At 58.8% G+C, this 54,536-nt stretch carries 61 protein-coding genes (2 of these 61 cut by a window edge); 26 read left to right on the forward strand and 35 right to left on the reverse strand.

Annotated elements, in window-relative coordinates:
* The 3 genes in view from leuS to holA are tightly spaced (each overlapping or abutting the next) and all read left to right on the forward strand, a layout consistent with a single transcriptional unit that may run on beyond the window.
* Positions 1–38, forward strand: partial view of a leucine--tRNA ligase gene (leuS, locus tag AC2FF7_RS10850; RefSeq protein ID WP_496905658.1) — the end only. It extends 2,497 nt beyond the left edge of the window; only the last 38 of its 2,535 coding nucleotides appear in the window; its start codon lies beyond the left edge, outside the window; the stop codon is at positions 36–38.
* A complete protein-coding gene (gene lptE, locus AC2FF7_RS10855) occupies positions 25–516 on the forward strand; it encodes an LPS assembly lipoprotein LptE (protein ID WP_480866485.1) in 492 nt (163 codons plus the stop codon). The genes leuS and lptE overlap by 14 nt, the downstream gene beginning before the upstream one ends.
* Positions 513–1,541: a DNA polymerase III subunit delta gene (gene holA, locus AC2FF7_RS10860; RefSeq protein WP_480866487.1), complete on the forward strand. Its 1,029-nt coding sequence runs from the start codon at positions 513–515 to the stop codon at positions 1,539–1,541. The genes lptE and holA overlap by 4 nt, the downstream gene beginning before the upstream one ends.
* Here the strand turns inward: holA and AC2FF7_RS10865 are convergent.
* Positions 1,538–2,716, reverse strand: a complete 1,179-nt coding sequence (locus AC2FF7_RS10865; protein WP_170754584.1) for a TIGR03862 family flavoprotein — start codon at positions 2,714–2,716, stop codon at positions 1,538–1,540. The genes holA and AC2FF7_RS10865 overlap by 4 nt on opposite strands.
* 45 nt (positions 2,717–2,761) lie before the next feature.
* Between AC2FF7_RS10865 and AC2FF7_RS10870 the strand changes: the two genes are divergently transcribed.
* Positions 2,762–3,058, forward strand: coding sequence for an HNH endonuclease (locus AC2FF7_RS10870; RefSeq protein WP_170355396.1), 297 nt, complete (start codon positions 2,762–2,764; stop codon positions 3,056–3,058).
* Here the strand turns inward: AC2FF7_RS10870 and AC2FF7_RS10875 are convergent, their stop codons facing one another.
* From AC2FF7_RS10875 to AC2FF7_RS10885, 3 genes are read right to left on the reverse strand one after another with little or no spacing between them, the layout of a single operon-like run.
* A complete protein-coding gene (locus tag AC2FF7_RS10875) occupies positions 3,059–3,796 on the reverse strand; it encodes a VOC family protein (RefSeq protein ID WP_496905631.1) in 738 nt (245 codons plus the stop codon).
* Positions 3,793–4,401: an enoyl-CoA hydratase/isomerase family protein gene (locus AC2FF7_RS10880; protein ID WP_496905632.1), complete on the reverse strand. Its 609-nt coding sequence runs from the start codon at positions 4,399–4,401 to the stop codon at positions 3,793–3,795. Before AC2FF7_RS10880 ends, AC2FF7_RS10875 begins: the two co-directional genes overlap by 4 nt.
* A complete protein-coding gene (locus tag AC2FF7_RS10885; protein ID WP_480866490.1) occupies positions 4,398–5,141 on the reverse strand; it encodes an SDR family oxidoreductase in 744 nt (247 codons plus the stop codon). The genes AC2FF7_RS10880 and AC2FF7_RS10885 overlap by 4 nt, the downstream gene beginning before the upstream one ends.
* 139 nt (positions 5,142–5,280) lie before the next feature.
* On the opposite strand from AC2FF7_RS10885, the gene AC2FF7_RS10890 reads away from it, so the two are divergent.
* Entirely contained in the window at positions 5,281–6,804 is a 1,524-nt protein-coding gene (locus AC2FF7_RS10890) for a DUF2125 domain-containing protein (RefSeq protein ID WP_480866492.1), read from the forward strand.
* A 35-nt stretch (positions 6,805–6,839) separates the two neighbouring features.
* On the opposite strand, the gene AC2FF7_RS10895 is transcribed toward AC2FF7_RS10890, so the two are convergent.
* Entirely contained in the window at positions 6,840–7,520 is a 681-nt protein-coding gene (locus AC2FF7_RS10895) for an FkbM family methyltransferase (protein WP_496905633.1), read from the reverse strand.
* A 214-nt stretch (positions 7,521–7,734) separates the two neighbouring features.
* On the opposite strand from AC2FF7_RS10895, the gene AC2FF7_RS10900 reads away from it, so the two are divergent.
* The 4 genes from AC2FF7_RS10900 to lpxK are packed head-to-tail and all read left to right on the forward strand — an operon-like array spanning position 7,735 to position 12,085.
* Positions 7,735–9,081 (forward strand): TldD/PmbA family protein, encoded by a 1,347-nt coding sequence (locus tag AC2FF7_RS10900; protein ID WP_480866495.1) that lies wholly within the window; start codon positions 7,735–7,737, stop codon positions 9,079–9,081.
* The gene (locus AC2FF7_RS10905) at positions 9,068–9,868 is read left to right on the forward strand and encodes an inositol monophosphatase family protein (protein WP_496849464.1); all 801 of its coding nucleotides are present in this window, start codon (positions 9,068–9,070) and stop codon (positions 9,866–9,868) included. The genes AC2FF7_RS10900 and AC2FF7_RS10905 overlap by 14 nt, the downstream gene beginning before the upstream one ends.
* Entirely contained in the window at positions 9,865–11,100 is a 1,236-nt protein-coding gene (locus AC2FF7_RS10910; RefSeq protein ID WP_496905634.1) for a 3-deoxy-D-manno-octulosonic acid transferase, read from the forward strand. The genes AC2FF7_RS10905 and AC2FF7_RS10910 overlap by 4 nt, the downstream gene beginning before the upstream one ends.
* Complete coding sequence (gene lpxK, locus AC2FF7_RS10915) at positions 11,087–12,085, forward strand: tetraacyldisaccharide 4'-kinase (protein ID WP_480866500.1); 999 nt, start codon at positions 11,087–11,089, stop codon at positions 12,083–12,085. Before AC2FF7_RS10910 ends, lpxK begins: the two co-directional genes overlap by 14 nt.
* A 33-nt stretch (positions 12,086–12,118) precedes the next feature.
* On the opposite strand, the gene AC2FF7_RS10920 is transcribed toward lpxK, so the two are convergent.
* Together AC2FF7_RS10920 and AC2FF7_RS10925 are read right to left on the reverse strand one after the other, a co-directional pair.
* Positions 12,119–12,775, reverse strand: coding sequence for a DsbA family protein (locus AC2FF7_RS10920; RefSeq protein ID WP_480866502.1), 657 nt, complete (start codon positions 12,773–12,775; stop codon positions 12,119–12,121).
* A gap of 14 nt (positions 12,776–12,789) precedes the next feature.
* Positions 12,790–13,296 carry a DUF721 domain-containing protein gene (locus AC2FF7_RS10925; RefSeq protein ID WP_480866504.1) on the reverse strand — a complete coding sequence of 169 codons (507 nt, stop codon included), beginning with the start codon at positions 13,294–13,296 and terminating at the stop codon, positions 12,790–12,792.
* A gap of 81 nt (positions 13,297–13,377) precedes the next feature.
* Between AC2FF7_RS10925 and mutY the strand changes: the two genes are divergently transcribed.
* Positions 13,378–14,433 (forward strand): A/G-specific adenine glycosylase, encoded by a 1,056-nt coding sequence (gene mutY, locus AC2FF7_RS10930; protein ID WP_480866505.1) that lies wholly within the window; start codon positions 13,378–13,380, stop codon positions 14,431–14,433.
* A gap of 61 nt (positions 14,434–14,494) precedes the next feature.
* Positions 14,495–15,631 (forward strand): alkane 1-monooxygenase, encoded by a 1,137-nt coding sequence (locus AC2FF7_RS10935; RefSeq protein ID WP_480866507.1) that lies wholly within the window; start codon positions 14,495–14,497, stop codon positions 15,629–15,631.
* 78 nt (positions 15,632–15,709) lie between these two features.
* On the opposite strand, the gene AC2FF7_RS10940 is transcribed toward AC2FF7_RS10935, so the two are convergent.
* The 4 genes from AC2FF7_RS10940 to AC2FF7_RS10955 all read right to left on the reverse strand — a co-directional run bounded on the left by AC2FF7_RS10940 (position 15,710) and on the right by AC2FF7_RS10955 (position 19,636).
* Positions 15,710–17,092: an adenylate/guanylate cyclase domain-containing protein gene (locus AC2FF7_RS10940; RefSeq protein ID WP_480866509.1), complete on the reverse strand. Its 1,383-nt coding sequence runs from the start codon at positions 17,090–17,092 to the stop codon at positions 15,710–15,712.
* A gap of 137 nt (positions 17,093–17,229) precedes the next feature.
* Positions 17,230–18,333, reverse strand: a complete 1,104-nt coding sequence (locus tag AC2FF7_RS10945) for a site-specific DNA-methyltransferase (RefSeq protein WP_170355411.1) — start codon at positions 18,331–18,333, stop codon at positions 17,230–17,232.
* A gap of 107 nt (positions 18,334–18,440) precedes the next feature.
* Positions 18,441–19,085: a ribonuclease HII gene (gene rnhB, locus AC2FF7_RS10950; RefSeq protein ID WP_496905659.1), complete on the reverse strand. Its 645-nt coding sequence runs from the start codon at positions 19,083–19,085 to the stop codon at positions 18,441–18,443.
* Between the two features lie 83 nt (positions 19,086–19,168).
* The gene (locus AC2FF7_RS10955; RefSeq protein ID WP_170355413.1) at positions 19,169–19,636 is read right to left on the reverse strand and encodes a hypothetical protein; all 468 of its coding nucleotides are present in this window, start codon (positions 19,634–19,636) and stop codon (positions 19,169–19,171) included.
* Positions 19,637–19,810: 174 nt separating this feature from the next.
* Between AC2FF7_RS10955 and AC2FF7_RS10960 the strand changes: the two genes are divergently transcribed.
* The 3 genes from AC2FF7_RS10960 (at position 19,811) to AC2FF7_RS10970 (ending at position 22,438) form a co-directional block, all read left to right on the forward strand.
* Positions 19,811–20,098: a hypothetical protein gene (locus AC2FF7_RS10960; protein WP_170355414.1), complete on the forward strand. Its 288-nt coding sequence runs from the start codon at positions 19,811–19,813 to the stop codon at positions 20,096–20,098.
* On the forward strand, positions 20,070–20,771 hold the full coding sequence (locus AC2FF7_RS10965; protein WP_170355415.1) for a winged helix-turn-helix domain-containing protein: 702 nt from the start codon (positions 20,070–20,072) through the stop codon (positions 20,769–20,771). The genes AC2FF7_RS10960 and AC2FF7_RS10965 overlap by 29 nt, the downstream gene beginning before the upstream one ends.
* A 95-nt stretch (positions 20,772–20,866) precedes the next feature.
* Complete coding sequence (locus AC2FF7_RS10970) at positions 20,867–22,438, forward strand: DUF427 domain-containing protein (protein WP_480866513.1); 1,572 nt, start codon at positions 20,867–20,869, stop codon at positions 22,436–22,438.
* Positions 22,439–22,495: 57 nt separating this feature from the next.
* On the opposite strand, the gene AC2FF7_RS10975 is transcribed toward AC2FF7_RS10970, so the two are convergent.
* The 6 genes from AC2FF7_RS10975 to AC2FF7_RS11000 all read right to left on the reverse strand — a co-directional run bounded on the left by AC2FF7_RS10975 (position 22,496) and on the right by AC2FF7_RS11000 (position 26,182).
* The gene (locus tag AC2FF7_RS10975) at positions 22,496–23,287 is read right to left on the reverse strand and encodes a DUF1217 domain-containing protein (protein ID WP_170355417.1); all 792 of its coding nucleotides are present in this window, start codon (positions 23,285–23,287) and stop codon (positions 22,496–22,498) included.
* Positions 23,284–23,685, reverse strand: coding sequence for a flagellar biosynthesis repressor FlbT (gene flbT / locus AC2FF7_RS10980; protein ID WP_170754617.1), 402 nt, complete (start codon positions 23,683–23,685; stop codon positions 23,284–23,286). Before flbT ends, AC2FF7_RS10975 begins: the two co-directional genes overlap by 4 nt.
* On the reverse strand, positions 23,685–24,059 hold the full coding sequence (gene flaF, locus AC2FF7_RS10985; protein ID WP_170754618.1) for a flagellar biosynthesis regulator FlaF: 375 nt from the start codon (positions 24,057–24,059) through the stop codon (positions 23,685–23,687). Before flaF ends, flbT begins: the two co-directional genes overlap by 1 nt.
* Positions 24,060–24,136: 77 nt before the next feature.
* On the reverse strand, positions 24,137–25,348 hold the full coding sequence (locus AC2FF7_RS10990; protein WP_496905635.1) for a flagellin N-terminal helical domain-containing protein: 1,212 nt from the start codon (positions 25,346–25,348) through the stop codon (positions 24,137–24,139).
* Positions 25,349–25,557: 209 nt separating this feature from the next.
* Positions 25,558–25,917, reverse strand: a complete 360-nt coding sequence (locus tag AC2FF7_RS10995; protein ID WP_170355421.1) for a flagellar export chaperone FlgN — start codon at positions 25,915–25,917, stop codon at positions 25,558–25,560.
* Positions 25,901–26,182, reverse strand: a complete 282-nt coding sequence (locus AC2FF7_RS11000) for a rod-binding protein (protein WP_480866518.1) — start codon at positions 26,180–26,182, stop codon at positions 25,901–25,903. Before AC2FF7_RS11000 ends, AC2FF7_RS10995 begins: the two co-directional genes overlap by 17 nt.
* 111 nt (positions 26,183–26,293) lie before the next feature.
* On the opposite strand from AC2FF7_RS11000, the gene AC2FF7_RS11005 reads away from it, so the two are divergent.
* The 3 genes from AC2FF7_RS11005 to AC2FF7_RS11015 are packed head-to-tail and all read left to right on the forward strand — an operon-like array spanning position 26,294 to position 29,067.
* Positions 26,294–27,478, forward strand: a complete 1,185-nt coding sequence (locus AC2FF7_RS11005) for a flagellar hook-length control protein FliK (RefSeq protein ID WP_496905636.1) — start codon at positions 26,294–26,296, stop codon at positions 27,476–27,478.
* A gap of 2 nt (positions 27,479–27,480) precedes the next feature.
* The gene (locus AC2FF7_RS11010) at positions 27,481–28,146 is read left to right on the forward strand and encodes a flagellar hook capping FlgD N-terminal domain-containing protein (RefSeq protein ID WP_496905637.1); all 666 of its coding nucleotides are present in this window, start codon (positions 27,481–27,483) and stop codon (positions 28,144–28,146) included.
* 54 nt (positions 28,147–28,200) lie between these two features.
* Complete coding sequence (locus AC2FF7_RS11015) at positions 28,201–29,067, forward strand: phosphotransferase family protein (RefSeq protein WP_480866523.1); 867 nt, start codon at positions 28,201–28,203, stop codon at positions 29,065–29,067.
* A gap of 5 nt (positions 29,068–29,072) precedes the next feature.
* On the opposite strand, the gene AC2FF7_RS11020 is transcribed toward AC2FF7_RS11015, so the two are convergent.
* The 5 genes from AC2FF7_RS11020 to AC2FF7_RS11040 all read right to left on the reverse strand — a co-directional run bounded on the left by AC2FF7_RS11020 (position 29,073) and on the right by AC2FF7_RS11040 (position 34,359).
* Complete coding sequence (locus tag AC2FF7_RS11020; protein WP_480866524.1) at positions 29,073–30,374, reverse strand: NAD(P)/FAD-dependent oxidoreductase; 1,302 nt, start codon at positions 30,372–30,374, stop codon at positions 29,073–29,075.
* The gene (locus AC2FF7_RS11025) at positions 30,371–31,189 is read right to left on the reverse strand and encodes an ABC transporter permease (RefSeq protein WP_170724572.1); all 819 of its coding nucleotides are present in this window, start codon (positions 31,187–31,189) and stop codon (positions 30,371–30,373) included. Before AC2FF7_RS11025 ends, AC2FF7_RS11020 begins: the two co-directional genes overlap by 4 nt.
* Positions 31,186–32,076 carry an ABC transporter permease subunit gene (locus tag AC2FF7_RS11030; protein WP_353394120.1) on the reverse strand — a complete coding sequence of 297 codons (891 nt, stop codon included), beginning with the start codon at positions 32,074–32,076 and terminating at the stop codon, positions 31,186–31,188. Before AC2FF7_RS11030 ends, AC2FF7_RS11025 begins: the two co-directional genes overlap by 4 nt.
* A complete protein-coding gene (locus AC2FF7_RS11035) occupies positions 32,076–33,203 on the reverse strand; it encodes an ABC transporter ATP-binding protein (protein ID WP_480866527.1) in 1,128 nt (375 codons plus the stop codon). Before AC2FF7_RS11035 ends, AC2FF7_RS11030 begins: the two co-directional genes overlap by 1 nt.
* A gap of 70 nt (positions 33,204–33,273) precedes the next feature.
* On the reverse strand, positions 33,274–34,359 hold the full coding sequence (locus tag AC2FF7_RS11040) for a polyamine ABC transporter substrate-binding protein (RefSeq protein ID WP_496905638.1): 1,086 nt from the start codon (positions 34,357–34,359) through the stop codon (positions 33,274–33,276).
* A gap of 140 nt (positions 34,360–34,499) precedes the next feature.
* Here AC2FF7_RS11040 and AC2FF7_RS11045 point away from each other — a divergent pair, with 140 nt between their 5' ends.
* Together AC2FF7_RS11045 and AC2FF7_RS11050 are read left to right on the forward strand one after the other, a co-directional pair.
* Positions 34,500–35,183 carry a GntR family transcriptional regulator gene (locus AC2FF7_RS11045; RefSeq protein ID WP_170355430.1) on the forward strand — a complete coding sequence of 228 codons (684 nt, stop codon included), beginning with the start codon at positions 34,500–34,502 and terminating at the stop codon, positions 35,181–35,183.
* 75 nt (positions 35,184–35,258) lie between these two features.
* Entirely contained in the window at positions 35,259–36,656 is a 1,398-nt protein-coding gene (locus AC2FF7_RS11050; protein WP_170754629.1) for an aspartate aminotransferase family protein, read from the forward strand.
* Positions 36,657–36,731: 75 nt separating this feature from the next.
* Here AC2FF7_RS11050 and AC2FF7_RS11055 read toward each other — a convergent pair whose 3' ends face one another.
* Both AC2FF7_RS11055 and AC2FF7_RS11060 read right to left on the reverse strand, forming a co-directional pair.
* Entirely contained in the window at positions 36,732–38,030 is a 1,299-nt protein-coding gene (locus tag AC2FF7_RS11055) for a lytic murein transglycosylase (protein WP_496905639.1), read from the reverse strand.
* Positions 38,031–38,092: 62 nt separating this feature from the next.
* On the reverse strand, positions 38,093–38,806 hold the full coding sequence (locus tag AC2FF7_RS11060) for a helix-turn-helix transcriptional regulator (protein WP_496905640.1): 714 nt from the start codon (positions 38,804–38,806) through the stop codon (positions 38,093–38,095).
* Between the two features lie 85 nt (positions 38,807–38,891).
* Between AC2FF7_RS11060 and AC2FF7_RS11065 the strand changes: the two genes are divergently transcribed.
* Positions 38,892–39,587: a glutathione S-transferase family protein gene (locus AC2FF7_RS11065; RefSeq protein ID WP_496905641.1), complete on the forward strand. Its 696-nt coding sequence runs from the start codon at positions 38,892–38,894 to the stop codon at positions 39,585–39,587.
* Positions 39,584–39,970 (forward strand): DUF1801 domain-containing protein, encoded by a 387-nt coding sequence (locus AC2FF7_RS11070; RefSeq protein ID WP_480866535.1) that lies wholly within the window; start codon positions 39,584–39,586, stop codon positions 39,968–39,970. Before AC2FF7_RS11065 ends, AC2FF7_RS11070 begins: the two co-directional genes overlap by 4 nt.
* Here the strand turns inward: AC2FF7_RS11070 and rnr are convergent.
* From rnr to dapE, 3 genes are read right to left on the reverse strand one after another with little or no spacing between them, the layout of a single operon-like run.
* Complete coding sequence (rnr, locus tag AC2FF7_RS11075) at positions 39,961–42,219, reverse strand: ribonuclease R (protein ID WP_480866537.1); 2,259 nt, start codon at positions 42,217–42,219, stop codon at positions 39,961–39,963. The genes AC2FF7_RS11070 and rnr overlap by 10 nt on opposite strands.
* A gap of 48 nt (positions 42,220–42,267) precedes the next feature.
* Complete coding sequence (locus AC2FF7_RS11080; protein ID WP_480866539.1) at positions 42,268–42,843, reverse strand: TIGR04282 family arsenosugar biosynthesis glycosyltransferase; 576 nt, start codon at positions 42,841–42,843, stop codon at positions 42,268–42,270.
* A 1-nt stretch (position 42,844) separates the two neighbouring features.
* Positions 42,845–43,984, reverse strand: coding sequence for a succinyl-diaminopimelate desuccinylase (gene dapE, locus AC2FF7_RS11085; protein WP_480866541.1), 1,140 nt, complete (start codon positions 43,982–43,984; stop codon positions 42,845–42,847).
* Positions 43,985–44,192: 208 nt separating this feature from the next.
* Between dapE and AC2FF7_RS11090 the strand changes: the two genes are divergently transcribed.
* Positions 44,193–45,251 carry a transporter substrate-binding domain-containing protein gene (locus AC2FF7_RS11090; protein WP_170754647.1) on the forward strand — a complete coding sequence of 353 codons (1,059 nt, stop codon included), beginning with the start codon at positions 44,193–44,195 and terminating at the stop codon, positions 45,249–45,251.
* Here AC2FF7_RS11090 and AC2FF7_RS11095 read toward each other — a convergent pair.
* From AC2FF7_RS11095 to AC2FF7_RS11115, 5 genes are all read right to left on the reverse strand, one after another.
* Complete coding sequence (locus tag AC2FF7_RS11095) at positions 45,248–45,592, reverse strand: DUF8846 family protein (RefSeq protein WP_058272663.1); 345 nt, start codon at positions 45,590–45,592, stop codon at positions 45,248–45,250. The genes AC2FF7_RS11090 and AC2FF7_RS11095 overlap by 4 nt on opposite strands.
* Before the next feature lie 46 nt (positions 45,593–45,638).
* Positions 45,639–46,265 carry a LysE family translocator gene (locus tag AC2FF7_RS11100; protein ID WP_353394145.1) on the reverse strand — a complete coding sequence of 209 codons (627 nt, stop codon included), beginning with the start codon at positions 46,263–46,265 and terminating at the stop codon, positions 45,639–45,641.
* Between the two features lie 99 nt (positions 46,266–46,364).
* Positions 46,365–47,192: a 2,3,4,5-tetrahydropyridine-2,6-dicarboxylate N-succinyltransferase gene (dapD, locus tag AC2FF7_RS11105; protein WP_170355440.1), complete on the reverse strand. Its 828-nt coding sequence runs from the start codon at positions 47,190–47,192 to the stop codon at positions 46,365–46,367.
* Positions 47,193–47,318: 126 nt separating this feature from the next.
* On the reverse strand, positions 47,319–47,918 hold the full coding sequence (locus AC2FF7_RS11110) for a GntR family transcriptional regulator (protein ID WP_170754653.1): 600 nt from the start codon (positions 47,916–47,918) through the stop codon (positions 47,319–47,321).
* 44 nt (positions 47,919–47,962) lie between these two features.
* Complete coding sequence (locus tag AC2FF7_RS11115) at positions 47,963–48,880, reverse strand: threonine/serine dehydratase (protein WP_480866543.1); 918 nt, start codon at positions 48,878–48,880, stop codon at positions 47,963–47,965.
* 79 nt (positions 48,881–48,959) lie between these two features.
* Between AC2FF7_RS11115 and AC2FF7_RS11120 the strand changes: the two genes are divergently transcribed.
* Positions 48,960–49,802: an LOG family protein gene (locus AC2FF7_RS11120; protein ID WP_170754657.1), complete on the forward strand. Its 843-nt coding sequence runs from the start codon at positions 48,960–48,962 to the stop codon at positions 49,800–49,802.
* Between the two features lie 3 nt (positions 49,803–49,805).
* Positions 49,806–50,903, forward strand: a complete 1,098-nt coding sequence (locus AC2FF7_RS11125; protein ID WP_480866547.1) for a cystathionine gamma-lyase — start codon at positions 49,806–49,808, stop codon at positions 50,901–50,903.
* Here AC2FF7_RS11125 and AC2FF7_RS11130 read toward each other — a convergent pair whose 3' ends face one another.
* Positions 50,904–51,287, reverse strand: coding sequence for a hypothetical protein (locus tag AC2FF7_RS11130; RefSeq protein ID WP_170355445.1), 384 nt, complete (start codon positions 51,285–51,287; stop codon positions 50,904–50,906).
* A gap of 142 nt (positions 51,288–51,429) precedes the next feature.
* Between AC2FF7_RS11130 and AC2FF7_RS11135 the strand changes: the two genes are divergently transcribed.
* Together AC2FF7_RS11135 and AC2FF7_RS11140 are read left to right on the forward strand one after the other, a co-directional pair.
* On the forward strand, positions 51,430–52,347 hold the full coding sequence (locus tag AC2FF7_RS11135; RefSeq protein ID WP_480866549.1) for a DnaJ C-terminal domain-containing protein: 918 nt from the start codon (positions 51,430–51,432) through the stop codon (positions 52,345–52,347).
* Positions 52,344–52,688, forward strand: a complete 345-nt coding sequence (locus tag AC2FF7_RS11140) for a hypothetical protein (protein WP_170754661.1) — start codon at positions 52,344–52,346, stop codon at positions 52,686–52,688. Before AC2FF7_RS11135 ends, AC2FF7_RS11140 begins: the two co-directional genes overlap by 4 nt.
* Positions 52,689–52,691: 3 nt before the next feature.
* On the opposite strand, the gene AC2FF7_RS11145 is transcribed toward AC2FF7_RS11140, so the two are convergent.
* A complete protein-coding gene (locus AC2FF7_RS11145; RefSeq protein ID WP_480866551.1) occupies positions 52,692–53,318 on the reverse strand; it encodes a cytochrome P460 family protein in 627 nt (208 codons plus the stop codon).
* A 228-nt stretch (positions 53,319–53,546) separates the two neighbouring features.
* On the reverse strand, positions 53,547–54,536 hold the 3' portion of the coding sequence (gene rlmN, locus AC2FF7_RS11150; protein ID WP_353394159.1) for a dual-specificity RNA methyltransferase RlmN. The gene runs 201 nt beyond the window's last position; only the last 990 of its 1,191 coding nucleotides appear in the window; its start codon lies off the right edge, out of view; it ends in the stop codon at positions 53,547–53,549.

The raw sequence follows: 54,536 nt of genomic DNA on the forward strand, positions 1-54,536 counted from the left end.
TCGTTGTGCCGGGCCGGATCGTGAATGTCGTTGTTTGATCGCAGAACCCTTTTGTTATTACCGCTGGCGCTGGCCGCTTGCGGGTTCGAGCCTGTTTACGCCCCCGGCGGATCGGGTTCAGCTCTGAATGGCAGGGTCGAGGTTTCTGCCCCTAACTCGGTCAACAGCTATCTTCTGGTTCAAAATCTGGAACAAAGGCTGGGCCGCAGTGCAAGTTCGGGCTCGGACTACGCGCTGAACGTCAATGTGTCGACCGTCCGTCGACGGGCGGCGATTACGCAAACGAATGAAACGGATCGTTACACGATCGAAGGGCGAGCGGATTTCGCACTCAGATCCAATGCGACGGGCCAGGTGATCACCTCTGGCTCGGTCGCGGATTTCGTAGGTTTCTCGGCCGCAGGATCGACGGTATCCGAACTGGCGGATGAACGGGACGCGAATGAACGTCTGATGGTGATTCTGTCAGATCAGATCGTCAGTCGGCTTTACGCGACCCCGGATCTTGCGCAATGAAGCTCAGCCCGCGCGAGGCTGAGGGGTATTTTGCGCGGCCCGACACCGACAAGGCCGGGCTGCTGATCTATGGCGCGGACGCGATGCGAGTGGCATTGAAGCGCCAACAGGTTCTGGCCGCCTTGCTCGGCGCGAACGCCGAAGAGGAAATGCGCCTAACCCGAATGCCGGGGGGCGACCTGCGCGGCGATCCCGCACTGTTGCTGGATGCGGTAAAGGCAGTGGGCTTTTTCCCCGGCACGCGCGCTATCTTTGTCGAAGACACCACCGATGTTGCCGCCCCCGCGATCATTGCCGCGCTTCAGGATTGGGCCCCTGGCGATGCTCAGATCATCGTCACGGCAGGCCAGTTGAAGCCCAGTTCGAAAATCCGCAAGGCGTTCGAGGGTCATACCTCGGCCTATGCGGTGGGCATTTACGACGACCCGCCCTCGCGCGGAGAAATCGAAAGGATCTTAGGTCAGTCCGGGTTGCAGAATATCCCGCACGAAGCAATGTCGGCACTGGCCGAGCTGGCCACCGGTATCAGCCCGGGCGACTTTGCCCAGACGATCGAGAAACTGTCGCTGTACAAACGTGGCGACAGCGCCGAGCTAAGCATTGAGGATATCGAGGCCTGCGCGCCACGCTCAACCGAGGCAGCGCTGGACGATGTTCTGAACGTGGTGGCCGAAGGTCGGGCAGGCGAAATCGGCCCTCTGATCCGGCGTCTGCAGTCGCAGGGTACCAACGCGGTCAGCTTGTGCATCGGCGCGACACGGCATTTTCGAACTCTGTATGCCTGCGCCTCGGACCCCGGAGGGGCTGCGCAGGGCATCGGCAAGCTGCGTCCGCCGGTCTATGGCAAGCGGCGCGACCGGATGTTGCGGCAAGCGCAGGGCTGGGGCGCGCCAAAACTTCAAACCGCACTGACCGTTCTGACCGATACGGATCTGTCCTTGCGGTCAGCCGGGCAAACTGCGCCCGCGATGGCTTTGGTTGAACGTGCCATGATCCGTCTGGCGATGCTGGCCCGGTCGCGCTAGCGATCCAGCCACCGAACGGCCCCGCGCCCAGCCCAGCGGCCAGTGGCCAGACAGCCGGTCAACAGATAGCCCCCGGTCGGGGCCTCCCAATCCAGCATCTCTCCGGCGCAGAACACACCGGGTTTGGCCGTTAGCATCAGGTGGCCATCCAACGCGTCTCGCTGGACCCCGCCTGCAGTTGAGATCGCCTCGTCCATCGGGCGCAGGCGTGCGCCCACGATGGGCAGGCGTTTGAGCGCCGCCACCTCATGTCCTTGCGACACGGCAGCTTGCTTGGACATCTCGTGAAACAGAGCGATTTTCTGCGGCGGCAGTTTCAGCGCCTTTTTCATCCATTGCGTGAACGTGGTTTTCGCGCTTTTTGCGGCAAGCCGCGCCTGCAAGGTCGCCGCGTCCAGATCAGGCAACAGATCAACATGTAAGTCCGCGCCCGAACGCAGAGCCGGGGTCAGGGAATAAAGGCCCCCGCCCTCCAACCCGGTGGCGGAAATCGTGGCTTCCCCGCGGCTTTCCAGCTCTCCGGCCAGCCAGCGCACCGCTTTCAGCGCCTTGCCAAAATGAGGTTGCATATGGGGGCTCCACGCCACCGACAAGGCAGAGTTCGCCGGTTCAAACGGGGCCGGCGCCACACCTTTCTCTGCCAGTACCTGCGCCCAGTGCCCATCCGACCCCAGCCGCGCCCAGCTTGCCCCACCCAACGCCAGAACGGTGACGTCAGTTGCAATTGCCTGCACTCCCTCGGGCGTGTCAAACGACAGCGCGTTGCCATCCCAGCCCAGCCAGCGCCAGCGGGTTCTTATCTGCACACCCGCTTCATCCAACCGTCGCAACCATGACCGCAACAATGGCGAGGCTTTCATAGCGCTGGGAAACACTCGCCCGGTCGAGCCGGTGAACAGCTCTTGCCCCAGCCCGCGCGCCCAGTCCTGCACGGCATCTGAGTCAAATTCGGCCACCATCGGATGCAGCCAATCCGCCGCACTGCCATAGTTGGGCATCAGCGTCTGGAGCGGTTCATCCTTGGTTAGGTTCAGACCGGATTTTCCTGCCATCAGGAACTTACGCGCGACCGATGGCTTGGCCTCGGCCACCAGCACATCATGGCCCGCTGCGGCCAGCTGCTCTGCCGCCATCAGACCGGCAGGACCGGCCCCGATTACCACCGCTTGCGCCATTGCCGACCTCTTGCTTTTCGCATCTGCGGGCGCACATTCTGCCCTATGTCAGATCGCGATCCCATCTGCCCGCTGTGTGACCGCCCCATCCCAGACGGAGGCGGCAGCCTGCACCATCTGATCCCAAAACTCAAAGGGGGCAAGGGCGGACCTACGGTTTTGCTGCATATCATCTGCCACAAAGAGGTCCACGCCACCCTGTCCGAGGCCGAACTGGCCCGCAGCTATAACACGGTCGAAACTCTGCGCACGCATCCCCGACTTGAGAAATTCCTGAGCTGGGTCCGCAAACGCCCGCCCGGATTCCGCTCGAAAGTTCCGGGCAAGCGACGCGGGCGATGATCAAGCCGGCCAGACCCGATCACCAAATGCATCCGCAAGGGGCGTGTCGATCCCTTCAAACTCCAACCCGCGGTAATCAGGAACAGGGGCAAACTGGGCACCAGCGAGGTGCTGAAACTCCAACGTCGTATAGGGGCGTTTCCAAAGCCATTCGCGGTTTTCCACGGACCATAAATCCGCGTTTGGCGGAGTATCTTCTGAAAACGCATAGAAATGCAGATCGAACCCGTACTGTGCCACATCCTGCATCGACAGTAAGCGCATGCCCTGCGCGCGGCAAAACGCATCTTCGGCCGTGATATCGCCAGTACGCAACGTGATCTGCCCGATCCGCGCATCAGCAAAGGGCGCGTCGGGGCTTGCGGCATTGTCTGGCCGGTTGCCTTCGAAATCATGCTGCAACACTTCGATCACAAACCCTTCGGGGTCTTGCAGGTGGCACAGGTAACCGATGTCCAGAAACTGCTTGGGGTCCGAAACCTCGACCCCTTTGGCGCGCAGAGCGTTAACCGCCAGATCGACATCCGGTACTGTGACACCGATCTTCCAATACCGTTGCCCGCGGTCGTGACTGTACCCGCCGCCGCCGGGCATCAGGACCAGGTCAGCATCCAAACCAGTATACCCCACACGCTGACAAACCCCCTGAGAACGCGCGGACATGCCCAGCGTATCACCGTAGAACGCCGCCAACCGGTCAGGATCGGCAACACGCAACCTTACAGCAGACAGCCTCATGGGCACAGCGCCGCGATACCCGCGGCAGTTTCCGGGTCGGCGGCCAGGCTGTCCGCAACCAGTTCCAAAGCTGTTGGCATCAATGCGTCCGGCTCGACCACGCGGTCGACAAGACCGAAATCATAGGCGTCCTTGGCGGTGATCTTTTGCCCGGCCATCAAGATCATCTTCGTACGCGATGGTCCGATCAGAGCCGCCATGCGACCGGGATCGGACGGTTGCGGCAGAAAACCCAGCTTCATTACCGGATAGAAAAACTTGGCATTCGGCACCGCAATTCGGATGTCGCAGGCCAGCACCATGCCATTGGCCCCACCGGCCAGTGTTCCGTTCAGTGCAGCGACGGTCAGACAGGGCAAAGCAGCTATGGCCCCTGAAAGCCTCTCCCACAGATCCGAAGTTGCAAGACCGGCCCGCGCTTCGTCCAGATCAGCGCCCGCACTGAAAACCTTGCCGTTCCCGGTCAGGATCAGAGCGCGGGCATCGGTTGCCGCCTCGGCAATCTGGCAGAGTTCGGTTAGCATGGCCCCGGTCAGCGCGTTGGCTTTGTCGGGATTGTTAAGTGTAACGGTCCAAAGACCATCCACCTGTGTCAGTTCGATCACGTCAGACCTACCCTTTTTCGAATGTCTTCCCGCCGCAGGGAAATCTCGGTGCCCAAAAACTCATCGGCATCCTGTGAACACATCCAAAGCAACGCCCGTGCGGGCCAGTCGGCCGGGATATGATCGCTCCAATCCAGTTGGCTGACCGCGTTTATGCCGCTGGCCTTAATCACCCGCTGCATTTCAGTGGCCACAGTACCCGGCGAAAGGCCCATAGCGCGGATGCCGTGCATTGATTCCTCAAGATGCAAGCACTCCGTCAGCATCTTTGCCCCCGCTTTCGAGGCGCAGTAGTGACTCCATGCTTCAATGGCGTTCGAAGCTGCACCGGATGAGACAGTGATCACCGTACCGCCCCCAGCAGCTCGCATGACCGGCAAGGCCGCACGCATACCATGGAAAACGCCTTTAAGGTTTATGTCTATGGCATTGCCCCACGCATCTGCATCCGCATTTCCGAGGTGAAAGATCGGATCAATCACCCCTGCATTGCCGATCAGCACGTCCAGCCCACCAAAGCGATCCACGCAATCGGCAATGGCTTGCTCGACCTGCGAAAACACGCTGACATCGCTTTGAAGCGCGATCGCGTTGTCCCCAAGTTCCGAAGCCAGTGCAGAAATCTGGTCCCGGCTGCGCGCCACCAGCGCGACATTCGCCCCGGCTGCGGCAAAAACGCGCCCCGCCTCGGCCCCAATGCCGCGACTGGCCCCTGTGATCAGTACGGTTTTTCCTTGCATGTGGACCCTGTACCTCCGTTGTTTTGAGATTGTGTGAACGTCTACCGCGCGAAGGGGGAAAGGGTCCAGTCCTTGCCCCTTGACGCCCGCCGTCACAGACACGACGATGCCTGTAAAATTGATCAAGAAGGGTTCTATAATGTCCGTTTTCCTTCACCGCAGCTGCGGTGCTGTATTGGCCTATGCCTTAATCTCTCAGGGGGCGCTGGCTGATGTCACCGCGCAGGATGTCTGGGATGATTGGAAATCCTACCTGACCCAAATGGGCTATTCTGTGGAAGCTCAGGAAACCGCAGACGGCAATGTGCTGACAGTCACCGATATGACCATGACGATGGCTCTGCCGGAAGAGGATGGATCCTTTGACATGGTCGTCCCTCAGATGACCCTGACCGAAAACGGAGACGGCACCGTCAGTGTAGACGTCCCCGAAAGCTTTCCGATGACCGTGAAGGGTGATGGCAGTGGCGAGACCTTCTCGACCGAAATCCTATACACCCATACCGGCCTCAAGATGGTTGTCTCGGGCTCGCCCGAGGATATGACATATGACTATTCGGCTGGCTCGATTGGGGCCAAGTTGGATGGGTTTACCGTAAATGGCGAAGAAATGCCCGCGGACGCGCTGGCCGTCAGCATCGCATTGAACGACGTAAGCGGAAGCTCGCGGATGAAAATCGGTGAGAACCGCGATGTTGACCAGAACTTTACAGCCGCCGACCTGACATACGGGCTGGTTTTCAACGATCCCGAAAGCGGTGAGACGGCCAATGTGGACGGTGCGCTTCAACAACTCGCGTTTGAAGGCACCACGGTCATTCCATCAGATTTCGACGTCGCTGATCCGCAGGCTTTCTATGATGCCGGCTTCGCCTTTTCCGGCCGCTTCACCTACGACTCAGGCAAATCCGCTTTGGCGGGAACCAGCGAAGGCCAAGCGTTTTCACTGGGAAGCGAGTCCCAAGGCGGGCGCCTAGCCGCCAGCCTGGACGCACAGCGCTTGGCGTACGACATCGAACAAAACAGCACCAAAGTGGCTGTGACTACGGCAGACCTGCCGTTCCCGATCGAAGTCGCGATGGAAAATGCGGGTTTGAAATTTGAGTTCCCGGTCCAGGAATCTGAAGAAATTCAACCCTTTGGCTTTGCGATGAACCTGACAGACTTCACTATGTCTGACGTATTGTGGAGCATCTTTGACCCCGCAGGCGCTCTGCCTCGCGACCCGGCAACAATTGCGCTGGACACGACCGGTACGGCGAAAATCCTGACCAACTTTTTTGACCCCAACGCAGTTGAGACACTTGCCCTGTCCGATACCGCACCGGGCGAGCTGCATTCGATGAAGATCAACGAATTGTTGATCTCGCTGGTGGGAACCAAGCTGACCGGCGATGCCGATTTCGCCTTTGACAACGCAAACACCGAGGCTTTCGACGGCCTGCCCACGCCAAAAGGTACTGCGAACCTGCAGCTTGTCGGCGCGAACGGGTTGATCGACACGCTGATCGGCATGGGGCTGATGTCGGACAGCGACGCATTGGGTGCCCGCATGATGATGGGTCTTATGGCGGTTCCGGGCGAAGAACCTGACACGCTGAACTCCAAGATTGAATTCACCGAAGAGGGCCAGATTCTGGCGAACGGCCAGCGTATCAAATAACCATCGAGGGAAGGCTTCTGTCGGGGCCTTCCCCTTTACCTGCGGCCGACGCGCCGAAACAGTACAGACCCGCCACTGCTGACGCGCTGATCATAGGCGAACCCAAGGGCGGACAGGTGGTCGAAACACGCTTTTATCCCGCGCAGACCGATCTTGCGGGTGTGCACCTCTAGATAGACCTTGTCCACATTCGCCAGATTGGCTCCGTCGAACAGGTACTTCTCGCCGCCTTCGATATCGACAATCAGAACATTGGCGTCGAAGTCGCCAAGAATTTCTGACAAGTGCCGTTCTGGCACGCTGACCTCTTGTACATACTCGGGTTTCGGATCCAAAGAAGACGACCAGAACGGATCACGAATGTAAAACGTCGACATCCCCAATTCGTGCGAGTCCGCCAGCGCGACCGCATTCAGCACTTCGACCCCTTCAATTCCGTTCGCGGCATGGACGCGGCCGATAAAGTCGCACAGGGTTGGGTTGGCCTCGATGCACATCACGCGACGAACATTCAACTGGGTTGCCAGATAGGACGAGATGAACCCGATTCCGGCCCCAAGCTCGACCACGCGGTCCTCGGGATCGATGAATTTCGGCAGGCCGGTCACCTCGTCCTTCTCGTACCGTTCTGCGCGGATGGATCGTGCAACCTGAGGCGTGATGACATCCGGATCATTCGGTATCCGAACCCCACGCAACGAGAGAAGATCTTGCATAAACTGCCCTGCCCGTTTGCCCTGCGCCAACCCGTGCAGAGCCTTCGTTTCGCAATCAGGTTTAGCCCATGCCCCAGTCCTTAGCAGCCGGTTTTTTGCTGAAAACCAAAAGTTTTTGCACCCTTCACGCAGCTGCTATGGTCCTGATCCACCCACAGCCCTTGCGGGACAAGCTGTCCAAGGCTAGGTCCAATACAACCATACCGGAGGTTTCATGACCCGCACGCCCGAAGATATCAGCCAAGATCTGCTGGACGCCGCCCGCAAGGCCGGAGCAGACGCTGCAGACGCCATCGTACTTGACGGGTCATCCGTTTCGGTCGAAGTCCGCGGCGGAGCGTTGGAACATGCGGAACGCTCGGAAGGGGCTGATCTGGGTTTGCGGGTGTTTCTGGGCAAGCGTCAAGCGATCGTTTCAAGTTCTGACAGCCGCCCCGAGACCCTGACAGCCATGGCCGAACGCGCCGTTGCTATGGCGAAAGAAGCACCCGAGGATCCGTTTACCGGACTGGCACGGACGGATCAGCTGGCAGCTGATTGGGATGTAGAGGCACTTGAGTTGTTCGATCCAACGCCCGAGCCGAGTGCCGAAGACTTGCTAAAGGATGCTCTGGCAGCCGAAGCAGCCGCGCTGGCTGTGCAAGGCGTGTCACAAGTATCGGACGCGGCGGCGGCCTATGGGGTTCACCGCGTGCATCTGGCAGCGACCAACGGCTTTTCGGGCGGGTATGAACGCAGCAGCCGGTCGACCTCGTGCGTTGCAATCTCGGGCGAGGGAACCGGGATGGAGCGCGACTATGACGGCGACAGCCGTACATTCCAGTCCGATTTGCGCAGCCCCGATGACATCGGTCGCAGCGCGGGTGAACGGGCTGTGCAGCTGGTCGGCGCGCGCCAACCAGTGACCGGTACGTTCCCGGTCCTGTTTGACGAACGCATATCGTCCTCGTTGATCGGTCATCTGCTGGGTGCAAGCAACGGAGCCGCCATCGCGCGTGGATCTTCGTGGCTGTCCGACTGTCTGGGAGAGCAGGTGCTTCCTGCCCACTTATCCCTGATCGAAGACCCGCATCGTCCGCGCATTGCCGGATCGCGCCCGTTCGACGCCGAAGGACTGCCCACCCAACGCCGGGCTATTGTCGAAAACGGTGTCCTGACTGGCTGGACATTGGATCTGGCCAGTGCGCGCAAACTGGATATGCTCTCGACCGGGAACGCGGTACGCGGCGTGTCTGGCCCACCTTCGCCCAGCAATTGGAATCTGAGCCTGACTCAGGGTACACAAAGCCGCGAAGACCTGCTGCGTGACATGGGCACCGGGCTGCTGGTCACGTCGATGATCGGGTCCACAATCAACCCAAATACTGGCGATTACTCGCGCGGGGCCTCGGGGTTCTGGATCGAAAATGGGCAGATCGCCTACCCGGTCAACGAATGTACCATTGCGGGCAATCTGCGCGACATGCTCAGGCGGATCATTCCGGCAAATGACGCACGACCTTACCTGTCGCGCGTTGTGCCGTCGGTTCTGATCGAAGGGATGACACTTGCCGGCAACTGACCTGCAACTGCTGATCGACGCTGCGCTTGAGGCCGGAAGGATCGCAACGCGGTACTCTGGCACAACTGCGCAACGCTGGGACAAACCCGACGGAGCCGGCCCAGTTACCGAAGCCGATCTGGCCGTGAACGCAATGCTGGAACAACGCCTTCCCTTTGCGCGGCCCGACTACGGTTGGCTCAGCGAAGAAACCGAAGACTCGCAGGCGCGTCTGTCCAAAGATCGCGTGTTCATTATTGACCCGATCGACGGCACCCGCAGTTTTGCGGAAGGATCAAAAACCTGGGCGCACTCGCTTGCGGTCGCCCAGCAGGGCGAAGTCACGGCCGCAGTGATTTATTTGCCTTTGCGCGACATGCTTTACGCTGCAGCCAAAGGACAGGGGGCCACGCTTAACGGCGCGCCGATCAGGGTGTCCGGCGCCTTGGACTTGGAAACCTCACAGGTTCTGGCCGCAAAGCCAAATCTGGACGCGCGTCACTGGCGCAACCAAGATGTGCCAGACTTCATCCGGACCTATCGTCCGTCTTTGGCCTATCGACTGGCGCTGGTAGCACAGGGGCGGTTCGACGGTATGCTGACCCTACGCCCGAGCTGGGAATGGGACATCGCCGCCGGAGATCTTATCATTCGCGAGGCCGGAGGAGCCTGCACTGATCGCACTGGAGGCCTATTGCGGTTCAACAACCCGAATCCGCGCCTGAACGGGGTCATCGCTGCGGGGCAGCGGATTCACACCCAATTGTCGGAAAGACTGGCTCCGGAAGGCCCAGGAATACAGGCATGAGCAAACCGCGCTCTCTTAGCCTTGCAGCCTATCGCGTTCTGTCCTGGGGCGTTCCAAACGGGACGGACAAACCCTACATCCCGCGCCCCGAAGGTGAGCTGATCTGGATACATATCGCCTCTCAGGATCGCCAGCGCGTGGTCGAGGGCTTCTGCCAACGTCTGCGCCAATCCCGTCCCAACCTGTCGGTCTTGTTGACTGCGCCCCCTCAAGCTGACCTGATCCGTTGGGATGCAAGCAGCCATCCTTTGGTCAATCTACCGTCCGAACAGACTGGTGCCGCACGAGAATTTCTGGATCATTGGCGTCCCGACCTTGGTCTATGGGTCGGTGGCGGGTTAATGCCCAACGTGATCACCCGCGCTGAAGAACGTGGGCTACCCCTGATTCTGATCGAAGCCGAGATTGATATCCACGTGGCACGCGGCGCACGATGGTTGCCCGACATCACACGATACACCTTTGATTGTTTTCAAACAATTCTTGCCACATCACCCGAAACAGTTCGACACATTCGCAGGCTCGGCGTCCCGGCCTCCAAAGTCGACACGGCCCCGCCGTTGCACGTCAGCCCCAATCCAAGTCCCTGGCCCGAAGATGAATTGATCGAAATGACGCACGCGCTGTCCAGCCGGCCAGTGTGGTTGGCAACCTGGGTTCAGGACAAGGAATTCATCTCGGTCCTCAGCGCGCACCGCCAGGCAATGCGGATGCTGCCGCGCTTGGCTCTTATCCTACATGTCGCCGACATGTCCGAGACCGAACCACTGCATCGCAGGCTGCTCTCGATGGACCTTAGATGCGTCAATTGGGACGACGGAGGGACAATCGAAGATACAACACAGGTTATACTGACATCGGACCCTGAAAATCTGGGTCTGTGGTATCGTCTGTCACCCGTAGCATTCATGAGCAGCTCGCTTGAACGGGGTGCGGGTGGGCGCGATCCGCTGACAGCAACTGCTCTGGGATCCGCGGTCATTCACGGACCTTTCGTGCATCGTCATCAGCAGCTATATGATCAGCTAAACAGAGCAGGTGCGGCTAGATTGGCCCGCACCGCGACCGAACTGGGCGATGCAGTGGTAGAACTTCTGGCACCTGACGAGGCCGCGAGAATGGCTCTGGCGGGTTGGGAAATCGTGTCAGAAGGCGCTCCGCAAACGGATCACCTGATCGAAATTGTACAGGACAGTCTGGACCAGCGGGGCCAAGATCATGCGAGCACCTGATTTCTGGAATACTGCGCCGGACAAACCGTCATTGGCGGCTCGGCTTCTGTCGCCGCTTGGGCACCTTTATGCTGCAGCAACCGCTCGCCGCGTTGCAAGCGATCTCGGCTTTGCCCCCGGTGTGCCGGTTATATGTGTCGGTAATCTGAACGCAGGCGGCACTGGCAAAACGCCTACGGTCATCTGGATGATCGAACAACTGCGCGACGCCTGGCATCAGACCCATGTGGTCACCCGCGGCCATGGCGGATCGCTGGACGGGCCGGTTCGCGTCGATCCCGGCAAACACACCGCAGCAGATGTTGGCGATGAACCGCTTTTACTGGCGGCATTCGCCGATGTTTGGGTCGCCAAAGATCGCGCCGCCGGAGCAAAAGCCGCAGCCCAAGCTGGAGCAACGGTTATTGTGCTGGATGACGGGTTTCAAAATCCCTCGGTCGCAAAGGATTTCTCGGTCATCGTTGTGGATGCGGAACGCGGGTTCGGGAATGGCCTGTGCCTGCCCGCAGGCCCGTTGCGCGAACCGGTCGACGTAGGACTGCAGCGGGCCGATCTGGTTTTGTCGTTGGGCGACGCAGATGCACAGGCCCAATTCTCAGACCGTTGGGCAGGGGATTTAACTGTTCCAAATGTCACCGGTGCGGTCGAGCCTCTGCAAACGGGTATGGACTGGAGCGACACTCCCGTATTGGCGTTTGCCGGTATCGGACACCCAGAAAAGTTCTTTGCTACCTTGCGCAATCAAGGCGCAACACTCTTACGGGCCGAAGCCTTGGACGATCATCAGCCGTTGACCTCGGCGTTGATGACCCGCCTGGAAAACGAGGCACGTTTGTTGGGCGCTCAAATGGTCACAACGGAAAAAGATGCTGTTCGTTTGCCCGCCGCCTTTCGCAGCAAAGTAATAACGTTGCCCGTCCGTTTGCGTGTCAATGAGGCCGATAACGTCAGGCAGATGCTACTTAAAATCGCACCGTCGCCGTAGGTAGCGGCCGGCCCTAAGACCGGCCAACCCATATTAACTGCCCAATTCAGCTTCGATCAGCTTCTTGAACTCGTCATATGACTGGTTGTCGACCTTTTTACCGTTCACGATGAACGAAGGTGTCGACTGGATACCATCCTTTTCGGCATTTTCCTGATACCAAGCGACCAGAGTACGCGCCCGGTCTCCGTCCTGCAGACAGGCTTCAAGCTGATCGTTGTCGATCCCTGCCAGACGCCCGATCTTGCGCAGTTCATCCACGATTTCAGCAGGACCGCCAGCGCGCGTCCATTCGGACTGGCCTTCATAGATCAGGTCCGAGATGCCAAAGAATTTATCGGGTCCGGCACAGCGCGCGACCATCGAGGCCCACAGGCCGTAGCGATCGAAGTAAACCTCGCGGTAGGTGAACTTAACCTTACCGGTGTCGATGAAATCCTTCTTGAGCTGCTTATACGGCCCTTTGTGGAAATTCGCGCAATGCGGGCAGGTGTAGGATGCATATTCGATGATCTCGACCGGTGCGTCCTCGGCCCCCAGGGTCATCTCGACGATGGTCGAGGTGTCCAGCTCGGCCTCTTGCGCCTCGGCGCTGCCGATCAGCGAAAATGACGCGTTCGGTGACGACAGCAAAAAGCCGCCTGCGGCAATGGCGACGGCCGCGCAAATTCCGGTTGCAATACGGCTCATGAATCAGCCCTTTCTCAGCGTTTTTGTTTGGATAGAACGTTACGGCCCAGACGTTCAAGGGCTGCACGCAGATCGCCATCATGGACGCCTTGCGCTGCCCGGTCCGCCTCGGCCGCGATTTCCGGTTTCAGTATGGGTTTCGCCGGCTTCGCTTTGTGATCGAAACTGGCCTGCCCCTCGGCAAATCCTGTCGGAGCGGTCTGGGTGATACGCACCCGGCTGATGGCGTTATAGCCGTAAACCGCGTTCACCTTGCCGCGCAGCTGTTCCTTTTGCATCTCAAGCATCGGTGCCTGCGGGCCGGTAGTCAGCACAGTCAGCGTCGCCCCCATGCCGCCCTTACCATAGCCCACATTCACAGGCCGCGCGATGGCGGCCATATCCTGTCCCACGATCTCGGCCCAGTGAGTCAGGATGCGCGACACGGCAAACCCGCGGCTTTCGCCCGCACGCCTGATCTGCGTATTCAGCAATGTCGCGGTGCGTTTGAACCCGCGGGTCGAAGAACGTCTGCGCTGCATCTGGTTTCCAACTCCTGCACCACTATTGTAGAGGGCAGAACACCGGGCGCCAGCGAAACCCGACAGGGAGATGATTAAAAATTGCGTGACACAGGCGAATTTGACGTCAGCAGCGAATTGCTGGGCTGGTACGACCGCCACGCCCGCCAGATGCCGTGGCGCGTCAGCCCCACAGATCGGGCCGCCGGGGTGCTGCCCGACCCCTATCGTGTCTGGCTGTCCGAAGTGATGCTGCAACAGACCACCGTGGCCGCCGTGCGCGACTATTTCATGCGGTTCACGACGCGTTGGCCCACGGTGCAGGCGCTGGCCGCAGCCCTAGATGATCAGGTCATGGGCGAGTGGGCCGGCTTGGGATACTACGCCCGCGCTCGCAACCTGCTGAAATGCGCCCGCGTGGTGGCGGACGAACATGGCGGTCAGTTCCCCGACACCTACGAAGCTTTGCTGACGCTGCCCGGCATCGGCCCTTATACTGCCGCCGCTATCTCGGCCATTGCCTTCGATCGCCCCGAGACGGTGCTGGACGGCAATGTCGAACGTGTCATGGCACGGCTGCACGACATACACGATCCCCTGCCCGGCTCAAAACCGCAGCTGAAAGACAAGGCCGCCGCACACACCCCGCAGGCCCGACCCGGAGATTATGCTCAGGCCGTGATGGATTTAGGCGCAACGATCTGCGCGCCAAAATCTCCGGCCTGTGGAATTTGCCCTTTGCGCGAACCCTGTCGGGCCCGCAAGGCCGGAACACAGGCGGACCTGCCGCGCAAAACGCCAAAGAAGCCAAAACCAACGCGATACGGCCATGTTTACATCGCCCAGCGACGAGACGGGGCCGTTTTGCTAGAACGCCGCCCCGACAAAGGACTGTTGGGCGGAATGCTAGGCTGGCCTGGCTCTGATTGGTCCGACGCGCCGGTCGAAACGCCCCCTTTTGCTGCCGATTGGCAAGTTCTGCCTGCAGAGGTGCGCCACACCTTCACTCATTTTCATCTGATCTTGCGCGTCTGGACGACCGACCTGCCAGACGACACGTCGCCCGACGGTCTGATAATCTTAGACAAACACCAGTTTCGCCCAGGTGATCTGCCAACGGTAATGCGCAAGGCGCACGACCTGTGGCGCGGTCGATAACGCGTTGTACAGCGATTCGAACTGTGGCTAGACTCGCCTCAATCTCTGCGGAGCCTGATACATGATCGCACCAGACATCCTGTCCCGATGGCAATCAGCCCTGCCGTTCTGGGTTTCATTCCTGCTAATCCCACTGATCTGGGTCACTGCTGTTCTAGGCGGGTGGTGGGTGGTTTTGGTGCCACTTTCAACATGGTGGGCCTTTGCCGCACTGGATAAGCTAACCGGGCTGGAACTAAGCAACGCCGACCCCGACACTCCCGACACTGCGCTGCACTGGCATATCCTGTTGACCAAAGCGTGGGTGCCGGTTCAGTTCCTGACCCTGTTCGGGTTGATCTGGTTCGCGACACATACAAACCACCTGTCCACGGCGTCCAAGATCGGGCTGTTCTTTGGCATGGGCGTAATCTCGGGCACGATCGGGATCAATTACAGCCACGAGCTGATGCATCAAAAAGGCCGGGCTGAGCGCTGGCTGGGGGATATCTTGCTGGCGATGGTGCTGTATTCACATTTCCGATCGGAACACCTGCTGGTCCATCACCGCTTTGTCGGCACCCCCCGAGATCCTGTCACCGCCCGATATAACGAAGGCTTCCATCGCTTTTACCCTCGTGTCCTGTGGCAATGCCTAACTTCGGCCTTCCGCGCCGAGCGCGAAAAGCTGGCCCGCAAAGATCGCCCGTGGACAGACCGCGCAAACCCGTTCTGGCGCTATTGGGCGTTGCAGGCAGGAATGCTGCTGCTGGCCCTGCTGATCGGAGGTCTTTCCGGCCTTGCCTTGTTCCTGATTCAGGCCGGCGTTGCGATCTGGCAACTGGAGCTGGTGAATTATGTCGAACACTACGGCCTGACCCGGAAACACTTGGGCGAGGGCAAATACGAGCATGTCCAGCCCCGCCACTCGTGGAATGCCTCGCAAAAGGCGTCGAACTGGCTGCTGATCAATCTACAGCGCCACTCGGACCACCACTACAAACCCAACCGCCGCTTTCCCCTGCTGCAACACCATTCACAGGACGCAGCGCCGCAATTGCCCTACGGCTATCCCGTTATGACTGTTGCCGCCATGATACCGCCCCTGTGGAGGCGCGTTATGAACCCCCGTGTCAAGGCATGGAGGCGGCAATACTACCCCGAGATAACCAACTGGACGCCCTACAATAAGTCGCGAAACCCGTTGCCCTCCGCATGACCGCAGCGCGCTCCCGCGCGCTGCCCGGCCCAACAGTCTTTAGGGCATCTTTGATGCCGTACAGACTGGCGGGAGCACCTACATCACCCAAATATCCATCGGATGCTCTACACCCCGCACGCTCTGACCTGTACGTCGCACAAATCCTTCGGTCAAAGTCGCAGCGTTTGATCCTTCCTCGGAAAGCTGGGCACAAACCTCGTCACTCAGCACCACTTTGACGTCAAAATCGCGGGTCAGCGCCTCTAGTTTTGCGGCCACGTTCACCGCATCGCCTATGACGGCAAATTCCAACCGGTTCGCCCCAATATCTCCCAATACGACCGAGCCGTAATGAACACCGATCCCAACCCGTATTTCCGGCTCGCCCAGCCGCCGTCTTTCAACATTCCAACGGTTGATGACCCCCACCATGTCCCGCGCGCAAGCCACAGCATTACTGGCGTCCAGCGGCGTGGGCACCGGAGTTCCGAACGTGGCCATCAACCCGTCCCCCAGATACTTGTCCAACGTGCCGTGATGGCGAAACACCTCGGTCTCCATCCGGGCATGAAACCCGCGTAGGACTTCGATCACTTCATATGGATCGCGCCCGGCCGCGTATTTGGTAAACCCAACGATATCTATGAACAAAACCGCGACATTTTCCTTGCGTACCTGTTTGAGCGGCTCATCATTTTGGCTCAGCTCTTCCACCACATTGGGCGAAAAATAGCGCGACAGGTTGGCGCGCTCCCGCTCCAACCCGGCATTTGTCATCAACAACCGGTTCAGCCGTCGCATCGAGATACCCAACGTCACGGCAACCATCACGAACACAATGACCTGCTGAATGCGCAGCGACGGCATAAAGCTGTTTGGGTCCATGAACTCGGCCACGTCAGGATAGCCAGCCAACGCCTGAGCAACCCGTTCGCTGAGACCGGGTATCGGAGTCGCAACCCACCACGCAACGATCCAGCCAATAGTCCACATCATCGCAGTCCACGACCCGATTGCCACAACTGTCCGCCAGGAATAAGCAAGTGTTCCCGCCGCCAGAATAATGAAGAAATACTGAAAGTTATCGAACCTGTACTGCATGGCCAGTGGCCGGACGTCGTCGCTGAACGGGTTCGGGATGATCATGCCCAGCGTCATGATCAGAAGATCCACAAAGATCAAAAGCAGTTCGACCCGCGATTGCCCGACACGGCCCGCACGTCGGATGAACCAACCGTTTGCGCAGATCAGCAGTAGAATGAAATGATACCACATCACCTCCCACTGGGGATTCAGAAAGACCAAAAGCACACCGGTCAGTCCCATCGCGACCCAACGTGCGCGTACGGCCAGTTCCAACCCTTCGCGCTTGTGCTTTTCCAGCGCGGCCTCGGTGTATTTGTTGTCCAGATCGTAGCTGTCTGGTTGTGTCACAAAAAACCGGCCAAACCGGGATTCGCTGGCTGTGGTATCCGACATGGCTGAGGCTCCCTCGGTGCGCGGCGGGCTATATCGAATTCATACCGAAATGGGAATGTGATGAAAACAAAAGACCCCGCCGAGAACGGCGGGGCAAGGCTTAGTGCCTTGTGTCAGGCCACAGGCACCGGCGGTATTCAGTTGTGCATTTCAGCCCGGATCTGCTGGCGCAGCACGTCGATCGGCACGGTCTTGCCGTCGCGTTTGAAACACCAATAGGTCCAGCCATTGCAGGACGGCGCGTTTTCCAGATGCGCCCCCACCTGATGGATCGAGCCTTTGACGTTGTCGCCCACCAGCGTGCCATCGGCGCGCACCTTGGCCTTGTGACGCTGGTTCATGGAATACAGCTCTTCCCCCGGACGCAGCATGCCGCGTTCAACCAACTGGCCGAACGGCACGCGCGGCTCGGCGCGTTTGCTGGCGCTGACCTCCAGCGCCTCGCGGTCGAATTTGCGAACCTTGGCGATGCGCTTTTCGGCGACCCTGCGATAGCTTTCCTCGCGTTCGATGCCGATGAACTCCCGCCCCAGCATCTTGGCAACCGCGCCGGTCGTGCCCGTACCAAAGAACGGATCCAACACCACATCGCCCGGATTGGTCGAACCGACCAACACGCGGTGCAGCAGCGATTCAGGCTTTTGCGTCGGATGCGCTTTGTCGCCGTTTTCATCTTTCAGACGTTCATGACCGGTGCAGATCGGCAGCACCCAGTCGCTGCGCATCTGTACGCCCTCGTTCAACGCCTTCAGGGCCTCGTAATTGAACGTGTATTTCGCGCCTTCACGCTTGGACGCCCAAATCATCGTCTCATGCGCGTTGGTAAAGCGTTTGCCGCGGAAATTCGGCATCGGGTTCGATTTGCGCCAGACGACGTCGTTCAGAATCCAGTACCCAGCATCCTGAAGGGCCGAGCCAACGCGGAAGATGTTGTGATATGAACCAATTACCCAAATCGCACCATTGGGCTTCAACAGGCGATGCGCTGCTTTCAGCCATTCGCGCGTGAACTGGTCATAGGCCCCGAAGCTGGAAAACTGATCCCAGTGATCATCAACCGCATCCACCTGAGAGTTATCCGGGCGGTGCAACTGACCTTTCAGCTGCAAATTATACGGCGGGTCTGCAAAGATCAGGTCAACCGACGCCTCGGGCAGACTGTTCATCACATCGATGCAGTCTCCGGATAGAATCGTGTTTAAAGGGAGCGCTTTTGCGCCCTTTTTGGTGGTTATGGTCATTATACTGCCTCAAGTATCCACGGCGCTTTTGCGCTCATTTGGTTGAGACAAGGATGAGTCAAAGACGAATCGCCGTCAATTTCTTTTTTGAATCAGCAGCTTACGATTTACTCTTGATACAAGATATTGTGGACCGGTTTGAACGAACGTCTATGGTGTGGGGTCACACCAAGATTTCGCAACGCTTCGCGATGCATTTTTGTCGGATAGCCTGCATTCGACTCCCACCCGTAGCCGGGATGCTGTTGCGCCAAATCCACCATCGCCTGATCGCGCCAGTTTTTCGCAAGGATCGATGCCGCTGCAATTGAGACCGACCGCCCATCCCCCTTGACCACCGCCTGCGCCGGGATCGACAAACCGCGCGGAATCATGTTGCCGTCGATCAGCACATAATCCGGGGGCGGGTCCAAGGCGGCCACTGCGCGCTCCATCGCGATATGCGAGGCGCGCAAGATGTTGTGTGTATCAATCTCGGCAACTGTGGCCTGGGCCACCGCAAACTCGGCCCGTTCACGTATTGAAGTGTCCAACGCAGCGCGACGCTTGTCGGTCAGCTTCTTGGAATCGTTCAGCCCCTGCGGAATGTCCCCAGGGTTCAGAATCACTGCAGCAGCAACCACGGGTCCGGCCAAGGGGCCCCTACCCACCTCATCCACGCCCGCGATCCGCACATACCCATGGGCTTTGGCTGATTGTTCGATGTCATAATTCGGAGTCGTCATCCTTTCTGGCAAACCGTGTTTCGCCACCGTCCGCAACAAAAAAGAGAGGGCAGCTTGCGCCACCCTCTCCTGCACGGCGCTTCTGTGGCGCCGCTCCTACTCGAAAACGGTTACTGGTAAACCACGCGGTACCCATGATGGCGCAGGCAGGCGGGCTCGTAGGCGCGCTTGACCTTTTTGCCATTCCAGAAACCGACTTTGCACTCTTGCGGCAGGCTATTGGTGTATTTGTAATACTTTTTCAGACAACGCGGCCCCAAAAGCGCATGTTGAGGCGAGTAACGTTCGTACGTCCGCAGGCAGTGTTTCGGCAGATCATACTTGGCCACGCGGTGGGGCAGCGGGCGAACCGGGTGATGTGGGTGAACCGGCTTGGGTGTCTGAACGTGCGAACGATGACGACGGTCACGGTCTTTGTCTTTTTCTTTGTTGTAGTAGTGCACGCCGGCGCCAATGATCGCGATGGCGGCTAGGCCACCCAGAATGTCCTTGGCATCTGCGGCCCGCGCCTGCGACACTGAAACACCTGTTATGGTGATGGCAGTTGCTACGATCAGGGCGATGAATTTCCGATGCATGGTGCTTGTCCTTTTAGTGCTGGGGCGATCCGTGAACGATCGCGAATTCGTTGCACCGACAATGAGGACGCCCCCCTCAGACAAGCAATAACGGGCAAATGTTATCGAATATCAGGACACCAAAACCCCTTGGGTTATTGAATATCAGGCCAAGCCATGCGCAGGATGCGGCCTATGAAACAGATCCTATCTTTCTTGGCTGTTCTGGCCCTGATATCGGTCGCAAGCTCTGTGGCAGCGGCGGATTGTTATGCCGATTACAAGGCAAAACAGGACAACCCCCTGCGCCTGCACTACGGGGTGATGCAACTGTCGGCCTGCGACAAGGGCAAGGCGACCCAAGAAGTGTCGCAACGGCTGCGCGGGTCGGGCTGGACCTTGCTGAACGTGATGTCGGTGTTTGGGCCGGAAGGGCTGGGTAAAAGGAAGGCAAATGCCGGACAATTCTATCTCCGTTACTGAGGCCCGACGATCCGGAGTACGTCTGGTCGGCGCAGGAATTGCAGCAATCGTATTGATTCTGGTGACGGCCGCCATCTTCCTATTCTGGACTCTGCCCGACGCAAACGCCTTTAACGCCCGCGTCGAACGATTGTTTGTCGAAAGCGATCTGACCGCGCAGACCGAAATCCGGCTGCTCGAGATTCTGGCCCAATCGGGCACGGCGTTTGCGGATACGCTCTCAAGCTATCGGATGGTGATTTTCGTGTTGTTGGTGTTCGCCAGCGCGATGCTGGTCACCGCGCTTGTGTTTCTGGTCATGTTGGTTTTGCTGAACCGGCGCATGGCCCAGATCGAACGTACGGGTATACAAGTTACGTCCCTTTTGATCAGCCGCGAAGAAAACACTGTTTACCTCAACAACATGGATTTCAAACTGACCCCTGCCGCGATGGAGACCTTGTCTGTTCTGGCTGAATCCCGGCTGGATGACGAGATGCTGTCAGGCGCTCAGATTGAGGCTGTGATTTCAGGCAAGGATGCTGCCGATTGCGACGAGGCCGCGGGCGCGACACGGATCAAACGGTTGCGGGATGCGTTGGGCAATCAGATGGTCAGCGAGTTGCTGGTCAAGAACATCGCCAAAAAAGGGTACATGCTGTCCATCGAGAAAGACGTCATTCAGATGGTTTGATTGCTCGGTTCACGCTCTCGAAAAATGCACCGCGCCCCTTGGAATAACTGCGCAAAAGCCCCATCCTTTAGGAACCTGTGCCAAGGAGGTTACCTATGAACGTCCACGCAGCACCACAGTCCAGTGGCTATGGAATCACTGTCGAACGATTGAATGGCTTGGTCTCGGTATACCGGGGTGACATCCTGCTGGCGCAAAGCGCAGACGCCAAGGTGATGTACGAAACACGGTTGCCGCCGATGATCTATATCCCGCGCCAGGATGTTCTGATCGACCTGAGCGCTGAAACCGATCTGCAAACCTTCTGCCCGTTCAAAGGCACCGCCACCTATCAGGACGTGTTGCTGCCGGGTGAAACCTTGGCAAGCTCAGTCTGGGCTTACGAAGATGCCCTGCCTGAAAGCAAGATCATTCAGGGCCATATAGGGTTTGCATCAACCGCTTATGATCGGATGGATTTGGGCGATAACCGGCTCAAGACGCCAGATGACGGCAATATCAGCGGCCCGCTGATCGACTGGTTGATGCGGGGGGCCTCGGACATCAAGACGTCCGAGGAGTTTACCAAGGCGCTGGCAGAAAAGATGCTGGAACACGGGATCGCAATTCAGCGGCTGAGTATTCTTGTCTGGTCACTGCACCCTTTGATCGCAGGCAAACACTACATCTGGGAAAAGGACAAAGACGAGATTTCGACCAATGTGCCGACCTACGAAATCCATGATCATCCCGCTTACATCAACAGCCCACTGCGCCATGTTTCCAATGGGTTGGGCGGTGTACGACAACGCCTGAATGATGAGAACCCGCACAATAGCTTTCCCATTATTGAGGATCTGCGCGCCAAAGGTGCGACCGATTACGTCGCCATGCCGCTGCCGTTTTCTGACGGGCGCACCAATGTCATAACGCTGACCTGCGACCATCCGGATGGCTTCACCACCGAGAATCTGGGGCTGGTATTCGAATGCTCCTCGGTCATCGCGCGGTTCTACGAGGTGTTCATGCAGCGGGAAAACGCGCAGGTCCTTCTGGAAACCTATGTGGGCAAACGCTCGGGCGCGCGAGTGCTGGGCGGTGAAATCCGGCGGGGTGACGGGGACGAGATTGATGCGGCGATCATGTTCTGTGATCTGCGCAACTCGACCAGCCTTGAAGAACGGTTGGGGCGGGAAACCTACATCAGTCTTCTGAATGATTTCTTCGAAACCGTCTCAAACATCGTCCATGAGAACGCAGGTGAAGTCCTGAAATTCATCGGAGACGCGGTTCTGGCTGTCTTCCCCGCCGGGGAAGATGCCCAGTCGGCACGTGACAATGCGCAGAAAACGGCTGTGCAAATAGTCGAAAAGCTGGGCGAGTTGCGTCAATCGGGATCAGACATTCATTGTGATTGTTCGATCGGCGTGGCCTTTGGGCGCGTGACTTACGGCAATGTCGGGTCGCGTGAACGGCTGGATTTTACAGTGGTCGGCCAAGCCGCCAATATTGCTGCACGCCTTGGGGAGTATGGCAAAACAGTCAATCACCGGATCGTGGTTTCGGCCGATATTGTTCCCGCATGTGCCGACGCTATCCCACTGGGTGATGTTAAGCTTCACAATGTGTCGAAACCGGTCGAGTCCTATGCGCTGCGAACGGCTGCTGACGCCGTCCTGAACGGCTGAAACCACAGTTCCTGTTTGAACGGGTTTCGATTAATCCTGCTGGCGTGACGCCAACGGCTAACCACCCAGCAGGATCAGGGCTGTTTGCGCTGGCGAGATCGTGCTTTGCAGCTGGGAAATCTGACTTCGAGCCAAGTACCTGTCCGTCAATTGGTCGATTGCAGATTCGTCAGTGAACTGGCTCAGATCTTCTGATCCTGTTGCACGAGACAGCCGGTCTTTGAACACCTCTAACTGCCGGTCCAGGTCGAGTTGCGCGAAACTGGACGGCAAACCAAGCGCTGTTTCCATCATGCTGCGCAACGGAGGCAAACCCATCAGATCAAACCATTTCGTATCCGCGCTTGTGTCTTCCGCCGCGAGATCAGCCAAAGCATGGCGCGCATAGAGCGAAATACGCATCGTATCGTCGCGTTCTCCAACGGCAACTTCGAACCGCGAGACAACATTGTCGCGCGCAATGTCTTCCATGAACGTGACCAGGCCAGTGCGTCGAATTTCACCTGGGCCCAAACCAAAAGCTTCGGAAAACTCTCGGTACCGGCCATCTGCCAGCCGATTGGACAAGGCGTCATCCGCGCTGGTGCCGTCCGACAATATCTTCTGGATGAAGTAGCGATTATTGATATCACCCTCCAGTCCAAACGCACCCAATGCAACCTGAAGCAACCGTCGGTCTGAAACCAGATCCTCGGCGGTTTGCACTTTGCCAATGTTGTCCAAGAAGTATTGCGACTCACGCTCATTGACGGCAGACGATGCAAAGCTCTCGATCTGCGCGTCATAAGTGCGCTGCAGAAAACGCCAGCCAACAATGCCGCCAGTGGGAATGACCGGCTGGAATGTCATTGCTGATAGGCCATCAACCGTTCCTCACGCGGCAACAGCGCACGCAAGGATTTGAGACATTTGTAATACTGCTCGGTCAGTAGCGCTTCGGTTGCTTCAGCCAGAACCTTGCGACTATCTGCGTCGGTAAACACCTGGCTCAGTTCCTCAACCCGGCGCAACAGCTGTTGGCGGGCGTCTCCCGGCTCCATATCGCCCGACAGGACAAGCTGGGCGGCATAGCAAACACGGCGGACAGGTGTATTGACCTCATTCGGGTGAATTGCATCGCGCAAACGCAACACATTCGCCTGTGGGGTCATGATCGAAAATCGGCTTCGACGATCGCCATTTTCAACGACTACCCCATTGATTAACACTCTCTCTTTCGGGGCGAGTTTTAGAACAAGTCCTCCCATCAGGCAGTCCCCCTCTGACGGAGACCACGCAGTACGGCCATATTGATCTCGAGCAATGGCTCAACACTTGCCTTGTTGCCCAGAACCTGGCTGCTGTGTTGTTCGGTAAACTCGGCCAGATAGAAAATCCGGGCGCGCAGCTCGTTTGGTAGCGCGTTGTCGGAATCTGTGACACCACTGGCCAGTACCGTCCACAGGCGGCGGTTTTCGTGCAACGCGTGAACGAATGCCCCAAAATCCGATTTCTGGCGCGCAGCCGCTGCCTTAAGGCGATGTGTGATCTTTGAAATCGCCTCATACTCGGTGTCTCGCGGTGTGCGGGTCGGGGCGGCGGTTTGTGCATACGCACGCTGTGCAAGAGTTTGCGGAGTCACTTGAAATCCTTCCAATAGGCCGTCTGCGGGCGATCAGGGACGGGGCGCGAAACCACGCCCCGTCCAGGTTCCTGAACTTAACGGAACAGCGACAGGATTGACTGTGGTGCCTGATTGGCGATCGACAGCGACTGGGTGGCCAGCTGCTGTTGCACCTGCAGGGCCTGCAGACGGGCCGAGGTCTCTTCCATGTCGGCGTCAACCAGCGAACCGATACCGGATTTGAACGAGTCCGCCAGGTTCGAAATGAACTCTTTCTGGGTTTCGATCCGGCCCTGCGACGAACCGAAGGCCGCCGAGGCATCAATAGCCGTGTCGATCAATGTCTCAATCGTGCCCAGAGCGGCGGTGGCACCGGCACCGGTGGACACATCAATCGAAGACAAAGCACCCAGACCACCAGAACCAGCATTGGCGAACTGACCACTGACAGTCAGGTCATTGCCACCGGCATTGGTGAAATCGAGTGTACCTGGCGTGCCGCTGTCATAATCCACGGTCAAACCGGCGACACCCAACTCGTCTACTTTGCCTTTCAAAGCAATGGCAACGATGTCAGCCGTTGTTGTCGCTGCAGCATCATCAGCGGTCACGGTATAGGACACGGTCTTGTCGCCAACAGTAAGGCTAACGCTGTCTCCGGCCGCAAAGGCGGCGGCGTTTTCGGCGATTTCAATCTGTTCGTTACCGCCACCATTGTCCAGCGCGATCGCGACAGTGTCACCGTTGGCCGAGGCACCCGCTGAGCTGCCCGAGAAAATGTCATTGGCCGTATAACCCCCAACCGACAGATCCTGCCCCGTGACGGTAATGGAAGAAGCCGTAACAGCGCCCGTCGCGTCACGATCCAGCGAAGCCAGAATAGAAGCTGAACCAGCCGACCCGTTAACCAGGTTAAGCCCGTTGAACTGGGCCGCTCCGACAACAGCGGTGATCTGATCGCGCAGCGCGGTCACGTCGTCGTTGATCTTGCCGCGATCCACGTTGTCTTCCTGCGCCGCGACGATCTTGCCTTTCATCTGGTTCAGCAGGTCAGTCACGGTTTCCGATGCGTTCCGCGCCACCGCGACAGTGGACTCACCCAAGGCGAGGCTGTCTTTGATCGCGTTGAACCCTTTGACGTCGGATTCCATGACTTTCGAGATTGCCCACACAGCCGAGTTGTCTTTGGCCGTAGCAACATCTTTACCGGTCGAGATCGCGTTCTGGGTCATCGCCAGGTTCTTGTTGACCGATTTCAGGGTCTGCAGCGCAACCATTGCGCCATTGTTGGTCAGAATGCTGGACATAGCTTCTTCCTTTTTTCGTATGGGCCCTTTGCGCCCGTGCTAACCCCGCACCACATGCGGGCTTTAACGTCTTTCTGATCATTGCGATCCGCCGTCGGGCTGTTCGCGCCACCTGCTGTTTCAGATGCCCGACCACCTTTGCCGCCGATCCCCTAACGGAGTGCTAAAACCCAAACGCGGAAAAATTCGGATTTGAATCAAACCGACATCTAGGCCCGTTTTTCCAGTTTCGGGTGACTACGCACCGCGAAGCCATTGCGTTGCCCATCAGCCCCGTAAGTGCTGAATTCCTGACGCACCCGGCGCAGTTCGGCCATGCGCGCGGCCACAGCGCGAATCCCATCCGCCGCGCTGTTCAGTAGTGCCTGGTTCCGCTCGACCTTTTTTTGCACGCGAATCAAATCCTCGCTGTCGAACACATCCAGTTCGTTGATCGCCCCAATCAGTTTTTCCTTTGCAGGGACCATATGATTAAGGCGATCCAGATCACCTTCGATCAGAGCAGAGCGCTCCAGATCCAAAACCTCTTCAAGAGACTGCACCAGATCAGGTTCAGATTTTGTCGGCATTGGTTTTCTCCATCATGGACCGCAAAAGAATTTCTGAAAGACCAACGCCACCGGATTCGGCCAACTGGCGTGCTTGGTGCTGAACAAGAAAAGATGAGAACTGGTCTTCGCCCGCACCGCCACCAAAGGCTTTGCGCGCTTCACCCAACCCTGCCGACTTGAGCATTTCCGAAAGAAACGCTGCCTCAATCTCGACCGCGGCAGAGCGCAGCCTGTCGGATGTGGTGGGTGTTTGATGCGTAGGTAAGATCGCAGAGATCTGCATTGTTTTCTCCGAAATTTACGTCGAACTTTCTTGATCAAAGGCGAAAGCGGTTAAAATAAACGTAACTTCCTGCAGGCAGATTTCGGGTCACACAACCGGAGTCGGAGCAAAATGCCCAACCCTCTTACAGCGGCGATGTCAGCGCCGACCACCCATGCAAAAGGCAACCAGAACGCGCAGGAACAGCCTGAACAGAAAGAGGCGGGTTCGTTTCAATCCGTTCTGGACGAGCAAACAGAAACAACCACCGATGATGACGAAACGCCGGATGTTCCGACGCCAGAGGCTGAGGCGGTACAACATGAGCTGCCCATCAGCGACGAACCTACAGATGCTGAGCCTTTGCCAACTGACCAATCAACCTCGTTGGCCAATGGCAATCCTGAGGTCCGACCAGATCGCGCCATTCTAGTTTTTGGGAATGCACTAGCGCCGGATAAACCGGCGGTCAGGGGCGAGGCGGCGGCTGCCATCATCGTCAAGTCGGATAAACCAATCCAACATTCCGGCCGTGTCGCGTCTGATCTACCGCATGTTTCACCGACCAAGACTCCCGTGCCCGTAGCGCCTGACGTTCATCGGGCGGTGAATTCGACATCACTGGCCCAAGCAACTCAAACGTCCAAACCGCCGGCACCGGTTCTGTCAGAAAATGCAGCCGATCCGAATCTGGTCGAGCCAGTTCAGGACGCTCCGGCCGCGCAGCCACGCACGTCAATCAATACAGCAACCAGCCTTGTTCAAATGCAGATCATGGCGACAGAAAAAAACCCTGTTGTCCCCGACGTTTCTGCCACACCCGAATTAGACGAAATCTCGGCTTTCAAAGATGTATCACCCACATCCTCAGCCCGAGATACGTTGGCAGCCGCGCAAGCTTTAACCGCATCTGCCCGCGCCGAGACGGCCCGCGCCGTCGCGGGTCAAATGGCTGCGGCAATCCACGCGCGCCCGCAATCAGGTATGATCGAAATCGCTCTTAACCCCGAAGAACTGGGGCGTGTTTCGATCGTCATGAATGGCCGCGACGATGGGCTGCATCTGACGATCGCCACCGAACGCCCCGAAACACTGGACATGATGCGGCGGCACATCTCGTTGCTGGAGGCCGAGTTCAAGTCCCTTGGACTGGGGGATTTGTCTTTCGATCTCGGGACTTCGTCTGACACGGGATCGGACGAACAGAACGACGCGCACACTGCGGCATCAGAACCCGAACACGCGACCCAAGCGCAACCAGACCCTTCGGCCCGACCAATAATTGGCACCCTAGGGCGCATCGACATAAGGCTTTAACAATGATCACTCCTATTCAATCTGCAACTCAACCCGGTAACACGGCACAGACCACCGCACCTTCGGTTTCATCCGGGCTGGCCTCGGATTTTGAAACCTTCTTGCTGATGCTTACGGCTCAAGCAAAGAATCAGGACCCTCTTGAGCCGTTGGACTCGACGGAATACGCCTCGCAACTGGCGCAGTTTTCGATGGTCGAGCAACAGGTCCAGACCAACGACCTTCTGACTGGTCTGGCCTTGTCGATGGGCAACGTGGATATGGGCGAGCTTGCCAGCTGGGTCGGGATGGAAGTCCGGTCACCGGCCGCGTTCCGCTTTGATGGCCAGCCCGTTACTTTGCTTGCGCAGGCCAGCGCGGCGGCGGACAGCGCCGTCACGGTCATCCGCGACAAGGACGGGGCAGTGATCGACCGCATCCCCGTTCCGACCGATCAGGCAGAGTTCGAATGGGCAGGCACAGACGGTACCGGCACGCCCCTGCCAACCGGCTCTTATTCGGCCACTTTGGAAAGCTATGACGGCGAAGAGCTTGTGTCACAGCAGCTGGCCGCGGTCTACAACCGGGTGGTGGAAGCACAAATTGGAGAGGGTGCTGTCCTTCTGACCTTGGAAAGCGGGCAGGTTGTGCCGGTTGGAGACGTGACTGCAGTCAGAGCGGGCGCTTGATCTAAGAGGCGAGACAGGCCAAAGGTTTGCAACCCTCGACTCGTTTTTCAAACGGTGATCCCGCTGCCTGACCAGACGCCTCCTCCACAAGACCTTGTCAACCGGCTGCGCGACGCCGGGCTTATCGGAGCGGGTGCGCAGTTTCGCACCTTGTATGGCGGGCGCACCAATCAGGTGTGGAAAGTGCTCGGCGGAGATGGTGACAAGGTCCTAAAGCTCTACCGTGCCAATCCGTGCAATCCCCTGTTTCGCAATGATCCCGAACTTGAGGCGCGGTGTCTGCGCGCATTGGAACAGACCGGTTTTGTGCCGCGTTTGAGAACCACCGGGACGCATGGGCAGGGTCATTGGGTATTCTACGACCATGCGCCGGGATCGCCCTGGTCGACCGGGCCAGAGGCTGTCGGTGCATTACTGCGCGATTTGCACGACCTTAAAATCCCGGTTCAGGCCCCAGCCGGGTGCAACGGAAGCACCGACTTGGAGGCTCACACGCTAAACATTCTGAGCGGGTGCGAGTCCGCGATGAAGGCCCGCCTCAACCGAATGCGCCCGACGACATCGGTTCCGCCGTCTCACCAAACCTGCTTGATCCATGGAGATCCGGTGGCCGGCAATATTCTGGTCGACGGTTCGGCATTGACTTTGATCGACTGGCAATGCCCCGCACAGGGCGACCCCTGCGAAGACCTTGCCATGTTCCTGTCGCCTGCCATGCAACAAGTCTATCGCGGCGCGCCCCTGACCCCCGATGAGGAAAACGCCTTTTTGGCGGCCTATAATCACCCGGCCACAACGTCACGCTATCTTGCGTTGCGTCCCTGGTATGCCTGGCGCATGGCGGCCTATTGCCTGTGGCGTATCGAGCGCGGGGCCGAAGACTATACAAAGGGTCTGGAACTGGAACTCGAGTCACAGTGACCGGGTCACATGTCCGCAAGCCCCATCATCCAATAGGCGGGCGGCATCAGTGCCCTCCGCCAGGGCCCCAGCGGAAACCGGGGAGGAGTGCGCGTCATCGGAGTGGGAAGCTGCGGGCCTTGACCAAGGGCCAACTGGGCAAGTGCGCGCCCGCAATAAGTCCCCATCGCGACGCCGTTGCCGTGGAACGCAAACCCTGCAAACATGCCAGGCTGGCCCGAAACTGGCCCCACATAGGGCGTTAACCCCCGTGTCAAACACACCATTCCCGACCAGATATGGGTGATATCCACTGCGCTCCATTCCGGGAACGTCTGTGTGAAGTCACGTTGAACCTTATGGCGAATCGCAGCCTCAGCTCGGGGTGAGGATCGCAGCCCGCCGCGCATTCCAAACAGGAACCGCCGGTCGGGCATCAGCCGGAAATAATGCAGCAGGTGCCGCGTGTCATAAGACATCTGATCCGTGGTCCAGCCTTGCGCCGCCAACTCGTGATTGGTCAAGGGACGAGTCACCAGTACCGTGGACTGGGCGGGCATGTAGCGCCCGGACATCCAGTTCGGCACATCCTCGCTGGAATACCCATTGGTGCAAATCAGGACATTTGATGCACGCACTTTCCCTACAGGTGTTGTGACCTCAAAACCCTGAGCGATCTTTTGCAGTGTCTGAACGGCGCTTTTCTGAAACAGTTTTGCACCATTTCTCTGCGCCGCTTCGGCCAGTCCGAACAAGTATTTCCGGGGATTCAGGCCAAATCCCACAGGGTTCGTATACCCGCCATGAAACGCGCCACCAAAACCGAGACCGGGCAAGTCCTTGGCTTCGTGCAAAACTCCGGTCGAATCCGCACCTTTCCTAAGGGCTGACATGGCCCGCGCATTGTGCGCCAGCTGGGTTTCTCCTTTCGAATGGACATCCGCCTCAATCCGATGGTCCCTTAGGAGACCAGCCACGAGATGAACGGCGTCCGCTTCGGCTTGTCCGTATTCACGCGCAGCAGAAGCTCCGAACCTGCGGGACATTGCCTTCGGGCTGAGTTTTGAACCACCCAGACAGCAGAACCCACCGTTTCGCCCGGACGCGCCCCAGCCGGGCGTCTCGGCCTCAAGCACAGCAACAGACGTACCCGCTTGCGCCAAATGTAGCGCCGCGGAAAGGCCCGTGAACCCACCACCCACAACCGCGACATCAACCGTCAGGTCTCCTTTCATTTCCGGCCAATTCAGGCTGGGAATGGTTTCATCCCACCAGCATCCTTCCCGGGGTCCGGGGCCATAAGTGTAGTCCGGGAACAGCCGTTTCATTCGGTACGCGCCGCGGCCATTTCATCCTGCTTTTGTCGCATCATGGCGCGTTTTGTCACCAGCGACGCGGTAATGACGCCCACTGTCACGACGGCGATCATCAACGTTGACAGCGCGTTGATCTCGGGGCTGACACCCAGCCTGACTGCCGAGAAGATCTTGATCGGCAGGGTTGTGGCCGACGGCCCCGAGGTAAAGGACGCAATCACCAGATCATCCAGCGACAGGGTAAAGGCCAGCAACCAGCCGGAAATCACGGCAGGCGCAATGATCGGCAGTGTCACTAGGCGAAACGCTTGCGCGGGCGAACAACCCAGGTCCAGAGCAGCCTCTTCCAGCGACTGATCGAACGTGACCAAGCGCGACGAGACAACGACCGATACGAAACACATCGAAAAGGTCGTATGCGCCAGAACGATGGTCAGGATACCGCGATCCAGCCCGATGCCTATGAACAATAGCAGCAATGACAGGCCGGTGATCACTTCGGGCATCACCAGCGGGGCGTAGATCATACCGGAGAACAGCGTTCGACCGAAGAAACGCCCCCCGCGCACCAGCACATAGGCGGCGGCGGTGCCCAGAATGGTCGCCAGCGTAGACGAGAACACAGCCACCCGGACTGTCACCCATGCCGCATCAAGAAACGCCTCGTTCTGGACCAGCTCACCATACCATTTGGTCGAGAAGCCAGCCCAAACGGTGACCAGCTTGCTTTCGTTAAAGGAAAAGATGATCAGGATGATCATCGGGATATAGAGGAACGCAAATCCCAGCGTCAGCGAGACCGCGTTGAACCAGCTTAGCCTGTTCATTGCTCGGCCTCCGTCTGTTTCTGCTGGTTTCGCTGGAACAGCACGATTGGGATCACAAGGATCAGCAGAAGCACTACCGCCACGGCGCTCGCCACCGGCCAGTCGCGATTCGAGAAGAACTCCTCCCACAAAACCTTGCCAATCATCAACGTGCCTGACCCGCCCAGAAGCGAGGGAATGACGAATTCGCCAATCACCGGGATCATCACAAGGAAACAGCCTGCTATGATACCGGGGCGCGACAGCGGGATTGTCACAAGCCAAAAGGCCTGAACCCGCGAACAACCAAGGTCTTCGGCGGCCTCGATCAGGGATTCGTCCATCCGTTCCAGCGCCGAATAGATCGGCAAGATCATGAACGGCAGATAGGTGTAGACGATGCCGATATAGACGGCAGTGTTGGTGTTCAGAATGGTCAGCGGGGTCGAGATCAGCCCTGTCCACAGCAGCAACTGGTTCAGATAGCCTTCGTTCGACAGGATGCCCATCCACGCATAGACGCGGATCAGGAACGAGGTCCAGAAGGGCAGGATCACGAGCATCATCAGCGTCGGCCGCCATTCAACCGGCGCGCGGGCCATGCCATAAGCGATGGGATAGCCAACCAGCAGCGTGAAAAACGTGGAAATCACCGCGATTTTGACGCTAGAGAGGTAGGCTTTCCAATACAGGTCATCCTCGGTCAGCCAGACGAAGTTTTCGAAATCCAATTGGCTGAAGAACTCTTTGATTCCTGACCAGCCCTGCGAGAAGTCCAGCGTTGGCGTGTAAGGCGGGATCGCCAGTTCGATATCCGACAGCGAGATTTTCAGGACGATAAAAAACGGCACCAGAAACAGCGCCAGCAGCCAGACATAGGGGACGGCGATCAGAAAGGCGCGGCGCATCAGTCGGCCAGCAGAACCGCAGCCGTTGCTGTCCAGGACAGCCAGACCGGGTCTTCCCAGGTAAAGGACCGACGCGAGATACGGCGGGTATTGGCCGTCTGCGCCTTGATGATCGTGCCGTTGGGCAATTCGACGTGATAGGTGGACAGGTTACCGAGATAGGCGATGTCATGGACCTTGCCCTGCACCGCATTGATCGCGTCCGCCGGGCGGTCGGCCGAGATAGTTACCTTCTCGGGGCGGATCGCCAGATGACAGGCCTGCCCCTGCGCGAACCCATTGGCCGAGGTCGCGGTCAACGGGGCCTGCCCTTCGGCCCAATCGATCTGATATGTGCCTTCGCCATTGGCGGTGGCGCGGCCTTCGATGATATTTACGTCGCCAATAAAGTCGGCGACATAGACCGAGTTGGGGTTCTCATAAATCCGGTCCGGCGTGGCGACCTGCATCAGCTGTCCCTGATCCATCACGGCCACGCGGCTGGCCACGGTCATAGCTTCCTCCTGATCGTGGGTCACGATGACAAAGGTGGTGCCGGTCTTTTCCTGAATATCCATAAGTTCGAACTGCGTGTCCTGCCGCAGCTTCTTGTCCAGCGCGCCCAACGGTTCGTCCAGCAGCAATAGTTTTGGCGCTTTCGCCAAAGACCGCGCTAAAGCGACCCGCTGCCGCTGCCCGCCCGAGATCTGGTGCGGTTTACGACGAGCGAATTGCGTCAGCCGGGTCAGGCGCAGCATTTCTTCGACTCTGTCCTCAAGGTCGCGTTTGGGCATGTTGTCCCGGCGCAGGCCAAAGGCGATGTTTTCCCAGATGCTTAAGTGCGGAAACAGGGCGTAGGACTGGAACATCATGTTTACCGCCCGCTTATTCGGCGGGATCGGGTCGATATCCTGACCGCCCAACATGATGTGGCCCTCGGTGGGTGTTTCGAACCCCGCCAACATCCGCATCATCGTGGTTTTGCCGCAGCCCGATGGCCCCAGCAGAGCGAAAAATTCTTTCTCGAAAATATCCAAAGACAGGTTGTCGATTGCCGTAAAGTCTCCAAACCGCTTGGTGACATTCTGGAATTGGATCAAGGGTTTCGCCTGTGGGTCTTCCCACGGCGCAAAGACGTCAGAGTTCACTACAGCCCCCGTTCGGCAATCTTGAGAAAAACGGCAGGGCGGGAAACCCGCCCTGCCTTAGGAAATCGGATCAGGTACCCGATTTGATCTTGGTCCACAGACGGGTCACAACCCGCTGCGTTTTTGCCGGGTAGGGCGTGGTGATGTAGAGATTCTGCATCGTCGCGTCGTCCGGGTAGATCGCCGGATCGCCGATCACGTCTTCCTCAAGGAACTCTTGCGAGGCTTTGTTGCCGTTGGCGTAATAAACATAGTTCGACGCCGCAGCCATGTTGTTGGCATCCAGAATGAAGTTCAGGAACTTGTGCGCGCCTTCTGGGTTCGGAGCATCTGCCGGGATGGCCATCTGGTCAAACCACATCAGCGAACCTTCAGCGAACGGATGGTATTCTATCTCGACCCCGTTATCGGCCTCGGCCGCACGGTCGCGGGCCTGTAGAATGTCACCTGACCAACCCACGGCCACGCAGATATCACCATTGGCCAGAGCGTTGATGTATTCCGAGCTATGGAACTTCTGGATATGCGGACGCACGCTGGTCAGAACTTCTTCGACCTTCTGGATGACGTCCGGATCGTGGCTGTCCGGATCTTCGCCCAGATATTGCAACGTCATGGGGATCATCTCGGCAGGCGCATCCAGGAAATGCACACCGCACCCGGCGAGCTTCTCCATGTTTTCCGGGTTCAGCACCAACTCCATGCTATTCAGCGCGACGTCATCGCCCAGCGCCTCTTTGACCTTACCAACATTGACGCCGATCCCCGTGGTTCCCCACATGTAGTTGATCGAGAAGGCGTTGTCGGGGTCGTATCCTGCGGTCCGTTCCTGAATGACTTCCCAAAGATTCCCCGAGTTATCCAGCTTGGAAGTATCCAGTTGCTGGAAAGCCCCCGCTTGAATCTGGCGCTGAAGGAACGTGCCGGACGGAACCACCACATCATAGCCAGACCCACCGGCCAGCATCTTGGTTTCCAGAACCTCGTTGCTGTCGAACACGTCGTAGATCAGCGTCAGACCGGTTTCTTCCTCGAACTTCTGTAAAAGGTCTTCGTCGATATAATCCGACCAGTTGTAGACACGCACTTCTTCAGCGAAGGCCGCCGAAGTCCCCAGTGCGATGACCGCTGTCAGTGTCAGCGTTTTGATTGACATTTTATTCTCCCTGCAAGTGTGCGGGTATTTTCCCGTTTTTTTGGATTTGATCAAGTTTTGCGTTTTTCCCCGATCCGTCGTATGGTTTCACGAGGTCAGGCACCTGGCAAGTCAACACAATCGCAAACAGGGCAAACCAATTGGATTTGATCAAAAATAAGGCACCGAGGCCAGTGGCCGATGATCAGAAACAACCTGCCCACGAGCAGGTCTATCAGACGCTGCGCGCCCAGATCATGTATGGCGATCTGGTCCCCGGTCAGCCTGTCACCATTCAAGGGCTGACTGATTCGCTGGACGTTGGCATGACCCCTGTTCGCGAAGCGATTCGCAGGCTGATCTCTGACGGAGCGCTTATGTTTCAGGGCAATCGCCGGGTCAGCGTACCTTTGCTGAAACATAGCGATGTTCAGCAGATGATTTTCGCTAGAATTTCAATAGAATCAGAGCTTTCCAGACGCGCGACAACCAACATGAGCGCTGTAGAAATAGATCACCTGGCTCAGATCGATAAACAGTTGGACCGTACCATCGCCGACGGCGACGTCGGCGGATATCTGCGCCTCAACCACCTGTTTCATGAAACGCTCTATTCCTACGCAGACGCTCCGATTCTCAACGATTTGGCGGAACGGTTATGGCTGCGGTTCGGCCCTTCACTGCGTGTCGTTTGCGGTCGTTTCGGAACCCAAAGCCTGCCCGACCGCCACAAAGATATCATAACGGCGCTCCGCCGTAAGGACCCCGACAGGGTCGCGAAAGCCACCGCGCAGGACATCGAACAGGGAATGGAGCTGATGGCAGGTGCCTTGTCATCTACCTAGATAAATGCGATTCGATTGACAGAAAAAAATTTGATCATATTGTGACCGCTAATCGCTCTTGCAGGAGATTCCCCGATGTCGACCATCACAAATCACATGCCTACTGCCGAATTGCAGGCACTGGATGCCGCCCACCACATGCACCCATTCTCGGCCAATGGCGCGCTCGGGAAAGAGGGTGCTCGCGTCATCACCCGCGCCAAGGGCGTCTATCTGACCGATAGCGAAGGCGAGGAAATCCTGGATGCCATGGCCGGTCTTTGGTGTGTCAATGTCGGCTATGGCCGCGACGAACTGGCCGAGGCAGCTGCGCGACAAATGCGCGAACTACCCTACTACAATACCTTCTTCAAAACCACGCATGTCCCCGCCATCGCGCTGGCTAAAAAGCTGGCCGAACTGGCGCCTGGCGATCTGAACCATGTGTTCTTCGCTGCTGGCGGGTCTGAAGCAAATGACACCAATATCCGTCTGGTTCGCACTTATTGGGCCGAAAAAGGCCAACCAGACAAGAATATCATCATCAGCCGCCACAATGCCTATCACGGTTCGTCCGTTGGCTCGGCCTCGCTGGGGGGTATGGCAGGGATGCACGCGCAGGGTGGTATTCCGATCCCGAACATTCACCACATCAACCAGCCGAACTGGTGGGCCGAAGGCGGCGACATGACGCCCGAAGAGTTCGGTTTGGCCCGCGCGCAGGAACTGGAAGAGGCAATTCTTGAACTGGGCGAAAACCGCGTCGCGGCCTTCATCGCCGAGCCGGTTCAGGGCGCAGGTGGCGTGATCGTCGCACCCGACACCTATTGGCCCGAAATCCAGCGAATCTGCGACAAATACGATATCCTGCTGATCGCGGATGAGGTCATCTGCGGCTTTGGCCGCACTGGCAACTGGTTCGGGTCGCAAACCGTGGGCATCCGCCCGCATATCATGACTATCGCCAAGGGCCTCAGCTCGGGCTACGCGCCCATCGGAGGTTCTATCGTCAATGATGAGATCGCCGAGGTGATTGGCGGCACCGAATTCAACCACGGCTACACCTATTCCGGCCACCCGGTCGCCGCCGCCGTGGCACTGGAAAACCTACGCATCCTCGAAGAGGAAAAGATCGTGGACCACGTCCGCGACGTCGCCGCCCCCTACCTGAAAGAAAAATGGGAGGCGCTGGTCGATCACCCACTGGTGGGCGAAGCGAAAATCGTCGGTATGATGGCCTCGATTGCGCTGACGCCCGACAAAGCAAGCCGCGCTAAGTTCGCCTCAGCCCCTGGCACAGTCGGCTATGTCTGCCGCGACCGTTGCTTTAGCAACAACCTGATCATGCGCCATGTGGGGGACCGGATGATCATCTCACCTCCGCTGATCCTGACCCCATCGGATATCGACGAGATGTTCGTGCGCATCCACAAATCGCTGGACGAAGCTCAGGCCGACATCATCGAACAAGGGCTGATGAAAGCCGCCAGCTGATCCGCGCAGCTTCATCTGGCCAAATATATCTCGGGGGAATCGCGGCTTGCCGCGATGGGGGCAGAGCCCCCTCCCCTACCTCAACCGCTCTAGCAACCGCAGGGTTGGATAACCATCCGGCACCAGACCTTGCGCCAACTGATAGGCCCGCAACGCGTTGACAGTATTCGGGCCCGTGCGCCCGTCGATTCCTTGGGTATCGAACCCAGCCTCGGTCAAAAGGCTCTGCAGCTCTTTCTTTTCGGTAAAGCTCAGTATCCGATCATCGCGGGGCCAAGATGCCTGAAATGGCGCGCCGCCAACCAGCCGATCCGACAAATGGCCAATCCCGATCACATAGGCGTCGGCACCGTTGTATTTCTCGATCACCTTGAAATTCTCGAATATCATCAAGGCCACGCCTTGCCCGCCTGCCGGCAATAGAATGGCCGCCTTCCCATGATCCGGAATGGCCTGTCCATCACGTCCAACAACACCAAGCGCGGCCCATTCGGATGGCATCAACCTGTGATCCCGCTTGGCCGAGGCAAAATCGAAACCGTCTGGCAACTGCACTTCGATCCCCCAGGGTTGACCCTTTTTCCACCCATGTCGCGCCAGGTAGGACGCCGCCGAAGCCAAAGCGTCTGTCGGGTCGTCGGACCAGATATCTCGCCGTCCGTCGCCATCAAAATCCACCGCATGTTCCAAATACGAGGTCGGCATAAACTGCGTATGACCCATTGCGCCCGCCCAACTGCCTGTCATAGCACCGGGCACGACATCGCCAGCCTGAATGATCTGCAAGGCCGCCACCAGTTGCGCCTCGAAGAAAGACGCCCGTCGTGCGTCGAACGCCAGCGTTGCCAGCGACCGGATCGTCAGATCTCCGCCCCGAAACGAACCATACGACGTCTCAAGCCCCCAGATGGCCGTTACAACTTCTTTCTCGACGCCATATTGCGCTTCGATCTGGGTCAAGACCGCGTCATGGCGCTCCAACCCGGCGCGTCCATTCGCAATTCGCCGGTCTGATACGGCAGAGTCCAGATACTCCCAGATTGGCTTCGAGAACTCGGCTTGGTTGCGATCGCGCTTGATAACGTCCCAATCGTAAGTCAGCCCCGCCAATGACCGGTCCAACGTCGTCGCAGATATACCTTGCTGCAACGCGCGTTCGCGGAACGCTCCCAGCCACGCCTGAAAGCGCGCATTCCCTTCAGTTGACACGCGGATCTCCTTAAACTCTGGCCGAACAACCGGCCGTATCGACACGGTGACATCGGCCGATGCGAGCTCGTGAATCTGTGGGCCATTGGCCGAGTTGATAGGATCCGCCTGCACTATGGATGCCCATAATGCAGCGGTCATGACGCCGCTTACGCATTTATGCATTCCGATTTTCCTGATTACTGCTCAACACCAAGGTAGCGCATAATGGCGAAATCACAAAGAGCTCAGGTTTCGTCCTCGCGGAGTTTTGCTGCCCGCTCGGCCCGCAACCGATCCAGCGCTTGCCGAAGCAGAGGCACCCTGTTGGGCCGGAAAAAGTCTTCGGTCAGGGCCATGTCGCGCATACGGTCCAGCCGGAATATTCTGAAATCCTGCCGTAAATGGCACCAACTGATCAAAACGCTTGCCCGGTCCATATATACGATACTCAGCGGATTCACCCGACGACGGGTGGCATCCCCCTTGGCATCGGTATAGGCGAACTCGACTGTGCGTTCATCCCATGTGGCTTGTCTCAGATCGCGCACATCGATGGTTGGCCGGGCCGGGCGATCAAACCGGGTGGCCGTCAGGACGGCGTGTGATAGGCGATGCGACTGGCGGTGTGGCAAGCGTCCCTGCAGCTTGCGCAGAACCGCCCCTGCCGCATCTGCAAGACCTGGATCGCCAATGGATTGCACCTCGCGCAGACCCAGAACCAGTGCCTCTAGCTCGTCATCGGTGAAGCCCAAAGGCGGCAGAGTCGCATCCTCGATCAGGGTGAACCCAAACCCTGCCTCTCCGTCGATGACAGCCCCCAGTTCGCGCAAAGCGTCGATGTCACGATGAACGGTGCGAGCTGAGACGCCCAGATCCCGCGCCAGTTGGACCGAGGTCTTGGGCGACGGGCCAGAGCGCAAGGCTTGCATCAATTGGAACAGGCGGGCGGTGCGAGACATATCGTAATCTAGACTAAGGCTAATGACAGAAACTGTCATTACGGCATCTTATCCAAACGGTATCTTAACGACTCCGGAGCCAACGATGCTGACCCTTCTGACCTTCCCTGCCGCCTTCGGCCAATTCAGCGCCAGCCCTTTTTGCGTCAAAACGGCTTATATGTTGCAACTGTCCGGCCAAAGCTGGCAGCGGTCCGATATGCTGAACCCATCGAAGATGCCCCACCAGAAATTGCCTGTTTTGCGCACGTCTCAAAGGCTGGTGGCCGACAGCGACCTGATCCGGGACTGGCTGGAAACACAAGGGGCCAATTTCGATGCAGACCTTAGCGACATTCAAAAGGCCCAGTCCCGCGCCCTGATCCGCATGGCCGAAGAACACATCTATAACCACGTCGTTCTGGATCGCTGGGGCAATGACGAGGTCTGGCCGATCCTGCGCGATATGTTCTTCACCGAGGTTCCTGCACTGATCCGTCGCCCCGTGACCCACGCAATCCGCAAATCGGTGATGAAGCGAATGGACGGGGCCGGTCTCTCGCGGTTCTCGGATACTGAACGCACAGATCGCCTGGAACGTGACCTCGTAGCGATATCAGCTTTTCTGTGGCAGTCGCCCTTCCTGTTCGGTGAAAGCCCAACCGCCGCAGATATGAGCGTCGGGCCTGTACTGGCGGCGATGCGCGCGACACCAAAAGAAACTCAGCTGACGCGACGCATCAAAACCGATAGCTTGCTTAACAGCTATTTGGACCGGTTAGAGCAGGCGATCCCCCTATGACGCCCTTTCAAGACCCCGCTGTTCAGTCCGTTTTCGACGGGTACAAGCCAGACACCCATAAGGGTGTGCTGGCCCTGCGTGAATTGATCTTTGAAACGGCCCTAACTCTTCCCAGCGCCCAACCGCTGCAAGAAGCCTTGCGCTGGGGGCAACCCGCCTACTTGGCACCCAAAGGGTCCACGATCAGGTTAGGGGGCCACAAGACCGCCAGTTTCGCACTGTTCGTCCATTGCCAAAGCCGTCTGATCAGTGATTTCACTTCGTCCTTCCCAGACGAGGATCGGCTGGAAGGCAACCGGGCAGTTCTTTTCGACGACCCCCGCCAGATTGACGCGAACCGCCACGGATGGCTGATTGCGCGGGCGCTCACCTATCACCTCTGACGACGTTTGCGTTCGACTTTGCGTTTGATCTTGTCTTTCTTGCGCTTGTTGCTGACCGCCTTTCGCCGTGCGCCGCGTTTCACTGAGCCGCGGCCGCGCGGCAGGGTTTGATCGTCGATGGACAGCAGCTCCAGCTCCAGCCCGCCCGTAACCGGCGTCGCCGCAGTCAGACGCACGGTGACGCGTTGACCGATGGCGATGATCAACCCGGTGTCTGATCCCATCAGCGTCCCGGCTTCGCGGTCGAAGTGGAAGAACTCACGCCCCAAGGATCGCACGGGCACCAACCCATCAGCGCCGGTTTCGTCCATCTTCACAAAGGCCCCGAACCGCGCGATGCCGCTGATGCGGCCGGTGAACTCATTGCCCACCCGCTCGCTCAAATAAGCCGCCAGATAGCGATCGGTTGTGTCGCGCTCAGCCATCATCGAACGCCGCTCGGTGTCCGAGATATGGGTGGCTGTTTCGTCCAGTCGCGCGATTTCATCCTCGGTCAGCCCATCCTTGCCCCAACCATGGGCCGAGATCAGCGCCCGATGCACGATCAGGTCCGCATAGCGGCGAATGGGCGAGGTGAAATGTGCATAATTCCGCAGCGCCAGACCGAAATGGCCGAAATTCTCTGGGTTGTAGTAGGCCTGCGCCATCGACCGCAGGGTGGTCAGGTTGATCAACTCGGCATCTTCAGTGCCCGCAGCAGCGTTCAGCAGCGCGTTGAGGTGACGTGTTTGCAGCACCTGCCCTTTCGCAAGGTTCAAACCTGCAGCCTGAGCAGTTTCCCGCAGGCTTTCCAACTTCTCGGGCGCGGGTTCTTCGTGGACACGGAACAGCAGCGGGCGGCGTTTGGCAATCAGCGTTTCAGCGGCGGCCACGTTGGCGAGGATCATGAACTCCTCAATCAGCTTATGAGCATCCAGCCGGTCGCGAAACGCCACGCTAGTCACTTCACCGGTGTCGCTGAGGACGATCTTGCGTTCGGGCAGGTCCAGCTCCAATGGCTGTCGCACCGCACGCGCGGACTTCAACGCGGCATAGGCAGCGTAGAGAGGTTTCAGCACTGTCTCCAACAGGGGCCCGGTGCGGTCGTTGGGGGTGCCATCGATAGCCTCCTGCACCTCGGCATAATGCAAAGATGCAGCCGAGCGCATCAGCCCCCGCACAAACCGGTGGCCGATCTTGTTACCCTCGGCGTCGATCTGCATCCGGACGGCGATACAGGCGCGCGGTACGCCTTCGTGCAGCGAACAAAGATCGCCCGACAGACGATCCGGCAGCATCGGCACAACGCGGTCTGGGAAATAGCTGGAATTGCCGCGCTTGCGTGCCTCACGGTCCAGCGCGGTGCCGGGCTGCACGTAAGCGGCGACATCTGCGATAGCGACCCAGATTACATGACCGCCGGGGTTCTTGGGGTCGTCATCAGCGTGCGCGTAACAGGCATCGTCGTGATCGCGCGCGTCCGAAGGGTCGATGGTCAGCAGCGGCATATCCCGCAGGTCTTCGCGGCCCTTCAGGCCGACGGGCTTGGCCTTGTCGGCCTCATCGATCACCTTGTCGGGGAAATCGTCCGGGATGCCGTGCTGGTGGATCGCAATCAGCGACACCGCCTTGGGCGCGGTGGGATCACCCAACCGTTCGACAATCCGCGCGCGGGGCAGGCCCATGCGTTTCTTGGGGCCAGCCTGTTCGGCCTCGACCAGCTCACCATCCTTGGCCCCATGCACCGCGCCATCGGTCACCAGCCATTCGTTTTGGCCCGCCTTGTCGATGGGCACGATCCGTCCGCCCTCGGCCCCTTTGCGGAAAATGCCGACGATCTTGCGCGGGTTGGTGCCGATCCGGCGGATCAGGCGTGCCTCATAATTGTGGTCTTCCTCATGCACCACGGTCAGGCGGGCCAGAATCCGGTCGCCCTCGCCCAGAGCCGGGTCACTGGCGCGAGTGATCAACAAGACGATGGGCTCAACCCCTTCACCATGCCATTCCAGCGGGCGGGCGAACAAGTCTCCGTCCGCGTTCGGAGCCTTCACTTGCAGCACACTAACCGGCGGCAGACGATCCGGGTCGCCATAGCTGCGCTTGCGCTTTTCCAGATGGCCGTCGGCCTCAAGCTCGCGCAGGATGCGTTTCAGGTCGATCCGCGCCGCGCCCTTGATCCCAAAGGCTTTGGCGATATCGCGTTTCGAGGTCAGGGTGGGGTTCGCCGAGATCCAGTCAAGGACCTCCTGCTTGGTGGGGATACGACTCATATATTTGGCGTAACACGGGCGTGCGACGGCGTCATGACCAAAAACGGATCAGGGTTTCAGATCCGCCACCGTGTCCACATCGCGCAACGGGTCCAGCAGCGCCACCCGTGCGCCGGAGATCGAGGCCAGCGTGTCGGCCAGTGCATGTTCGGTGGACCAGCGCACATCGCGGAACAGGTTGTTGGGAAGCGCGCCATATCTTTGCGCACCCACCAGCCAATAGCCGCCATCCGGGGCGGGGCCGAATGCCATCTGCGCGGACCCCAACGCCGTGAACGCGCGGGCAATGTGGCTGCGGGTAATGCCCGGAATATCCGCGCCGATCAGGCAGACCGGCCCCGGCGGCATCCCGCGCAGCATCCGACCCATCCGGTCACCCAGATCTCCGCGCCCCTGCGCCGCCCGCGGCAGATCAGCAGGCCAGATTCGGCTGGTCAGACCTTCGCGGTCAGGCGCGACCGCCAGCGCAATCTGCCAACGCGGATCACGCAGCCGCCGGATCAACGAGCGTGTCTGGTGGCGAAACCACCAAGCCGCCCCAACCATACCGATATCGCGGCCCAGCCGGGTTTTCACCCGACCGGGGCGCGGCTCTTTCACCATGATCACGAGAGTGCGCTGCATGTTAGGCGAAATAGTCCCGCAGGATGCGCGTGTAGATGGCCTTGAGCTGTTCGATCTGTGCCACCTCGACGCATTCATCCACCTGATGCATGGTGCGGCCCACAAGGCCAAATTCCACTACCGGGCAGTGGTTCTTCACAAATCGCGCGTCCGAGGTACCGCCCGTGGTCGACATCTCGGGCACCACACCGGTTTCCGCCTCAACCGCCTTGGCGACCAGGGCGGACAGAGGCCCCGGCGGGGTCAGAAAGCTCTCGCCAGAGATCTTGATGCGCAGGTCGATCTCAACCCCGAACTCATCGGCCACTGCAGCGGCCTCGGCCCGCAACCAATCGCTGAGGCTGGCCCCAGAATGCAGATCGTTGAACCGGATATTCACCGCTCCTGTAGATTGCGCGGGGATCACGTTGGTTGCCGGGTTGCCCGTGTCGATCGTCACCACGGCCAGTGTTGAGGCGTCGAAATGGTCCGTACCCTGATCCAGCTCGTGACTGGCCAACCGATCCATCAGCCGCGCCATTGCGGGCATCGGGTTCTTGGCGCGGTGCGGATAGGCCGCGTGACCCTGTACCCCGGTCACGGTGAACCAGATGTTCATCGACCCACGCCGCCCGATCTTCATCATCTCGCCCATTGTGTTGGGGCAGGTCGGCTCGCCCACCAGACAGACCGACATCTTTTCCCCGGCACTGTCCATATAGTCCAGCAGGGCGGTGGTGCCGTCCAGCGCGTCGCCTTCCTCATCCCCGGTGATGGTCAGGATGACGGCCCCGTCGGGCGGCGTGTCGCGCACAAAATCAACGGCCGCTGCGGCAAAGGCCGCCACGCCGGATTTCATGTCCGTCGTGCCTCGACCAAACATCACGCCATCTTTCACCTCGGCCCCGAAAGGTGGCATGGTCCATGCAGCCTCATCCCCAACTGGCACGACGTCTGTATGGCCATTAAAACCAAAGCTGCGTGGATGCCCTTTGTCACCCCAGCGTGCAAACAGATTGCAAATCCCGCCGCGATCGACACGCGTGCAGGCAAACCCCGCCTCCGCCAGCAGCTTTTCCAACAGAACAAGGGCGCCCCCTTCATCAGGTGTGACCGATGGGCAACGGATCAGGTCCGCTGTCAATTCTACCGCATCTGTCATTTCTTGCCCTTTCTCTGCACTGAACTGCATCTTCGCGCACAGATTCAACGAATTGGCGGGATTGCCAACCCCCGCACGGCACGCTTCACACGCTTTTTTGCAGTCTATCTCGCGATGACATGTCAACAAAACATTGGCGTTTCCGTTGCGATTGCCTTGCCGCCCAATTCGAAATCGCGTTAGAGGGCCGCGAAACAGGTAAATTTCGATGACACGCGCTTTTATCGCTTGGATCTGCCTGACTTTCGCCGTTCTTGCACAGCAAAGCCAGGCTCAGACTTTGACGGTCACCACTGTGACCCGCCAACCGTTCTCGTATGTCGAGGACGGGGCAGAGACCGGATTCTCGATGGATCTTCTGGCTGCATTGGCACAATCGTTGGACTGGGACTACCAAATCAACCGGGTCGAGGGGTTCGGAGATATGCTGGTCGCAGTGCAGGACGGATCAGCAGATTTGGCCATCGCCAATATCTCGATCACGGCTGCGCGCGAAACCCAGATGGATTTCAGTCAACCGATTTTCGAGGCCGGGCTTCAGATCATGGTGCCGTCGGACGCGATGCGCCGCCCGTCACTGTTGCAGGCGTTGTTGTCGGTCGAGCTGTTCATCGCCATCGGGCTGGCCTTTGCCATCCTGCTGGGCGGAGGTATGCTGATGTGGGTGTTCGAGCGCCGCTCGCAACCCTATTTCGATCGCAAGCTGGACGAAGCGTGGTTTCCGTCCTTCTGGTGGGCGCTCAATCTGGTCGTGAATGGCGGGTTCGAGGAACGGATGCCGCGCACACCCTTTGGGCGCTTGCTGGGTGTTGTTTTGGTCGTATCATCCCTGTTCATCGTGTCTGTCTTTACCGCGCGGATCACCTCGGTGATGACGGTGGATGCGATCAGCGGCAACGTGAATTCGGTGAATGATCTGTACGGCAAACAGGTCGGAACGATCTCGAACTCGACTGCTGCCAGCTTCCTGAACCGGCGCGAGATCGAATTTACCGGATACGACAGTCTTGAACCCATGCTGGACGCATTCCGGGCCGAAGAACTGGACGCGATCGTATTTGATGCGCCCATCCTATCCTACTATGCATCGCACGAAGGACGCAGATTCGCGTCCATGACGGGCGGGGTGTTCCTGCGCGAAAACTACGGCATAGCCTTTCCCACCGGGTCGCCTCTGGTCGAGGATGTCAATCAGGCGCTGCTGGCACTACGCGAAGATGGAACCTATGACGAGATCTACCGCAAATGGTTCGGGGCGCGGAACTAAGCTGGTTCCTCATCCCCGAAAAACGGTGTCATCTGGGCGACAATAACTGCGTTTTCATCCAGCGCACGCTGCATCAGGGCGCGCTCATCCGGGTCGATGTCATGCCCCTGCGCCTCGCGTTCAGCAAGCGTGCCATAGCCGGTTACATCCAAAGGCGCTGTGTCAGCCTGTTTCAGGATGGCAACGGTTTCACGCACGGCCTCGGCTTCGTCCACGCCACTGGCAAAGCACATCAGCGCTGCACCGGTTGCACCTTCGGGCAAACCATCGCCTTCCTTGCGACCGATCTGCACAAGCAGGGTGTAAACTTGCTGACGAGAGGGTTTCTTTTGCTTTTCCATGCGCCCGGCCATATCGCCGCGCCGCGTGTTGGTCAAGCGCGGGGCACTAACGCTCGGCCGTCGCCAGTTTGAGCGCCAGCGCCACGAAGATCACGCCCGAGATTCGGTTCAGCCACAGTTGAACGCCCGGCGACCCGCGCAACAGCCCGCCCAGAGTACCCGCGGCCAGCGCCACAGCACCGAATACCACGACCGTAGCCAGAAACATCAGAGCGCCCAACTGATAGAACTGCCCAATGATCGGCCCGTTATTCGGGTCGACGAACTGCGGCAGAAACGCCAGCATGAAGATTGTCACCTTGGGATTGGCAATATTCATAATCAAACCGCGCAGAAACAACTTGCGCGTCGCGATACGGGGTGCATCTGCACTGTCCAGCCGGGTTTCGGTGGCCGTGAAGGCTTTCCACGCCAGATAGACCAGATACCCCGCCCCGGCATATTTCAACATGGCAAAGGCCGCCTGCGAGGTCTGAAACAGCACCGCAACCCCGAACGCTGCAGCAGTGGTGTGTACAATCAGCCCCGATGCCAAGCCAAGCGTCACAATCAGCCCTGACATCCGGCCATAAAGCGCCGATTGGGTCAGCACAAAGATATTATCCGGCCCCGGCACTGCAGCCAAAGCGATGGCAACGCTCATGAACAAAATGACCACGTCAACGGGAATCATGAAGACCTCAAAAGGTGCGGGAAAGAGCCGGTCAATTCTTCAGACTGCAGGAGAAGGCCACGTCCAAAAAACATGGCCTTTTCCCGCGAACGTTCGGGATCAGTCGCGCAGCAGCTCGTTGATCCCGGTTTTGGAACGGGTCTTTTCGTCTACCCGCTTCACAATGACGGCGCAGTAAAGGCTGACATTGTTTTTCGACGGCATCGAACCGGCCACAACCACCGAATAGGGCGGCACCTCGCCATACATGACCTCACCGGTTTCGCGGTCGACGATCTTGGTCGACTGGCCGATGAACACGCCCATCCCCAGAACCGACCCTTCGCGGACGATACAACCCTCGACCACTTCCGACCGCGCACCGATAAAGCAATTGTCCTCGATGATCGTGGGGCCAGCCTGCATCGGCTCGAGCACGCCGCCGATACCAACGCCGCCCGACAGGTGGACGTTCTTGCCAATCTGTGCGCAGGACCCGACAGTGGCCCATGTGTCGACCATGGTGCCTTCGTCCACATAGGCGCCAAGGTTCACAAAGGACGGCATCAAGACCACGCCGGGCGCGACATAAGCCGACTTACGCACCACGCAGTTTGGCACGGCGCGGAAACCGGCGGCTTTCCACTGGTTCTCACCCCAACCGGCGAACTTGCTGTCCACCTTGTCCCACCAACCGCCATCCTGCGGGCCACCCGTTTGGATTTCCATGTCCTTGATGCGAAAACCCAGCAGAACCGCCTTTTTGGCCCACTGGTTTACGTGCCAATCGCCGCTGTCCAGCTTTTCTGCAACCCGCAGGGAACCGCTGTCCAGTGCATTCAGCGTATCTTCGATGGCTTCACGCTGTTCACCGGTGGTGGCGGGGGTTATTGTATCGCGTGCCTCCCAGGCGGCTTCGATGGCGGCTTCCAGTTGCGCGTTGGACATTTCGGGGCTCCCTGACGAATCTGTTCATGTTGGTGTTGCCTATACGCAAGCGCCAACCTTGGCGCAATGCGACGCAGGTGGGCGCGTTTGCGTCGGGCCGATCGCAATCAAAGGCTACAGCAGTGGTCAACGCGCGCGCCGGATGTGCCGGACCAGAAGCCCAACCGCCCCTGCGGTGTCTTTCTTTTGGATCGCCTGCATGATCGCCGCATGATCCGTATCCGCCCGCTGCACCCATTTTGGCCGCCAATGCGCGAACAGATGGCGCGCGCTGGCAATGTGCAAGTCATCAATCGTCCGCAGCAGCCGGGGCAGCGCGCATGGTGCAAGAATGGCGCGGTGGAAAGCGCGGTTTTTGGCCTCCCACTCGGGCATCGTTTCAGCCGCATCGCAGGCCAACCGCGCCTGTTCTGCCCGGGTGACCGCGTTCATCGACATGTTCTGCACCGCGTATTGCAAGGCCAACGGTTCAAGGGCGACACGCATTTCGATCACTTCGCGCACTTCAACCGGATCCAGTGGCGTCACACGCATCCCGCGTCGGGGTTCGCTTTTGGCCAGCCCATGGGCTTGCAAACGCAGCAGAGCTTCGCGCACCGGGACATGGCTGGTATCAAAAGCCCGCGCGATGTGGTCCTGACGCAGCTTTTCCCCGGCGGTCAGTTCGCCGGTTATGATTTGCTGGCTCAGGCTGTCGTAGATGGTGTCGGCAATGGTCGCGCTCATGGATTATAGATAAAATCCGACCCCACAGATCACAAGCCGCATTCTCAGCCCATCAGCGGGTCGGGTGAGATATTGCCCCCGCACACCAGCACAGCCACTTTTTCCCCCGGCGCGGGCTTATATGCGCCAGAGGTCAACGCCGCCAAAGCCGCAGCACCTGCCGGTTCGACCAGAATCCGATGCGCTTGCCAAAGCCGCTTTTGCGCATCGGCAATGGCCGCGTCGCTGACCAGGACCGAGGTCATGCCCTGCGCCAGACCAAAACAGATCGACCCGATCCGCCGCGCGCCCAGCGCATTGGCCGCAATACCCGAGACCGAGACATCGACCGGCTCCCCCGCCTGCAACGCGGCGTTCAATGCGCATGAGGTCTCGGGCTCGACCGCCACGACCTTGCGCGCACCCTGCAACCACGCCAGCGCCCCGGCGATCAGCCCTCCGCCACCGACAGCGACCAGAACTGTGTCGGCTTGCAGGCCTTGCGCCTCCCATTCGGCGAAACACGTGCCTTGCCCGGCGACGGTGCCCGGCGCGTCATAGGCGTGGATCTGCATCGCGCCGGTCTGCGCTTCATGATCTTGCGCCGCCGTAAGCGCGTTCGCGTATTCGCCAGAGACCACACTCAGGTCCGCTCCCGTTTGTTCGATCAATGCGATTTTGGACGGACCCGCCAGTTCGGGTACGAAAATCTTGGCCGGATAGCCCAGCGTCTGCGCCGCATAGGCCGCCGCTGCCCCGTGATTGCCACCCGATGCGGCCACCACACCGGCCTCGGGGACATCCATGCTGAGCAACGTGTTAAACGCCCCGCGCGCTTTGAAGCTGCCAGTGTGCTGCATCTGCTCCAGCTTCAACTCGACCGGATAGTCCAGCCCCAGCGCATGGCTTTCCATTACGGGTGTAACCTGTGCATATCCGGCGATCCGGTCTGCGGCCGCTGAAATTTCGTTCTTCCAATTCATTCTTGTACTTCCGTGACTGGCACTCTGCCCGCGAACCCTATAGCTGTTTTGGAAACACGCAAGCAGGGATCGATCACCTATGAGAGAAGACCGCCACAGCCCGTTTCGCGACGCGCAGACCGACCGTTCGACCGCGAGCGAGGTGCCGGATACGCCGCAGACGCGCTCCCCCGCCTATCGCCTTGCCTTTGCCGATGACGAGTTCCTGTGCCGCGATGAGCTGCGCCCGGTGCGCCTGCAGCTGGAACTGCTGAAGCCTGAGATGATCATGAGCGAACGTCAGATCACCTCGACCATCGTCATGTTCGGCGGTGCACGCATCCCGGAACCGTCGCAGAAACACACCGCCCGCACGAAAACGCTGGCTGATTTGTCGGAGTATTATGACGAGGCGCGCGAATTCGCCCGGCTGATGACCGAGAAGTCGAACCAGACCGGCTGCCGCGAGAACGTGATCGTCACCGGTGGCGGCCCTGGCGTGATGGAGGCTGGCAATCGCGGCGCGCAAGATGCAGGCGGTTGTTCCATCGGATTGAACATCGTGTTGCCGCACGAGCAGGCGCCGAATGAATACGTGACGCCCGAGCTCAGCTTCAACTTCCACTATTTCGCCATCCGAAAGATGCACTTCCTGATGCGCGCCCGCGCCATCACCATCTTCCCCGGCGGCTTCGGCACGATGGATGAGCTGTTCGAGTCGCTAACCCTGATCCAGACCGGCCGGATGGACCGCGTGCCCTTCCTGCTGTTTGGCCGTGAATTCTGGGAGAAAGTCATCAACTGGGAAGCGCTGGCAGATGCGGGCACCATCTCGGACGAAGATCTGGACCTGTTCCGCTTTGTCGACACCGCGCAAGAGGCTGTCGACATCATCGAGAATTGGGAACCCGCCCCGCCCCGCGACGACATTCCGGGGCGCTGAGAGATGGCCCCCAAACCCGGAGAGATGCTGCACCTGCGCGGCAATGCCCTGAATGCAGGCGACCCTGTAGCGCTGCCTTTGACCCAAAGCAGCATGTACCACCTGCCAGGCGCGCCGGATGGCCTGCCGACCTATGGCCGCGTCGACAACCCCACATGGGTGCATCTGGAACATGTTCTGGCCCATCTGGAGGGCGCGCCTTGCCTCGTGTTCCCCTCGGGCATGGGGGCGATCTCGGCCGCTTTGTTTGCCGCCATCAAGGCCGGGTCGCGTATCCTGATCCCATCCGACGGCTACTACGTCACCCGCGTGCTGGCGGATCGATTTCTGTCGGGTCTGGGCGTGTCGGTCACCGAACGCCCCACGACCGCGTTTACCGAAGGCGGATTTGACGGGTTCGATGTGGTGTTTGTCGAAAGCCCCTCGAACCCCGGTCTGGATATGATGGACCTGCCCGCGATTGCACAGGCAGTGCGCGCTGCTGGCGGGATCACGATTGCCGACAACACCACCATGACCCCGCTGGGCCAGCGCCCGCTGGATCTGGGCGTGGATGTGGTTGTGGCCTCAGACACTAAGGCGATGGGCGGGCATTCCGACCTGCTGATGGGCCATGTCTCCAGCCGCAATCCGCAGATCATGGAGAGGGTCGAGGAATGGCGCAAAGTCTCGGGCGCGATCCCCGGCCCGCATGAGGCATGGCTGCTGCATCGCGGATTGGAAACGCTGGATGTGCGGTTCGACCGAATGTGCGCCTCGGCGCAGGTACTGGCCGAGCGGCTAGCGGATCACCCTGCGGTGAAAGCCATCCGCTATCCCGGTCTGCCCTCTGACCCCGCGCACGCGCTGGCCAAAGCGCAGACAACGCGGTTCGGGTTTCTGTTGTCGATCACGCTGGACAGTGAAGACAAAGCCGAAACCTTCATCAACGCCTGTCCGATGCTGCGTCCTGCCACGTCCTTTGGGGGCGTCCACAGTTCGGCTGAACGCCGCGCGCGCTGGGGCGACGATGTGGACCCAGCCTTCATCCGACTTTCGGTCGGCTGTGAACCGGTCGAGGAGTTGTGGCAGGCGATAAACGCCAGCCTTAACGCGCTGTGATTACTTCTTGGGCTCGCGCAACTCGGTGAACACATAGATCGGCAGCACGATGCTGGCGATCAACGCCCCCAGCCAGACCAGCAGGGTTGAGGCCAGCAGGTTGGAAATCCCGCCTACAGTCAGGCCGTTTGTGATCAGATCGGTCAGCAACAAGCCGACAAAGGTCACGATCAGCGCGATGCCACCTTTGATCGCAGGCGCGCGCTTTGCCCCCAGTTTCAGGATCAGCGGCTCGGCGATCCATTGAATAAGCGTGAAAACGATCACCACCACAATGAACGAGATCGGTCGGATCGCGAACTCGGGCAATAGGATCGCTGCCAGCAGCAGCCCGATGGCGTTCCCGGCCAGCAGGGCCAGAATGGATTTCAATCGGCGCGTCATGGGGCCTCCGGTCAATCTATAAAAACATGCGTATGTTAGCAGACCTATAGGGATTTGCGAGCGGTTTCAAAAGCCTCTTCCTTTTGGGTCGTTGAAAACGCATGATAAAACCACCCTGTTCCTCCGAGCCGCGAGAGGTGAGATGAGCGACGATCCCTATTCCGCCCTTGGCGTCACCAAAGACGCCAGCGATGCCGAGATCAAAAAAGCCTATCGGCGCATCGCCAAAGACTGCCACCCCGACCTAAAGCCCGGCGATGCCGAGGCCGAGGCCAAGTTTAAAGCCGCAGCTGCCGCTTATGACCTGCTGAAAGACCCCGAAAAGCGCGCGCAGTTTGATCGGGGCGAGATTGACGCTTCGGGTCAGGAACGCGCCCAGCAGCAATACTATCGCGACTATGCCGAAGCCGCCGGAAACCCTTATCGTGGGCGCGCCGCAGACTCGGACGATATGTCAGACATCTTCGCCGAATTCATGCGCGGGCGTGGCGGCTATGGCCAGAGCAGCCAAGGCTTCCACGCGCCGGGGCATAACCGCAGCTACAGCCTGCAGCTCAGCTTTCTAGATGCTGTGTTTGGCGCCAGCCAGAAACTGACATTGCCTGACGGCGACCGGATCGAGGTTAAGATCCCGGCAGGCATTACAGACGGCCAAACCATCCGACTTCGCGGCAAGGGGGATCCCGGGTTTGGCGACGGGCCTGCAGGTGATGCCCTGGTCACCGTGACAGTCGCACCTCATCCGGTGTTTGAACGTCAGGGTGATGACATCCACATTACCCTGCCCATCACCATTGACGAGGCTGTTCTGGGCGGCAAAATCCCCGCGCCAACTATTGACGGCGGCGTCAACGTCAGCGTGCCGCCTGGCACCAGCAGCGGCAAAACCTTGCGGTTGCGGGGCAAAGGGGTCAAAAAACGGGGTTCGGCCGACCGGGGCGACCAACTGATCGAATTGACCGTCGCCATGCCCGACCAGATCGACGATGACCTAAGGGCTTTCATGGAAAATTGGCGCGACACGCACAGCTATGATCCTCGCAAAGGAATGCCGTCATGAACCGCACCTTGACCGAATCCGAAGTGATCGCATCCGTGACCCGCCTGACCTCGGCCCGGTTGACCGAGTATCTGGCCGCCGAAATCGTGATCCCTGAGAACACTGAACAAGGGCTGGTCTACCACAGCCTCGACGTGGCCCGGCTGGAGTTGGCCTGTGAATTGCATGAACAATACGACATGGAGACCGACGCGCTGTCGATGATGATCTCACTTATCGACCAGATGCACGGTTTGCGCGCCGAACTGCGTGAGGTGCTGAGCGCCGTCGAAGCGCAGCCGGAACCAGTCAGGCAAAACCTGATCGATGTGATCGGAATCGCCCGGTTCGGGTCAAAGTAAGGTTCAGTTCTGCACCAAATATTCTTCGGGTACGTAAAAAGTATAATCCCGATCAGCCACAGCCTCGTGGCAATCGTGGCAATAGGCTACGGCGCTTGCGCGATCTCCCATCGTGTCACCGAACACCGACCCGTCCGGCATCACCATGATGTACCGCCAATCCGCCGTATCGGGGCTTACGCCTTCGGCCAGCTTTTCCATTACGAACAATGCGCCGGGATGCGTATTGCCGGTATCCGTGACAGTCATGCTGTCCTTCGCCAACACAGACCCCATGGGCAGTTTTTCGCCCTCAGTCAGAGCGCCATAGTTGTGTGCCATCCGGTTCGCATAGCTGTTCACGAACCGCCGGCCATGTGTCTCAGAGATGTAGGGCGCATCATTGAACAGCGGCCAGCTCTGGTAGTTTCTGATGATTTCCATTTGCGCGGCGGCATATCCCCGCGCCATGCGCTTTTGCAGCGAGCTATAGATGCCGGACGCTTCTTCCTTGGACAGTTCAGCAGGATTTTCGATGGCAAGATGTGCGCTTTCACTCTCGGACTGGGCTGCAGCAGAAACTGCAACCAAACAGCCGACACATAGCCCCGGAAATATGCCGGGGATTCGTCGTATCAATTCCAATAGCATTCTATGGCCCAACCGGTAATTCGTTTCACAGGAACGCAGCACGTCATGTGAGTGGCAAGTGGATAGCGGCCACGCTTAATCTTGCCAAAATGGGTAAAGCTTGCGCTTGGTCAGGCGCTGGTATGTCAGTGCTTCAACCACTCAGGCCAGACAAACATACCAAATTCCGCATACAATAGACAGCGGACGGCGCATTAAATCTGTTCACATATCGCTGAAATATTGCGCTTACTGCCTGTCCAACCCCGCTTCGGCTGCGATTTGCTTGCGAGATTTGCGCGCGCGTTCCGTAGCTGACTTCAGCTGGCCGCAGGCCGCCATAATGTCCTCGCCCCGAGTCTTGCGGATGGGTGAAGCATAGCCCGCCTGATAGATGATATTCGCAAAAGCCCGGATTCGGTTGTTCGAGCTGCGCTTGTACGGCGCGCCGGGCCATTCGTTGAACGGGATCAGGTTGATCTTGGCCGGGATCTTGTGGCGCTTGATATGGTCGATCAACCGGTGCGCGTCAGCGTCGCTGTCATTCACACCATCCAGCATCACGTATTCAAACGTGATCCGTTCGGAATTCGAGACTTTAGGATAGCTGGCCAGCGCCTGAAGCAGTTCCTCAATGTTCCAACGCTTGTTGATGGGGACCAGCACATCGCGGGTCTCATCCGTTGTCGCATGGAAGGAGATTGCCAGCAGGCAGCCGATTTCCTCGGCGGTGCGGGCGATTTCAGGGACAACGCCGGACGTGGACAGGGTGATCCGGCGGCGCGACAGAGAAATCCCTTCGGGGTCCATGGCGATCTTCATCGCGTCGCGGACGTTTTCAAAGTTATAGAGCGGCTCGCCCATGCCCATCAGAACGATGTTCGACAGCAAACGGGTTTCATCCTTGGGCGCACCGGGGGTGGGCCATTCGTCCAGATCATCGCGGGCCATCATTACCTGACCCACGATCTCGGCCGCGGTCAGGTTGCGCACTAGTTTCTGTGTGCCTGTATGGCAGAAAGAACAGGTCAGCGTGCAGCCCACTTGCGAGGAAATACACAGCGTGCCGCGATCCTCCTCGGGGATATAGACCACCTCGACCTCATGCCCGCCGGCGATGCGGCACAGGTATTTTCGGGTGCCGTCCTCGGACACTTGCCGCGTCACGACCTCGGGGATTTCGATGACGAAATTCTCGGCCAGTTGGGCACGATAGGCTTTGGCAAGGTTCGTCATATC

The organism is Ruegeria sp. YTSC325 (assembly GCF_059609525.1).

Bases quoted from the DNA above. Each gene is read 5' to 3' on its own strand.
- lptE (WP_480866485.1), top strand. From the start codon at position 25: ATGTCGTTGTTTGATCGCAGAACCCTTTTGTTATTACCGCTGGCGCTG.
- holA (WP_480866487.1), top strand. From the start codon at position 513: ATGAAGCTCAGCCCGCGCGAGGCTGAGGGGTATTTTGCGCGGCCCGAC.
- AC2FF7_RS10865 (WP_170754584.1), bottom strand. From the start codon at position 2,716: ATGGCGCAAGCGGTGGTAATCGGGGCCGGTCCTGCCGGTCTGATGGCG.
- AC2FF7_RS10870 (WP_170355396.1), top strand. From the start codon at position 2,762: ATGTCAGATCGCGATCCCATCTGCCCGCTGTGTGACCGCCCCATCCCA.
- AC2FF7_RS10875 (WP_496905631.1), bottom strand. From the start codon at position 3,796: ATGAGGCTGTCTGCTGTAAGGTTGCGTGTTGCCGATCCTGACCGGTTG.
- AC2FF7_RS10885 (WP_480866490.1), bottom strand. From the start codon at position 5,141: ATGCAAGGAAAAACCGTACTGATCACAGGGGCCAGTCGCGGCATTGGG.
- AC2FF7_RS10890 (WP_480866492.1), top strand. From the start codon at position 5,281: ATGTCCGTTTTCCTTCACCGCAGCTGCGGTGCTGTATTGGCCTATGCC.
- AC2FF7_RS10895 (WP_496905633.1), bottom strand. From the start codon at position 7,520: ATGCAAGATCTTCTCTCGTTGCGTGGGGTTCGGATACCGAATGATCCG.
- AC2FF7_RS10900 (WP_480866495.1), top strand. From the start codon at position 7,735: ATGACCCGCACGCCCGAAGATATCAGCCAAGATCTGCTGGACGCCGCC.
- AC2FF7_RS10910 (WP_496905634.1), top strand. From the start codon at position 9,865: ATGAGCAAACCGCGCTCTCTTAGCCTTGCAGCCTATCGCGTTCTGTCC.
- lpxK (WP_480866500.1), top strand. From the start codon at position 11,087: ATGCGAGCACCTGATTTCTGGAATACTGCGCCGGACAAACCGTCATTG.
- AC2FF7_RS10920 (WP_480866502.1), bottom strand. From the start codon at position 12,775: ATGAGCCGTATTGCAACCGGAATTTGCGCGGCCGTCGCCATTGCCGCA.
- AC2FF7_RS10925 (WP_480866504.1), bottom strand. From the start codon at position 13,296: ATGCAGCGCAGACGTTCTTCGACCCGCGGGTTCAAACGCACCGCGACA.
- AC2FF7_RS10935 (WP_480866507.1), top strand. From the start codon at position 14,495: ATGATCGCACCAGACATCCTGTCCCGATGGCAATCAGCCCTGCCGTTC.
- AC2FF7_RS10940 (WP_480866509.1), bottom strand. From the start codon at position 17,092: ATGTCGGATACCACAGCCAGCGAATCCCGGTTTGGCCGGTTTTTTGTG.
- AC2FF7_RS10945 (WP_170355411.1), bottom strand. From the start codon at position 18,333: ATGACCATAACCACCAAAAAGGGCGCAAAAGCGCTCCCTTTAAACACG.
- AC2FF7_RS10955 (WP_170355413.1), bottom strand. From the start codon at position 19,636: ATGCATCGGAAATTCATCGCCCTGATCGTAGCAACTGCCATCACCATA.
- AC2FF7_RS10960 (WP_170355414.1), top strand. From the start codon at position 19,811: ATGAAACAGATCCTATCTTTCTTGGCTGTTCTGGCCCTGATATCGGTC.
- AC2FF7_RS10965 (WP_170355415.1), top strand. From the start codon at position 20,070: ATGCCGGACAATTCTATCTCCGTTACTGAGGCCCGACGATCCGGAGTA.
- AC2FF7_RS10970 (WP_480866513.1), top strand. From the start codon at position 20,867: ATGAACGTCCACGCAGCACCACAGTCCAGTGGCTATGGAATCACTGTC.
- AC2FF7_RS10975 (WP_170355417.1), bottom strand. From the start codon at position 23,287: ATGACATTCCAGCCGGTCATTCCCACTGGCGGCATTGTTGGCTGGCGT.
- flbT (WP_170754617.1), bottom strand. From the start codon at position 23,685: ATGGGAGGACTTGTTCTAAAACTCGCCCCGAAAGAGAGAGTGTTAATC.
- AC2FF7_RS10990 (WP_496905635.1), bottom strand. From the start codon at position 25,348: ATGTCCAGCATTCTGACCAACAATGGCGCAATGGTTGCGCTGCAGACC.
- AC2FF7_RS10995 (WP_170355421.1), bottom strand. From the start codon at position 25,917: ATGCCGACAAAATCTGAACCTGATCTGGTGCAGTCTCTTGAAGAGGTT.
- AC2FF7_RS11000 (WP_480866518.1), bottom strand. From the start codon at position 26,182: ATGCAGATCTCTGCGATCTTACCTACGCATCAAACACCCACCACATCC.
- AC2FF7_RS11005 (WP_496905636.1), top strand. From the start codon at position 26,294: ATGCCCAACCCTCTTACAGCGGCGATGTCAGCGCCGACCACCCATGCA.
- AC2FF7_RS11010 (WP_496905637.1), top strand. From the start codon at position 27,481: ATGATCACTCCTATTCAATCTGCAACTCAACCCGGTAACACGGCACAG.
- AC2FF7_RS11020 (WP_480866524.1), bottom strand. From the start codon at position 30,374: ATGAAACGGCTGTTCCCGGACTACACTTATGGCCCCGGACCCCGGGAA.
- AC2FF7_RS11025 (WP_170724572.1), bottom strand. From the start codon at position 31,189: ATGAACAGGCTAAGCTGGTTCAACGCGGTCTCGCTGACGCTGGGATTT.
- AC2FF7_RS11030 (WP_353394120.1), bottom strand. From the start codon at position 32,076: ATGCGCCGCGCCTTTCTGATCGCCGTCCCCTATGTCTGGCTGCTGGCG.
- AC2FF7_RS11040 (WP_496905638.1), bottom strand. From the start codon at position 34,359: ATGTCAATCAAAACGCTGACACTGACAGCGGTCATCGCACTGGGGACT.
- AC2FF7_RS11050 (WP_170754629.1), top strand. From the start codon at position 35,259: ATGTCGACCATCACAAATCACATGCCTACTGCCGAATTGCAGGCACTG.
- AC2FF7_RS11055 (WP_496905639.1), bottom strand. From the start codon at position 38,030: ATGCATAAATGCGTAAGCGGCGTCATGACCGCTGCATTATGGGCATCC.
- AC2FF7_RS11060 (WP_496905640.1), bottom strand. From the start codon at position 38,806: ATGTCTCGCACCGCCCGCCTGTTCCAATTGATGCAAGCCTTGCGCTCT.
- AC2FF7_RS11065 (WP_496905641.1), top strand. From the start codon at position 38,892: ATGCTGACCCTTCTGACCTTCCCTGCCGCCTTCGGCCAATTCAGCGCC.
- AC2FF7_RS11070 (WP_480866535.1), top strand. From the start codon at position 39,584: ATGACGCCCTTTCAAGACCCCGCTGTTCAGTCCGTTTTCGACGGGTAC.
- rnr (WP_480866537.1), bottom strand. From the start codon at position 42,219: ATGAGTCGTATCCCCACCAAGCAGGAGGTCCTTGACTGGATCTCGGCG.
- AC2FF7_RS11080 (WP_480866539.1), bottom strand. From the start codon at position 42,843: ATGCAGCGCACTCTCGTGATCATGGTGAAAGAGCCGCGCCCCGGTCGG.
- dapE (WP_480866541.1), bottom strand. From the start codon at position 43,984: ATGACAGATGCGGTAGAATTGACAGCGGACCTGATCCGTTGCCCATCG.
- AC2FF7_RS11090 (WP_170754647.1), top strand. From the start codon at position 44,193: ATGACACGCGCTTTTATCGCTTGGATCTGCCTGACTTTCGCCGTTCTT.
- AC2FF7_RS11095 (WP_058272663.1), bottom strand. From the start codon at position 45,592: ATGGAAAAGCAAAAGAAACCCTCTCGTCAGCAAGTTTACACCCTGCTT.
- AC2FF7_RS11100 (WP_353394145.1), bottom strand. From the start codon at position 46,265: ATGATTCCCGTTGACGTGGTCATTTTGTTCATGAGCGTTGCCATCGCT.
- dapD (WP_170355440.1), bottom strand. From the start codon at position 47,192: ATGTCCAACGCGCAACTGGAAGCCGCCATCGAAGCCGCCTGGGAGGCA.
- AC2FF7_RS11110 (WP_170754653.1), bottom strand. From the start codon at position 47,918: ATGAGCGCGACCATTGCCGACACCATCTACGACAGCCTGAGCCAGCAA.
- AC2FF7_RS11115 (WP_480866543.1), bottom strand. From the start codon at position 48,880: ATGAATTGGAAGAACGAAATTTCAGCGGCCGCAGACCGGATCGCCGGA.
- AC2FF7_RS11120 (WP_170754657.1), top strand. From the start codon at position 48,960: ATGAGAGAAGACCGCCACAGCCCGTTTCGCGACGCGCAGACCGACCGT.
- AC2FF7_RS11125 (WP_480866547.1), top strand. From the start codon at position 49,806: ATGGCCCCCAAACCCGGAGAGATGCTGCACCTGCGCGGCAATGCCCTG.
- AC2FF7_RS11130 (WP_170355445.1), bottom strand. From the start codon at position 51,287: ATGACGCGCCGATTGAAATCCATTCTGGCCCTGCTGGCCGGGAACGCC.
- AC2FF7_RS11135 (WP_480866549.1), top strand. From the start codon at position 51,430: ATGAGCGACGATCCCTATTCCGCCCTTGGCGTCACCAAAGACGCCAGC.
- AC2FF7_RS11140 (WP_170754661.1), top strand. From the start codon at position 52,344: ATGAACCGCACCTTGACCGAATCCGAAGTGATCGCATCCGTGACCCGC.
- AC2FF7_RS11145 (WP_480866551.1), bottom strand. From the start codon at position 53,318: ATGCTATTGGAATTGATACGACGAATCCCCGGCATATTTCCGGGGCTA.